Source organism: Pseudomonas sp. GW704-F2 (assembly GCF_059423025.1).
Genome location: NZ_JBWKXO010000002.1, coordinates 111,594 through 168,818, shown reverse-complemented (window position 1 = coordinate 168,818; position 57,225 = coordinate 111,594). Strand labels below are relative to the sequence as shown.

Genomic DNA, 57,225 nt, shown 5'->3' with positions numbered 1-57,225 from the left:
CCCATGCCGGCAAAAGCGGCATGAGGTCAAGCCATGAGCGCAGCCTCGTCAGGCTAACTTGCTGATTTTTCAGCCCCTGTTTCGAGTGCGGTTGCAGGGGAGTGGACGTCTCTACCTTTTAAAAGGTTCCATACTTGGCAGTATTTAGCCACCCCCAACCGGGTGAACGGTGGTCCGGCACCCTGGGTTTGCGCTATACTCGCCGCCCTTTTTTGACTCACCTGCCAGGCGATTTCCCATGACCCACCAGGCCGCCGAAGTCGCGAAACGCCGCACTTTCGCCATTATTTCCCACCCCGATGCCGGTAAAACCACCATCACCGAGAAGCTCTTGCTGATGGGCAAGGCGATCGCAGTGGCCGGCACGGTGAAATCCCGCAAATCCGACCGCCATGCCACCTCCGACTGGATGGAAATGGAAAAGCAACGGGGTATTTCCATTACCACGTCGGTCATGCAGTTCCCGTATCGCGATCACATGATCAACCTGCTCGACACCCCGGGCCACGAAGACTTCTCCGAAGACACCTACCGCACCCTGACCGCGGTGGACTCGGCCTTGATGGTCCTCGACGGCGGTAAGGGCGTCGAGCCACGCACCATCGCGTTGATGGACGTCTGCCGCCTGCGCGACACGCCGATCGTCAGCTTTATCAACAAACTCGACCGCGACATCCGCGATCCGATCGAGCTGCTCGACGAAATCGAAGCGGTGCTGAAGATCAAGGCGGCGCCGATTACCTGGCCGATCGGTTGCTACCGCGACTTCAAGGGCGTGTACCACCTGGCCGACGACTACATCATTGTCTACACCGCCGGCCACGGTCACGAACGCACCGATGTGAAAATCATCGAGAAGCTCGACTCCGACGAAGCCCGCGCCCACTTGGGCGATGAGTACGACCGCTTCGTCGACCAGCTGGAACTGGTGCAGGGCGCCTGCCACGAGTTCAACCAGCAGGAATTCCTCGACGGCCAACTGACCCCGGTGTTCTTCGGTACCGCATTGGGCAACTTCGGTGTCGACCACGTGCTCGACGCCGTGGTGGACTGGGCCCCGCGCCCGCTGGCCCGGGTCGCCAACGAGCGCACCGTGGAGCCGGTGGAGGAGAAATTCTCGGGCTTCGTGTTCAAGATCCAGGCGAACATGGACCCCAAACACCGCGACCGTATCGCCTTTATGCGAATCTGCTCCGGCAGATACGAAAAAGGCATGAAGATGCGCCACGTTCGCACCGGCAAGGACGTGCGAATCGGCGATGCCCTGACGTTCTTCTCCTCCGAGCGTGAACAGCTCGAAGAAGCCTACGCCGGCGACATCATCGGCCTGCACAACCACGGCACCATCCAGATCGGCGACACCTTCACCGAAGGCGAAACGCTGGGCTTCACCGGCATCCCGCACTTCGCCCCGGAACTGTTCCGCCGCGTGCGTCTGCGCGACCCGCTGAAATCCAAGCAACTGCGCCAAGGCTTGCAGCAACTGGCGGAAGAGGGCGCGACCCAGGTGTTCTTCCCCGAGCGCAGCAACGACATCATCCTCGGCGCCGTCGGTGTGCTGCAGTTCGATGTGGTCGCCAGTCGCCTGAAAGAGGAATACAAGGTCGAATGCTCCTACGAGCCGATCACTGTGTACTCCGCGCGCTGGATCGAGTGCAGCGATAAGAAGAAGTTGGAAGAGTTCTCCAACAAAGCCGTGGAAAACCTCGCGGTCGACGGCGGCGGTCACCTGACCTACCTGGCGCCGACCCGGGTCAACCTGGCGCTGATGGAAGAGCGTTGGCCGGATGTGAAATTCCGTGCGACCCGCGAGCACCATTAAGCTCTGAGCGGTGGACAAGAGGGCGAAGCTGTCATGGCTTTGCCCTTTTTTATGTCTGCCGAAAATCCAAAATGTGGGAGCAGGCTTGCCTGCGATGCAGGCACCTCAGTCCATCAGGCACACCCAGTGGATGCCATCGCAGGCAAGCCAGCTCCCACAGTCAGGTTTTCATTAGTCAGGGGAATTGGCGCTAACCCCGCTTCCGGTCTAGCGTTTCGACTACGACACCCACTCACCGACGGAAATAGGAGACAAGGGTGCGTATAACTAAACGTGCCATTCCCCTGGTGCTACTGGTGTCCTTGGGGATCTCAAGCGCCGGGGCACATGGGCTGCAACTGGCCGACGCCGGAACGCCCCAGTGGAAAGACACTGGCCCCGTCACCAAGAAAAAACAGAAGGAGGTCAACTCCGGCGGCTGGCAGCCGCAGTCCCAACCCGCGCCCAAGGAGGATGCGGAAAACTCTTATAATGAAGGCGAAGACAGTGAAACCTACGACGATGGCGACAGCTAGTCGTAAATTCCGGGCAATAGAAAACCTCTTCTTCCTCGGCTGATGCGCAACAAGGGAGAAGGTTTTTTCAACGGATCAAAATCACGCTGTAGGATTTTTCTGTACGATCTTTCCCTGTCATTTGTGGTTCTACTCTTCTTTTGCGTGACCTCGCGTTTTGCTCTCGACGCTGAAGTCACTATCGATTAGTTTCTAATCCATTGGCAAATCTGAAAAAGCAAAGAGCCGCGGGCTAGAGTGTTCCGCGTTACTATCATCGAGTCTGGCTTCATTAATCGATGGGCTTGCGCGAGATGTCAATCAAGCGTCGATAAGTGCAATCATAAATCAGTACTGTGAATTCAGAATTTAAATGTGTAATAACGTTTCTTGATGACGTGGATCGGTGCGTGATATTCAAGTCGGCGTTGAAACGATATGCGCAATGGATAGCTCATTTTCTTCAAGGTCTCGCATGCGATGGATTGTATTAGTGTAAAAAATTTGTCCAAAACCTACCTGATTAAAGAGCGCTCGGAAGGGCCGCTCGGTTGGCTGACAAGTCTGGTATCTCCCAAGAGTTCAGAGAAGACGGCTGTTGACGATATTTCATTTACTGTCAAGCAGGGTGAGGTCGTAGGCTTTCTCGGACCGAATGGCGCAGGTAAAACCACTACATTGAAAATTCTGTCGGGGCTGCTCTATCCGACGGCAGGACAAATATCGGTTCTCGGTTATCAACCACAATTGCGGAGCAAGGAATTTCTCAAGTCCATCTCGCTGATCATGGGGCAACGTCAACAGTTGATCTGGGACTTGCCGGCCATGGAAACTTTCCGGCTGAATCAGAAGATATTCGAAATCTCCGATGAACAGTTCAAGCAGACCTATGGCTATCTGGATGAATTGCTTAAGGTATCGAAGTTGGCCAAGGCGCCGGTGCGAACCCTGTCGCTTGGCGAGAAAATGAAGTGTGAGCTGGTCGCATCGTTACTTCATGACCCCAAGGTTCTTTTTCTCGACGAGCCGACTATCGGGCTCGATGTCGGGGTGCAAAAGATAGTTCGTTCATTTATTCGGGACTATGGCCGCGAGCGCAATGTGAGCGTTCTGCTGACGTCGCATTACATGCAGGATATTGAAGCCCTGTGTGAGCGAGTCGTTGTCGTTTCCGATGGCAAGATCTCCTTCGATGACACCCTGGAGTCGCTGCGTAAACGCATGTCGGATCACCGCATCATTACGGTGGAATTGTCTGAAAGCGTTATGGCTTCGGCACTTGGCCGGTACGGTCTGGTGCGCTCCGCAGACGGCTTTGTGCATGAGTTGCTGGTGCCGGCTGCCGAGGTGGTGGGTGTCTGTTCGCAGGTTCTGGCCGAGCAGCCGGTCATCGACATTTCCATCGGTGATCCACCGATCGAAGAGGCTCTGCTGAAGCTGTTCATGGCCTCTCAGGCCGACGCCGGGCAAAAGGTCAAGGGTGCGCCCGGGGAGTGTGTCGCGTGAGCCGGTTTGCCATGAAAGTCGCAGGCGTTGCGCGCACAGCCATTCGTCGCAAGGTTGCGCATCGCGCAGAGTTGTTTGTATTGGTACTCGCCTCTTTGGTGCCGTTATTCATGATGGTCATCTGGATGGGCATTGCAAAGGATGCCGCACTGGAAGGTTTTACCCCGGCCAGGTTTGCCGCTTACTTTGCGCTGGTATTTCTGGTTGGCGAAATCGTCTCCAGTACAGCTGCTGAAGAAGTAGAGAGCGACATTCATTCGGGGGATATTGGCAGTTTCCTGTTGAAGCCGTTCAATATTGCCTTCTATTACTTTCTGGGTGAAATGGCTTCGGCGATGGTCAGAGTCATACCGATATTTTTCCTGATGGCTGGCGTATTCCTATTTTCCGAAGCGGGTAAGTATTTGCACCTGAGCTATCTGATGCCTGCACTGCTCGGAGTCATACTGGGTTTTGCCATCAACTATTTACTTTATTTCATCGGCGGGCTTGCGGCGTTCTGGTCCGATCAGGCAAGTGCCTTTGATCTGGTGTTGACTTACATGCTCACGCTGTTTGGTGGGGTCCTTGCTCCGTTGACGCTTTATCCGGGCTGGATGCAGTCGGTACTTGAGTGGTCACCGTTCCCTTACATTATTAGCTTTCCAATCAGAATCATCATGGGCGAGTTGACAAACGAACAGTTGGTTAATGGATTGCTATTTCAGGTTGTGCTGGTTGCTGCACTTTCGTTGTTGGCTAATTTTATCTGGGCCAAAGGTGTAAAACGTTATTCGGTGTTCGGATAATGAAGACGTTGAGCGCAGTCAAGGCGCTTCTGACAGCAAGGTTGCAGGCCAATATGAAAGACCGCGTGCCGGTCTTTGTCAGCCTGTTGAATACAGCCCTACTGGGATTGTCCGTTTATGTCGTGATTGAGATTTTCTTTGGGAATGTCGAGACAATTGGTGGCTGGAATAAACAGCAGTCGATTGTGTTGTATGGTGCCTTTATCCTTATTCGCTCCTTTGTACAAATGGTGGTATTGCCCAACTGCGAGGCCGCCTCGAAGTTGATCATCAGCAAGTCCATTGATACTTATTTGTCCAAACCGGTTGATGTGCAAACCATTCTGGCCTTTGGGCAGTTGCGCCTCTGGCATATTTTCGGGGTCCTGCTGGGGCTGGGTCTGATGCTGGGTGGCAGTCATGCGCAAGGGCAACTGACATTGCAGACGCTCGGCGCTTTCTTGGTCTTCATGGTCCTCGCGTGTGCGCTGGTTTATTCGGTCTGGTTCAGCATTGCCAGTCTGGCGTTCTGGACCAAGAAAACCGGCAACATTTCCCACCTGTTGTTTATGTTTCTGACCACCGGACGGTTCCCGTCCGGCGCGTATCCGGAGTGGATCCAGGTCGTGATCATGACCGTAGTCCCTGTCTTTTTCATCATGGAAGTGCCCGCGCAATCAGCGATGGGGATGACGACGGGGCGGTCTTTGGCGGGCGCTGTACTGGCGACTCTGGCCTTCTTGCTGTTGTCTCGATTGCTTTGGCATTGGGGGGTCAAGAAATACCTTCGAGAGGGCGCCTGACACTCGCAACACCGAAAAAAGCCCCTCCCGCCAGGCTGATGCGCAACCTGACGGGAAGGGCCGTAGAACGCTGTGTCACCGCGCCCCCCACAGGGCAGCGCGACGCTCGTTTCAGGCGACGAACTGCTCCGCATAGTGGCAAGCCACCTGGCGGTTATCCAACGCCCGCAACTGCGGCTCCTCGCTGCTGCACCGCGCGGTCGCATACGGGCAGCGCTTGTGGAAAGCGCAGCCGGACGGCGGGTTCAGCGGGTTGGGCAGTTCGCCGACGATCTTGATCTTCGGCTTGTTCGGGTCCGGGTGGATGGTCGGTGTGGCCGACAGCAGCGCCTGGGTGTACGGGTGCAGGGGGCGCGCGTAGATGTCGCCCTTGGGGCCGACTTCCACCGGGCGCCCGAGGTACATCACCATCACGTCGTCGGCGACGTGTTGCACCACCGCAAGGTTGTGGGAAATGAACACGTAGGCGGTGTTGAATTCCTGCTGCAGGTCCATGAACAGGTTGAGCACCTGGGCCTGGATCGACACGTCCAGTGCCGAGGTCGGCTCATCCGCCACCAGCACTTTGGGTTGCAGCATCATCGCCCGGGCCAGGGCGATCCGTTGGCGCTGGCCGCCGGAGAACATGTGCGGGTAGCGCTGATAGTGCTCAGGGCGCAGGCCCACCTGCTTCATCATCGCCTGGACCTTTTCGCGGCGTTCGGCGGCGGACAGGTGGGTGTTGATCAGCAGCGGTTCAGCCAGTTGATCGCCGACTTTCTGCCGCGGGTTCAACGAGGCATACGGGCTCTGGAACACCATCTGCACGTCTTTGCGCAATTGCTTGCGCTGCGCCTTGTCGGCGCCGGCGACTTCCTGGCCGGCGATTTTCAACGAGCCCGAGGATGGCTCTTCAATCAGCGTCAGCGCACGGGCCAGGGTGGATTTGCCGCAGCCCGACTCGCCCACCACGGCGAGGGTCTTGCCGGCTTCCAGTTCGAAGGACACCCCATTGAGGGCGCGCACGGTGGCGTGGCCCTTGAACAGGCCTCGGGACACTTCGTAGTGACGGGTCAGGTCGCGGGCGGTAAGAACGACGGCCATTACGCCACCTCCTGGTTCAAGGGGTAGAAGCAGCGCGCGAGGCTGTTCGATTTAGGGTCCAGGCCCGGGCGGGTCTGGCGGCAGCTGTCTTGCACGTAGGGGCAACGCGGCGACAGCAGGCAGCCTTGCGGGCGGTCATAACGGCCGGGCACGATGCCGGGCAGCGTGGCCAGGCGCGCGGCACCGAGGCTGTGTTCCGGAATCGCCTTGAGCAGCGCTTCGCTGTAGGGATGCGCCGGAATGTCGAACAGTTGCGGCACCTGGCCGACTTCCACGGCTTGGCCGGCATACATCACACACACGCGCTGGGCGGTTTCCGCAACGACCGCGAGGTCGTGGGTGATCAGCACCAGGCCCATGTTCTGCTCTTTCTGCAGGGCCAGCAGCAGGTCCATGATCTGGGCCTGGATGGTCACGTCCAAGGCGGTGGTCGGTTCGTCGGCGATCAGCAACTTCGGCTCGCCGGCAATCGCCATGGCGATGGCCACGCGTTGGCTCATACCGCCGGACAGTTGGTGCGGGTAGGCATCCATCCGGCTGGCGGCGCCGGGGATCTCGACTTTTTCCAGCAGTTCGATGGCACGCTTGCGTGCTTGCTTGCTGGACATCTTCAGGTGCAGGCGCAGCACTTCTTCGATCTGGAAACCCACGGTGTAACTGGGGTTCAGCGCGGTCATCGGGTCCTGGAACACCATCGCCAGGTCTTTGCCGACGATCTGCCGACGCTGGCGGTTGCTCAGCTTGAGCATGTCCTTGCCGTCGAAGTTCAGGGCGTCGGCGGTGACGATGCCGGGGTGTTCGATCAGGCCCATCAGCGCCATCATGGTCACGGATTTACCCGAGCCCGACTCTCCCACGATCGCCAGGACTTCGCCTTTGTCGACGCTGATGTCGAGGCCATCGACCACCGGCACGGCGGTCTTGTCGCCGAAGCGCACGTTGAGATTCTTGATTTCTAACAGTGACATGGGAATCTCCTCAGGCGGCGTTCTTGAGTTTCGGGTCCAGCGCGTCGCGCAGGCCGTCGCCCATCAGGTTGATTGCCAGCACGCTGAGCAAAATGGTCAGACCCGGCAGGCTCACGACCCACCAGGCGCGTTCGATGTAGTCACGGGCCGAAGCCAGCATGGTGCCCCACTCCGGCGTTGGCGGTTGCACGCCCAGGCCGAGGAAGCCCAGCGCGGCGGCATCGAGGATCGCCGAAGAGAAACTCAAGGTCGCCTGCACGATCAGCGGCGCCATGCAGTTGGGCAGCACGGTGATGAACATCAGGCGCGGCAGGCCGGCACCGGCGAGGCGGGCGGCGGTCACGTAGTCGCGGTTGAGTTCGCCCATCACCGCAGCGCGGGTCAGACGCACGTAGGACGGCAGCGAGACGATGGCGATGGCGATCACGGTGTTGATCAGGCCAGGGCCGAGGATCGCGACAATGGCGACGGCCAGCAGCAGTGATGGCAGGGCCAGCATGATGTCCATCAGGCGCATGATGGTTGGGCCGAGCAGGCGCGGGAAGAACCCGGCGAACAGCCCGAGCAGGATGCCCGGAATCAGCGACATCACCACCGACGACAAGCCGATCAGCAGCGACAGGCGCGAGCCCTGGATCAAGCGCGAGAGCAAGTCACGGCCGAGTTCGTCGGTGCCGAGCAGGAACTGGATCTGCCCGCCTTCCAGCCACGACGGCGGGGTCAGCAGGAAGTCGCGGTATTGCTCGCTGGGGTTATGCGGCGCCACCCACGGGGCGAACAGCGCGCAGAACACGATCAGCAACATGAACAGCAGGCCGGCAACCGCGCCTTTGTTCTTGGAGAAGGCTTGCCAGAATTCTTTGTACGGCGACGGGTACAGCAGGCTCTGATCGACTGCTGACACTGGAGTAGGTGTGGTCATGGTCATGATCTCAGCGCTGGTGACGGATGCGTGGGTTGGCGAAGCCGTAGAGGACATCCACCACGAAGTTCACCAGGATCACCAGGCAGGCGATCAGCAGGATGCCGTTTTGCACCACCGGGTAGTCCCGTGCGCCAATGGCTTCGATCAGCCATTTGCCGATGCCGGGCCAGGAGAAGATGGTTTCGGTCAATACCGCACCAGCCAGCAGGGTGCCGACTTGCAGGCCGACCACGGTGAGCACCGGGATCAGCGCATTCCGCAGGCCATGGATGAACACCACGCGCGCCGGCGACAGGCCTTTGGCCTTGGCGGTGCGGATGTAGTCTTCGCGCAACACTTCGAGCATCGACGAACGGGTCATCCGCGCAATCACCGCCAGCGGGATGGTGCCGAGCACGATGGCCGGCAGGATCAGGTGGTGCAGGGCGTCCCAGAACGCATCAGGCTCGTTGGCCAGCAGGGTGTCGATCAGCATGAAGCCGGTGCGTGGCTCGATGTCGTAGAGCAGGTCGATACGCCCGGAAACCGGGGTCCAGCCCAGGCTCACCGAGAAGAACATGATCAGGATCAGGCCCCACCAGAAGATCGGCATCGAATAGCCCGCGAGGGAGATGCCCATCACCCCGTGGTCGAACAGCGATCCTCGCTTCAAGGCCGCGATCACCCCCGCCAACAGGCCCAGGATACCGGCGAACAACAGGGCGGCCATGGACAGCTCCAGGGTCGCCGGGAAGAGTGCGGTGAACTCGGTCCACACGCTGGTGCGCGTGCGCAGGGATTCGCCAAGGTCGCCTTGGGCCAGCTTGCCGATGTAGTCCAGGTACTGCGCATACAACGGCTTGTTAAGGCCAAGGCGTTCCATTGCCTGTGCGTGCATCTCGGGGTCGACCCGGCGTTCGCCCATCATGACTTCTACGGGGTCGCCTGGAATCATGCGGATCAACGCAAACGTCAGCAACGTGATGCCGAAGAAGGTGGGGATCAATAACCCCAATCGGCGGGCAATAAAACTAAACATCTTGTGGTGTACCTCAATCAGCCGGTTAGGCAGGTCCGGCACCGTCAACGTCGACGGTGCCGAGCGTTTTTTCTTATTTACTTCACCTGGGTGGTGGCGAAGTTATTGGTCGTCAGTGGGCTTTGGGTATAACCCTCGACGTTTTTGCGCATGGCGGTGAACATTTTCGGATAAGCCATGGGGATCCACGGTTGATCCTTGTCAAAGACGTCCAGTGCTTGTTCATAGAGTGCAGCGCGCTGGGTGGGTTCAGCGATGGCACGCGCCTTGTCGATCAGGTCCTGAAATTCTTTATTACACCAACGGGCGTAGTTTTCGCCGTTCTTGGCCGCATCGCAACTCAGGTTCGGGGTGAGGAAGTTGTCCGGGTCGCCGTTATCGCCGGCCCAACCTGCAGAGACCATGTCGTGCTCGCCCGCTTTGGCGCGTTTGAGCATCTCGCCCCACTCCATCACCTTGATGTTGACCTTCAGGCCGATCTGGGCCAGGTCCGCTTGCATGCGCTGGGCGCCGAGCATCGGGTTGGGGTTGGTCGGGCCGCCGCCGTTACGGGTGAACAGGGTGAACTCGGTGCCTTCCGGCACGCCGGCTTCCTTGAGCAGGGCGCGGGCCTTGTCGAGGTCGCGTGGCGGGTTTTTCAACGTGTTGTTGAAACCCAGCAACGTCGGCGGATACGGACCGGTGCCGACAACTGCGTTGCCTTTGCCGTACAGGGCCTCAGTGTAGCCGGCCTTGTCGAACGCGATGTTGATCGCGTGACGCACCCGCGCGTCGCTCATGTATTTGTGGGTGGTGTTCAAGGCAGTGTAGCTGGTGGTCATGGCCGCCAGTTCATCGACTTTCAGGTTCGGGTCTTTCTTGATGCTCGGGATGTCGTCGGGCTTCGGATACAGCGCGATCTGGCATTCGTTGGCCTTGAGCTTCTGCAGGCGCACGTTGTTGTCGGTGGTGATCGCCAGGATCAGCGGGTCGGCCGGCGGCTTGCCGCGGAAGTAGTCCGGGTTGGCCTTGAAACGCACCTGGGCGTCCTTGGCGTAGCGGGTGAAGATGAACGGGCCGGTGCCGACCGGCTTGGCGTTGAGGTCATCGGTCTTGCCGGACTTGAGCAACTGGTCGGCGTATTCGGCCGAGTGGATCGACGAAAACGCCATGGCCAGGTCGGCCAGGAACGGTGCTTCCGGACGGGTCAGGGTGAAGACCACGGTGTGATCGTCGGTCTTCTCGACGCTCTTGAGCAGTTCCTTGAAGCCCATGCTTTCGAAGTACGGGTAGCCCACGTTGGACTTGGTGTGCCACGGGTGTTTCGGGTCCAGCTGGCGCTGGAAGCTCCAAAGCACGTCGTCGGCGTTCAGGTTGCGCGTGGGTTTGAAATAGTCGGTGGTGTGGAACTTGATGTCGTCACGCAGGTGGAAGGTGTAGGTCAGGCCATCGGCGCTGATTTCCGGCAGGGCCTTGGCCAGCGCCGGGATCACTTCGGTGGTGCCGGGCTTGAAGTCCACCAGACGGTTGAACAGGGTTTCGGCGGCGGCGTCGGCGGTGACGGCCGTGGTGTACAGGACCGGATCGAAACCTTCCGGGCTGGCTTCGGTGCAGACCACCAGCGGTTTGGCCGAAATGCCGACCGCCACGCTCAACAGCGCAGCGGCAATGGCAGCTTGTAACGGGAGCATGTTCATTCGGAGCCCTCTGCAATCGATGGAACCAGACGAGCATAGAGGGCGGGCTCGTCCTGAGCCCGCCGTCTACCTGGCGCTGATTAAAGGATGTTGAACGGGATGGTGGTGACCAAACGGAACTCTTTGATGCTGCCGTCGGACTGGAACTCACTGCCACGGTGCTCAACGTAGGTCGCACGAATGCCCGTGGCTTTGAGTGGGCCGCTCTGGATTGCGTAAGAGGCGCCTACACCGTATTCCTGGTGTTTTTCGCCGTCTTGGCTCTGGATGCCGTCATAGGCGAACTTGGCCCGACCACCGTTGCCGGTGTAGTGGGTGCCGTCGATGCCCCAGCCGCGCGCTGAGTAAGCGTTGAACTTCAGGCCTGGCACGCCGTATTCGGCCATGTTGATGGCGTAGGCGATCTGGAAGGACTTCTCGTTCGGGCCGTTGAAGTCCGAGGTCAGGGAGTTGGCCAGGTAGATGCCGTTGGTTTCGTGCAGGTAGTCGAAGTACTCGTTACCGTTCACTGCCTGGTACGCGAAGGTCAGGCTGTGCGCCTGGTGGGTCAGACCGAGCGACAGCGAGTAGGTGTCGTTGTCGATTTCGCCCATCAACTTTTTGCCTTCGTCGACGGTCTTGTAGTAGTTCAGGCCGGTGGTCAGGCCCAATACCGAGCTGTCGCCCAGTTCATGGGTCGCGCCGAAGTAGTACTGGTTCCAGAAGTCTTTGACGTTGGCGGCGAAGATGCTGGTTTTCAGGCTTTTCAGCGGCTGGTAGTTCAGGCCCAGGGTCGACACCTTGTCGGTTTCAGCGCCGTTGCCGTATTCACTGCGGAATTTCGACAGGCTCTGTTCGGTACGTGGCGAAACGCGGTCGAACACGCCGCCCTGGAACGACAGGTTGCTGAACTCTTCGCTGTTGAAACTCACCCCTTCGAAGCTCGAAGGCAGCGCACGGTTGCCGATGGTATCGACGATGCCGCTGCTGAAGTTCTGGCGACCGGCGGTCAGGGTGGTGTTGGAGACGCGGAACTGCACGTTGGCCAGGCCCAGTTTGCTCCACTGGTCGACTGCATCGCCGTTGGAGTCGGCCAGGGTACGGTTGGAGCCGCCCTTGATGTCACGCTTGCTGCGGTCCAGGACCAGTGCGTTGTAGACCGCCAATTCGGTCTTGACGCCCACGGTACCCTGGGTGAAACCCGAGCTGGCGTTGAGGATGGTGCCCTGTACCCAGTTGGTACGATTGCGGTCGGTGCGGGTTTCGCCGTGCTTCTTGTACTCGAAGGTGCCCCCACGGTACTTGCTTTCATGGGAGTACCAGTTACGCGTGGTGCCGCCCAGGCTGAAGTCCTCGATAAAACCCTTGGCTTCGCTTTGAGCGCTGGTGCCGGCCAGTGTGGTGGGAACGAAGTCCTGGCTCTGGGTTTCCGCGTAAGCGGTCGCCGTGATGCTGCTGATGGCCAGGGCCAGAAGCGCTTTGCTGCTCAGTTTCATGGGTGAAGCTCCTTTGGTTCTCTTTTTTTATGCCGGTCTTTTAGGCGAACCGGCTATTGGTGTGTAACTCGTTCAAGCATTTGCAAACGTTTGCTGTAGGAAATTTCCCAACAGAAGGCTGCAAGTTTGCCGGAGAGTGTTATCCACTCCCCGCAATCCGGTTATTTTCTTATGGGGTGATACTGACGCCCGAGAACACGTTGCGGCCGAAGGGGCTCACTTGGAAACCTTCGACTTTGGCGCTTAACGGCTGGTTGACCGTCGAGTGGGCGACTGGTGTGATCGGCACCTGCGCTTTGAGCAGTTGCTGTGCCTGTTTGTACAGAACAGTCCGTTGTTCGCGGTCGGTGACGACCTTGGCTTGCTTGATCAGCTTGTCGTATGCCGGGTCGCACCACATGGAGTAGTTGTTCCCGCCGATGGCGTCGCAGCTGTAGAGGGTGCCCAACCAGTTGTCCGGGTCGCCGTTGTCGCCGGTCCAGCCGATCAGGCTGATATCGTGCTCACCGTTCTTGGTGCGCTTGATGTACTCGCCCCACTCGTAGCTGACGATCTTGACCTTGAGGCCGATCTTGGCCCAGTCGTTCTGCAGCATCTCGGCCATCAGCTTGGCGTTGGGGTTGTACGGCCGTTGTACCGGCATCGCCCACAGGGTGATCTCGGTGCCTTCCTTCACGCCGGCGGCCTTGAGCAGTTCCTTGGCTTTTTCCGGGTTGTAGGCGGCGTCTTTGATGCTGTCGTCGTAAGACCACTGCGTCGGTGGCATGGCGTTGACCGCCAGTTGCCCCGCGCCCTGGTACACGGCGTTGAGGATGCTCTGCTTGTTCACCGCCATGTCCAGCGCCTGGCGCACTTCGAGCTGGTCGAACGGTTTGTGGCGCACGTTGTAGGCGATGTAGCCGAGGTTGAAACCTGGCTTGGTCAGCAGTTGCAGCTTGGGGTCGGCCTTGAGAGCGTCGACATCCGCCGGACGCGGATGCAGGGTGATCTGGCATTCGCCGGCCTTGAGCTTTTGCACCCGCACCGACGCGTCGGTGTTGATGGCGAAGATCAACTGGTCGAGCTTGACCCGGCTCGGGTCCCAGTACTGTTTGTTGCCGGCGTAACGGATCTGCGAGTCTTTCTGGTAGCGCTGGAAGACGAACGGGCCAGTGCCGATCGGCTTCTGGTTGATGTCGCTGGGCTTGCCCTGCTTGAGCAACTGCTCGGCGTATTCGGCCGACAGAATGGAGGCAAAGCTCATGGCGATATTTTGCACGAACGCCGCGTCGACCGTGTTCAGTGTCATCACCACGGTGTGCGGGTCGGTTTTCTCGACCTTGGCGATGTTCTTGTTCAGGCTCATCCCGTTGAAGTATGGAAACTCGGTGGGGTAGGCCTTGCGAAACGGATGGTCGGGGTCAAGCATGCGGTTGAAAGTGAACAACACGTCGTCGGCGTTGAAGTCCCGCGTGGGCTTGAACTCTTTATTGCTGTGGAATTTCACCCCTTCGCGCAGGTGGAAGGTGTAGGTCAGGCCATCTGGCGAAATATTCCACTTGGTTGCCAGCCCCGGTACGACGCTGGTCGCGCCCTTTTCAAACTCAACCAGGCGGTTGTACAGCGGCTCGGCCGCATCGTTGTCGGTGGCGGTGGTGTACTGCGCGGTGTCAAAGCCCGCCGGGCTGCCTTCAGAGCAAAACACCAGGCTCTTTTTTTCGGCGGCGTGGCCCATCGTGGCCACAGCCAGCAGGCTGGTACCAAAAATTGCGGATAGAACGGTGGTATGGCGCATGACGATCCCGATCCTTGTTTGTAGTTGTCATCAGCGAGCAATCCCCCCGGCATACGGCCAGGGGGACATCACTGATTCCACGCACAGCAAGTGCCCATCAGATTGGAGCCTCTGCTGTCCTACGACGTTAGGGGTCGAGGACTTCGCAGTAAATGCGCAAAATCTGACTGACCTTGTAGGCAACGGAGCCGCGAATCGAAGTTCATTGCCGTAGGACGGCAGCGAGCGCGAATGTGGTCTGTTTCCTACTGGCCTGGCGGATGCAATAACGGCGACGTTATGAAACGTCGCCGCGATTGGTCCTTACTTGCCGCTGACGCTCACGCCGTAGAAGGAGTTCAGGCCAAACGGGCTGATCTTGAAGTCCTGTACGGTGTTGCGCATGGGTTGATACACCGTCGAGTGCGCGATAGGTGTCATCGGGACTGCATCTTTGAGGATATGTTGCGCCTGCTTATACAGCTCGGTGCGTTTGGCCACATCCGAGGTGGCCTTGGCTTCTTTCACGATGCCGTCGAATTTCTTGTCGCACCATTTGGAGAAGTTGTTACCGGCCAGCGAATCGCAGCCGAACAGTACGTTCAGCCAGTTGTCCGGGTCCCCATTGTCGCCGCTCCAGCCAATGATCATGGCCTGGTTCTCACCGCCTTTGGAACGCTTGATGTACTCGCCCCATTCGTAGCTGACGATGTTGACCTTCAGGCCGATCTGTTTCCAGTCGTTCTGCAGCATCTCGGCCATCAGCTTGGCGTTCGGGTTGTACGGACGCTGGACCGGCATGGCCCACAGGGTGATCTCGGTGCCGTCCTTGATCCCGGCTTCCTTGAGCAGTTCCTTGGCTTTGGCCACGTCGTGCGGGGCATCTTTGATGGTGGTGTCGTAGGACCACTGGGTCGGCGGCATGGCGTTGACCGCCAATTGGCCCGCGCCCTGGTACACGGAGTCGATGATCTGCTGCTTGTTCACCGCCATGTCCAGCGCCTGGCGCACGCGCAGGTCGGACAGCGGGTTAGGCGCGGTCTGGCCCTTGAGCACCGGCATGACGTTGTAGGCGATGTAGCCCAGGTTGAAACCGGCCTGGTGCGGCAGTTTCAAGTCCTTGTCGTCGCCCAGTGCCTTGAGGTCGGCCGGACGGGGGAACAGGGTGATCTGGCATTCGTTTTTCTTGAGCTTCTGGATACGCACCGACGGGTCGGTGGTGATGGCGAAGATCAGGTTGTCGATCTTCACGTCTTCAGGTTTCCAGTAGTCCTTGTTGCCGGTGTAACGAATGTTCGAGTCTTTCTGGTAGCTCTTGAACACGAACGGGCCGGTGCCGACAGGTTTCTGGTTGATGTCCTGCGGCGTGCCGTTTTTCAGCAGTTGCGCGGCGTACTCGGCCGACTGGATCGACGCGAAGCTCATCGCCAGGTTCTGGATGAAGGCGGCGTCTACGGTGCCAAGAGTGAACTTGACGGTGTGGGCATCGACTTTCTCGATGTTCTTGATGTTGGTGTCCATCCCCATGTCCGTGAAGTACGGGAACTCGGTGGGGTAGGCCTTACGGAACGGATCGTCTTTGTTGATCATCCGGTTGAAGGTGAACAGTACGTCGTCGGCCGAGAACTCGCGAGTGGGCTTGAAGTACGGGGTGGTGTGGAACTTGACGCCTTCGCGCAGGTGGAAGGTGTACGTCAGGCCATCCGGGGACACGTCCCAGCTGGTGGCCAGGCCAGGAACGACGGCGGTGCCGCCACGTTCGAACTGGCTCAGACGGTTGAACATGGTTTCGGCCGAAGCATCGAAGTCTGTTCCGGTGGTGTACTGGCCTGGATCAAAACCGGCCGGGCTCCCTTCGGAGCAGAACACCAGGTTAGTCGCCGCTTGGGCGAAAGGCGCTGCGGCCATAAGGCCAGCGCTAACAAGTAACGGAATGACTGCGTGTTTAAGCATGTTGGCCTCATGATTTGTTGTCATTTTTGGTAGTGAGGGCGACCTCGTGAGTCGGCCTGCGGATACTTATGCAGGGGCCATACCCATTGCAAGATGCTGAACGGTTGCAAGGATGAAAGAGTGGTACGAACGTACAGGAATGTCGCAAATATGAAAGTTTCGACATAAATGCGTACATTTGGAGGGCTTTTTCGGTGCCGCACGAGCACCAAAAAGGCCCAACCGAGGCGTGTTATGCACTCGATTGGGGCGTTGCTGTTACTTATCGAGACTCACGCCGTAGAACGGCGTCAGGCCAAAGGGGCTGATTTTGAAGTCCCGCACTTCCTTGCGAAGTGGCTGGAAAACCGTCGAGTTCGCAATAGGCGTTATAGGTACTTGTTCTTTAAGGATTTTTTGTGCCTGCTGATACCACTTGATGCGCTGTTCGCGGTCGCTGCTGACCTTGGCCTGTTGCACCAGCTTGTCGTAGGCCGGGTTACACCATTTGGCGTAGTTGCTGCCCTTCACCGCGGCACAGCTGTAGAGCACGCCGAGCCAGTTATCCGGGTCGCCGTTGTCGCCGGTCCAGCCGTAAATCATCGCATCGTGCTCGCCATTCTTGGCGCGCTTGATGTATTCGCCCCACTCATAGCTGACGATGTTGGCCTTGATGCCGATGTTGGCCCAATCCTGTTGGATCATTTGTGCCGACATTCGCGCATTCGGATTGGACGCGCGTTGTACGGTCATCGCCCACAAGTTGATGGTCGTACCGGGTGCAACCCCTGCTTCTTTTAGTAGCGCCCGCGCTTTGGTCGGGTCGAACGGGGCATCTTTGATCGTCGGGTCATAAGACCACTGCGCCGGAGGCAAGGCGTTCTGCGCCAGTTGCCCGGCGCTCTGGTACACGGCCTTGATGATCGCCGGTTTATCGATGGCCATGTCCAGGGCCTGGCGCACCTTGAGTTGATCCAGCGGCGGATGCGTCACGTTGTAGGCCAGAAAACCCAGGTTGAACCCTGCTTGCTGCAGCACGCGCAGGTTGGGGTCTTGTTTCATCACCTCGATGTCGGCAGGGCGCGGGTAACCGCTGACCTGGCATTCGCCGGCCTTGAGTTTCTGCAGGCGCGACGCGGCGTCCGGGGTGATCGCGAACACCAGGTTGTCGAGCTTCACATCCTCGGGTTTCCAATACTGTTTATTGGCGATGTAGCGAATCTGCGAGTCCTTTTGGTAACGCTTGAACACAAAAGGCCCGGTGCCCACCGGTTTTTGGTTGATGTCTGCGGCGTTGCCGGTCTTCAGCAGTTGCGCGGCGTACTCGGCCGATTGCACCGAGGCGAAACTCATCGCCAGGTTCTGTACGAACGAGGCATCGACGTTGTTCAGGCTGAAGCGCACGGTGTGCTCGTCCAGTTTGTCGACGCTTTTGATCGTGGTGTTCAAACCCATGTCGGTGAAATACGGCGACTCGGACGGGTAGGCCTTGCGAAACGGGCTGTCGGCATCCAGCAGGCGGTTGAAGGTGAACAACACGTCATCGGCGTTGAAGTCGCGGGTGGGCGTGAAGAAATCGGTGGTGTGGAACTTGACGCCGTCACGCAGATGGAAGGTGTACGTCAGGCCGTCGTTGGAGACCTCCCAACGGGTCGCCAGGCCGGGTTCGACCTCGGTGCCGCCGCGCTTGAACTGGGTCAGGCGGTTGAACACGGTTTCGGCGGAGGCATCGAAATCGGTGCCGCTGGTGTACTGGCTGGGGTCGAAGCCGGCGGGGCTGGCTTCGGAGCAGTAGACCAGGGTGCTGGCCGCCTGGGCCATGGGCATAAAGGCCAGCAGGCCGGCAGCGAGGAGCAGCGGTTTGAAGATGGTTCTTTCCATGGAGACCCCTGAAGTGGCAGGCATATAAAGCTGCGCGCACGAAAAAACGGCGGTCACCGAGGTTACCGCCGTTACGTGTTATCAGAAAGTCGCCGGTGTTATTTCACCTCGACGATACTCGAGGCGGTCAGGGTGAAGGGGGCCTTTTTATTGATGGCGTAAGGATTTGCGTCTGGGTCCAGTTCGTTGGATTCAGCAATCTCGAAGGTGCGTTGTGCGCTGACCTCCATATTGGGAATTTCAGCCGCATCTTTATCCAGATCGAGTAATGTCATTTTCGCGTCAAATTGAACCTTGGCCGTATTTGTTTCTGGATCGTAGGTGATGATGTAATGGGTGTCCTTGCCTTTGAAGCCGACATGCTCTTGTAGTTGGTTCATTTTTAACTCGACCGATGTGGGAGCGACACTGCCCTGATGAGCCACTTCAGATATGCGCGAGCGTAAGAGCGGGTCGGGGATGGCCTCTTCGAACTGCTTGAGTCGCTGGCGCAGCGTTTCACCATCCGCGCTGCCTGAGGCATCCAGCTCCACGGTCGTATAACCGTCTGGTTGTTTTATCCTTACGCTGTAATGGTCGCGGTTCAAGTCCTTCAGGAAGTTTGGCGAGTAGGGCGTTGTACTGTACTCATTAGGCTGCGACTTTTCGCTGGAATAAACTTCGAAGTTGTCTTCGTCGACGGTCCAGGAAATATTGAGTTTACGTTTAAGTACGTCCCCTTCTTTATAATTGCTGACGGATTGTTGGTAGGTGGTGTCGTTGTTGTAGTTAAAGACTTCGTCAAACTTATCGGCACCACTTGTCTTGGGATCGCCCAACGCTTCGAATCCATCCGAAAGTTTTGGCGGTATCTTGGCAGCCTCTGTGGGAGGGGACGAAGGGGCGCGATTCCAAGGCCAGCCACCTTGGCCTCTGGCGGTGGACCACTGTCCGTCACCGTTGGCATATACGGTCAATACAGGCTTCCTGGTATTGGGGTCAATGATCTGGACATAGTTATCACTGAGTTTGAAATCACTTCTGATCTCATACACTTTTTGCAAACCCGTATCGTCGGCATAGCGGATGAACCAGCGTTTTTCGTCGGTGGCCTGATAAATGCCTTTGGTGTTGGGCACTGCGTTCTCAATGAGTTTCTCGCCATTGGGCAGCGCATATTTGCTGATGTCCCCCGACTGGCTGGGGCGCAACCGGTTGATTGGCGGAATTCCATTCTGAGCGTCGTCGCTCGGCGGTAACTGTGGGTGACCCGCATCGCCTTTGTTTTTCCAGACGCCCGCCTCATCAGGCTTGGCAATAATGCCGCTATTGGCCAGCTTGGACGGATCTTCTGGGTGCTGAACACGCAGTATGTAATGCGCCCCATCCCCGGCGTCCGGCGTATTGCTGGCGAAGTATTTTCTCCCGTTAAACTCCACCTCTTGCATACCCGGAAAGGAGGCTGACGGAGGCGGCGCTGGATTTACGTTTACTTCAGGCGCGCCTCCCATTGAAACGGGAGCTTGATTTGCGGTAGATGGAAGTTCGGGGGCCCGCACCAACTCAAAATCGCTTGTCGCTGCGTTGTATCGCCAGTTGTAATTCAGGCCGATAGCCGCGGTGCCGGTATTTTCGCCCAGCCCGGCTTCTATCCCGATCGGTGTAAGTTCATGTGCAAGTTGCAGGCTGGATATAACCGCCGCGGCATTGCCGCCAACGCGATCCTGCGCCGTCATGCCATAGATACCGTCATGTATGCCGAAGGCAATAATACCTACGTTGCCCAGGACGGGAACGTAGCCGAAGGTATTGCCCCAAAAATCTTTCGCACCCTTCCAACCTTGTTGTGAGGAGCCAAATACTTGGGTTTGGTCACTCCATACCGCATTCTTGGCATTTAAGTCTTGGTAGCAGGTAGCAATGCTGTCATTGAGGTTGCCATATTTCAAATGATAGTCGCTACCTCGTGATCGCGTGTAATTAAATACCTCGCGAACTGGTATGGCTTGATCCTTGACGAGGTTTTGATAACCTGGGTAGTTGGCGTGATTACCCTCAATCAAGTTATCGAGTACTTCCCCCGCCTTGGGCCAATGTGCATCTATGCCGCCTTGTCTGTCGCGGGCATTGAAACTTTTTTGCAAGTTGTCACGATTGCTTTTGGCCCAGTTGGCGAAATCATCATCGCCTTTTATTTCGTGGGCGGCACCGTTCTTCAAGTCGACCATCACACCCTTGTTGGGTCTGTGCTCATAATTACCGTCGTAGGGCGTGTAAGGAATAAATGCATACCCCGCCATTGGGTAGCCGTAAATGTTGGGGACGATGACTTGTCCATTTTGCTCAAGCGTGCGTTTGATGGCGGTTTGAGCTTCGGGGCTTAACAGTTTAAAACTTTCACTGTCGTTGGACAGGCTCTGCAAGGTTCCCTTCAATACATAGGCGTCCGCTTTTCCGGAGCGTTTTGCCAGGATGCCGGAAGCGTCCCGCATCGAGCTGGCTATTTCATTTTCCCAATGATCTTGGAGTGTCTGGCCGACGGATTCCAGATTATTGATTTTACCCCGGTCGCTTGACGCGATTTCCATTTCTTGGAAGTTGATCGGGCCGCCACGTTGGACTTTATCGTGCGCAAGAGAGCCCGCAGCAATTTCCCACGCAAAGTAAGTGCGCTTTTGAGTGTTGGTCAATGTCTCGGGTTTCCCCTTGCCTGTATAAGAGCTGAACGTCACCGTGAACTTTTCGTGCGGGTCGTAGCCGGCGGATAATAAACCACCACTAAAGTATCCTGCGGGTTCCATAAACTGGCGCGCGCGCTGGAATTTGATATTTCTTTCACCTTCGCTACCGTTTTCTATTTGGCCAATCTGCGTATTTACGCGATTGGCATAGCCGTCGATACGCTGTTCTCGTTGCGTAAGTGTGTAGTTCGCGTTGGGGGCGGAAACGGTGGTTGACCCATAAATGGTGGTCGTGCGGGCCTCAAGTTCCGGATCAGGGGAAGAGGTTGCAATCGGTTTTTGTTCAACCCCTGTCTTTTTTGACTCTGGCTCACTCTCCTCTCCCGACCATTTTTTTTGTGGAGCGGATGAGTCATTAATCGACCTGGCGTGACGACTTTGTACGGAGAGTGGGGGGATTAACGAGGGTGGCTGGAGGAACGGATTGATATTCATGATCGGCTCGATGTAGGCGTGAAGTTCATAAACACTGTTCGTTTTTCGAAACGCATATGCCCGAATTAAGCCCGGATTAATCGGCGGGCGGGAAATTAAGTCAGACGTGAAATTGACCTCTGTTATGGGCTGTTGCGTAACTTCTTAATCTAGGTTGGGAGAATGATGAAAATAGGTGGTTATATAAGACTGAACAGTTCCACGTCATTGCATGGGGCTCGTGCTAGACGTCTGTATTAAAGAAAGGCTTGCAGTATTCTGAAAAAATCCTACGTTAAAGTGATTCGAACCATCATCACGTCCCTTGCTTTGAGCGGGTTGGCTGCGGTTGTGTCTGCTTCAGGTCACGCCTGCCTCGGCTCCATTCCCATGGCTGATCGACCGTCCAAAAAAAACGGCGCAAGCCCTTCGGGGCCGCGCCGTTTTCGTGTGCTTCAAAAGGCTTATTGCAGGACTTCGATCACCCCATCGGCACTCATGCTTACCTGACTGGTACCGGCTTCCACTTCCGGCGTCGGCGCCGAATCCATCATGGCGGCTTTCATCATCATCCCGCCGCGTGCGTAAGGTTGTGGATAACCATTGGTGTTGAAGTTCAGGTTGACGATCTTATAACCCTTGCCGCCCAACGCATCGGTGGCCAGTTGGGCGCGAGCCTTGAATGCGCTGACCGCGTCCTTGAGCAGGGCGTCTTCGCTGGACCTGCGCGTGGTGTCAGCGATGGCGAATTCCATGTTTTGCATTTTCAGGGTGTTGAGCAACTCGCCGGTGAGCTTGGACAGCGCCGGGAAGTCTGCGCTCTCCAGGCGCAGTTCGGCGCGTTCACGCCAACCGGTGATCTTCTGATTCTTATTGTCGTAGATCGGGTAGCTGTTGCGGCTGCCCTGACGCAGGGTCACGGCCTTGACTTCGCGGGCCTGGCCCAGGGCCTGGTTCATGGTGGTGGTGATGTCGGCGGCGAGCTTGGCGGGGTCGGCGTTCTGGGATTCGGTATAGAGCGTCACGATCATCTTGTCGCGGGCCACTTCCTGGCTGACTTCGGCGCGCAGGGCGATCTGGTTGTAATGCAACTCATCGGCGGCGACGGCCGGGAGGCTGGCCAGGGTGCTGGCGCTGAGGGTGAGAGCGGCTGCGTTGCGAATGAAACGGGACATGGAAGCTCCTTGGATTGTTCGTATCGGTATGACTGTAGACGGTGGTGCCGGGTTCTTCGGGTTTACACATTCACTACAAGTTGTCGCAGTGCCGACGAACGGTCATTCAGCGCGCCTGCGTCAAAGAGCCACACGCGCCGTGTCTGCCGGTCGGCTTCGTTTATACTCCTGCCGATCCGCCTGCAGCGCTCACCGGGAGAGCTCATGCTCGCCGCCGTAAAACTGACTTCCGCCACCCGCCAGAACCTCTGGCGCCTGACGTTCATTCGCACCTTGGTATTGGCCGCGCAGGCCGGTTCCGTCGGGCTTGCCTATTGGTTCGACCTGCTGCCGCTGCCGTGGCTGCAACTGAGCGTGACCCTGGGTTTTTCCACCGTGTTGTGTGCGTTTACCGCCATCCGGTTGCGTACCACCTGGCCGGTGACCGAGCTGGAATACGCCCTGCAGTTGGCCTGCGACCTGTTTATCCACAGTGTGTTGCTGTATTTCTCCGGTGGTTCCACCAATCCGTTCGTTTCGTATTACCTGGTGCCCTTGACCATCGCGGCCGTGACCTTGCCGTGGCGCTACTCGGTGATACTCTCCGGCATTGCCCTGACCCTGTACACCTTGCTGCTGGCGCAGTTCTACCCGTTGCAGACGTTCCCCATCGCCCGGGAAAACCTGCAGATCTACGGGATGTGGCTGAGCTTCGCGCTGTCCGCGGCAGTCATCACCTTTTTTGCCGCGCGCATGGCCGAAGAACTGCGCCGCCAGGAAGAATTGCGCGCCATCCGCCGCGAAGAAGGCCTGCGCGACCAGCAACTGCTGGCCGTCGCGACCCAGGCCGCCGGTGCGGCCCATGAGTTGGGCACGCCCCTGGCGACCATGAGCGTGCTGCTCAACGAAATGACCCAGGACCATCACGATCCGGCGCTGCAAGAAGACCTCGGCGTGCTGCGCGAACAGGTCAAGCAGTGCAAGCAAACCTTGCAGCAACTGGTGCGCGCCGCCGAAGCCAACCGCCGCCTGGCGGTGGAGATGCAGGACGTGACCCAGTGGCTCGACGAAGCCTTGAACCGCTGGCACCTGATGCGTCCCGAAGCCAGTTACCGTTTCCACCTGCTGGGGCAGGGCAGCGTGCCGCGCATGGCGCCGCCGCCGGACCTGACCCAAGCCCTGCTCAACCTGTTGAACAATGCCGCCGATGCCTGCCCCGAAGGCCTGGAAGTGCAGCTGGACTGGGACACGGAAAACCTCACCATCAGCATTCGTGACCACGGCGCAGGCGTGCCGCTGGCTATTGCCGAGCAGATCGGTAAACCTTTCTTTACCACCAAGGGCAAAGGCTTCGGCCTCGGCCTGTTTTTGAGCAAGGCCAGCGTGACCCGCGCGGGCGGCTCAGTGAAGCTCTATAGTCATGAGGAAGGCGGCACGCTCACCGAGCTGCGCCTGCCCCGTGTCGCACGAGGAGATATCGATGAGTGATGAGATCCAAGTCGAAGGCGAAGAACTGCCGCACCTGTTGCTGGTAGATGATGACGCTACCTTTACCCGCGTCATGGCGCGTGCCATGAGCCGTCGCGGTTTCCGCGTCAGCACCGCGGGCTCCGCGGAAGAGGGCCTGAGCATCGCCCAGGCCGACCTGCCGGACTACGCCGCGCTCGACCTGAAAATGGACGGCGACTCCGGCCTGGTGCTGCTGCCCAAGCTGCTCGAACTCGATCCGGAAATGCGTGTGGTGATCCTCACCGGTTATTCCAGCATTGCCACCGCTGTCGAAGCCATCAAGCGTGGCGCCTGCAACTACCTGTGCAAACCGGCGGACGCCGACGATGTGCTGGCCGCCTTGCTCTCCGAGCATGCCGACCTCGACACCCTGGTGCCGGAAAACCCGATGTCGGTGGACCGCCTGCAGTGGGAACACATCCAGCGCGTGCTGACCGAGCATGAAGGCAATATCTCGGCCACCGCCCGCGCGCTGGGCATGCACCGGCGTACCCTGCAACGCAAGCTGCAGAAGCGCCCGGTACGGCGCTGAACCCTAGGAACAGAACGCGGGATATCGTGCTGTGCTTGAGCCTCGAACACTTGAGTTTTCAGCATTTTATCCTGTGTTGCGGGTAGGTATGGAAGGCTGAGTATTTTTGGCCTGGCGACCTTCAATACATATCGCACACGTTTTCCATGTTCACTCGGTTGAGAAAGAGTGCTCATGGCTGTTTGGGCGGGAAATACACGGGTTTATATTCAACTGTAGAATCTTCATATTTTGGGGGCTCTCCCGGCGGAGCGCTATTGATGGTGGTCGGTTGGCCGTCGTTTTTATTTATTTTTGTAACGCTATAGTCATTATGGTCGGCTTGTAGTTTCGCTTCAGCTATGCGCTCAGCCTCTTGACGCGTAATTTTTGGATTTGACGCCATGATTTGAGTGACGTACTTGTCTCGATAGTTTTTCAGTGTGGTTGAGCCAAAATTTGTGAACACCCCTCCCTCAAAAGCCTTGACGGGCTTATTGATCTCTTTTTGAAATTTTGCAGCGAACGAGCTTCCACGCCCTTCGCCTGAATGACAAACTATAAGCCGTACAGAGTCATATTTTTCTGGATCTATACCTTTGCTTTTCAATAAGGCTATTAGTTTTTTTGGTGAGTAACCTTTTCCGTCGATCACAACTTTTGAGTCTTCGCCAAAGAACGTACCGGGCCGATATGGTTTAGAACCATGTGCAACAATGTTGAGTCGTCTTCCGGCTTTGTAAGTGTCCTCGAAGGTATGGACTTCATTGCCAACAATTTTCAGATTCTTCATCGGGCCGCCCATTTTGACTTCGACAGTCGGAGCGTCCCCTTCCGCTTCGATTTCAGCAGGCGGCTCATGTTCAGGGTTCAGTTCGTTCGGTTTGGGTTCCTCGCCAGGTTTGATTTCGCTAGCGGCGGCTTCCTCCCCCGATTTGCCAGTCTTCGCGATATGTGGGAGCACGGCGATCGCGGCGTTGAAAAAACCGAATATGATGCGTTGGTTGCCAGTCGGTTTGCCATGTACTTTGTCGTCAATGCCAATCCCTGCCTCGGTTATCCCGCTGGCCAGATAGAATGCATCCAATGTCAGTGCCACTTCAGGCATTACAAAAGCCAGCGGAGTCAGGAATAGTGCTGCTTTTGCAGCCTTTTCCAAGCCGGAAATAATATTATTCTTGATGACGTCCCTGTCACTGGTGATATCCACCGCGGCATCCGAATAAGAGCGATCTTTCTGACGTGTCGTGATTTCATCGAAAGGCGAGTGACTGGGTTCTGCCTTAATGAAGTCTTGTGGGTCCCAGAAGCCGCTGAAAGCCCGATGATCATAGGAAAGTAATCCCCCCGGAGTTTCGCGTTTTTCAGGCCAGGTACCGAGTCCGGCCAGCGTCTCGTCTATGCCTGCTTGTGCATAGCCGTTAGGTTTGTCTTTGAGCGGGAAGTGCCCGGCCATCGCTTCGCGTTTGACGGGGTCCGCCATTTGCTCGGCGAACCATGCTTTCATTTCGGTCTGGCCGTTGAAGGTGTGAATGGGGGAAGAGTTTCCCGGTATGTGCAACAGCGTGAGCGGTGGGAGTTTTTTACCGTTGGCATCAAACCTGACCTTTTTGTCCGTGATGTACATAAGGTCGGTAGACTGAAAGTTCCCGACTTTCAGCATCCCAACTTCAATGTCGGGATCCTTTGGTGGATTCTTTTGTAAGTCTTCAAGCTTGATGTCCGGCCACGACGCCTGGTTGCCTGCTAACCCGGAAGCTCGCATGACCAGATCACGGCCTTCCTTACTGAGGCTTTGTTCTTGATGCTGGCTCATGGCGGCTTTGACAAGCGACGATTTGGCCAGCAATGGATACTTCTTCTCGTGGTTGCTCCAGAACTCATTCAGGAATTGATCGTAGGGCTTTTGATAGTCCGCCTTCCAGATCAGTTTTTTGAACTCATCGGGCGTGATTGCGCTCTGGTTTCCTCCGTTGTAAACCGGAGCAGGTTCTTCCGAGGACTCTATGTAAATACCTTGGTAGGTATGGGTGATGTCCGCCTTTTCAGTGTAAGGGTTGAAGCGACTGCCGAAGTTGAAGACGCCAGGGGTATGTGTCTCCAATTCGGGTTTAACGATGACCTCAGGGCCTCCGGCGTAGAAAGGTACTTGGTAACCTGCACCCGTTGGCGTGTCCTGTGCATTGGTAATGAGCGCCTCGGTCAATGAGATTCGCTTGATGATTTTCGCGGGGTAAGGTTTTTCCCCGGTGGTGTTGTAGTCATACGTAATCAGGTAGGTGTTGTCGGGATCTATATTCCATTTTTCTTTTTCGGCTGGGGTCGCTGCCTGTGCCGCCATCTCGGCAAATTTTTTTTTCAGAAAAATAGAGGCTTCTTCTTTAACTGTTTTGAAGGCGCCGGAAATCTCCTGTGTAACCGGGTCGACGTTGATGTTGGAATCAGAGTTGACGGGCTCAGGGGCTTTCTCACCCACCCCGATGCCTTTGTTTGGATCAGGATTTACATTGACTTCGACGTATCCGCCCTTTGAAGAATTGGTGTTTGGTACGACTTCCTGCACCACTTCTTGATTGTTAGGTGGGGAGGAATCTATTGAGCGTCTATGGCGCGGATGTGCGCTTGCTTCTTGATGACCGTTGCGGTCGGAAGGTAATGCAGGCTCAGTTGGCAGGTGGAGGAGATTAATGGGAGGGAGAGCAATCTGCATAAGAGCGTCCAGTAATTCAATGTGGTATCAATAGTCACCTATGTGGTTTTGTGTCGCGGGAAGGTTCCTGTTTTGGGTGGGTGTTTTTACTCTATGAGGTAGGCCCTGACTCTTTCGATTGACTCTTCAAGCTGCAAAGCGTCCGGTATGGCGCTGAACGAAGTCTGAACAATCTGCTTCAAGCTGGACGGAACCCTGAACCGATCGTCTATGATCGGTTCAAACGCCTGTTACATTTTCTTACAGAGCCTGAACGATGAATCAGAACGCTGAGTATTCCGCGGTCAACGACGCGGTGCGTGGGCACTTTTTTCGCCGAACCTGGGCGATGATCACGCCCTATTGGCGCAGTGAAGAAAAGGGCACGGCGTGGTTGCTGTTGTTGGCGGTGATTGGTTTGTCGCTGTTCAGCGTCGCGATCTCCGTGTGGATCAACCACTGGTACAAGGATTTCTACAACGCCCTGGAACATAAGGACACGGCGGCCTTCTGGCAACTGATCGGCTATTTCGGCGGCATCGCTGCGGTGGCCATCCTCGGTGCGGTTTATCGCTTGTACCTGACCCAGATGCTGACCATCCGCTGGCGGGCCTGGTTGACCGAAAAACACTTCGCACGCTGGCTCAGCGACAAAAACTACTACCAGCTGGAGCAGGGCGGTTATACCGATAACCCGGACCAGCGGATCTCCGAAGACCTCAATAACTTCACCTCCAGCAGCTTGAGCCTCGGCCTGGGCCTGCTGCGCAATGTGGTCAGCCTGGTGTCGTTTTCGATCATCCTGTGGGGTGTGTCGGGCAGCATCGAAGTGTTCGGTATCACCATTCCCGGCTACATGTTCTGGTGTGCATTGCTCTATGCCGCCGTGGGCAGTTGGCTGACGCACCTGATCGGGCGTCGCTTGATCGGGCTGAACAATCAACAACAACGCTTCGAGGCGGATTTGCGCTTCTCGATGGTCCGGGTGCGCGAGAATGCCGAGAGCATTGCCTTGTACAACGGCGAGCCCAACGAAAATCGCCGTTTGAGCCAACGCTTCGGCCGGGTCTGGCATAACTTCTGGGACATCATGAAAGTGTCCAAGCGCCTGACTTTCTTCACTGCCGGCTACAGCCAGATCGCAATCATCTTCCCGTTCATCGTCGCCGCGCCGCGCTACTTCACCGGCAAGATCGAGCTGGGCGAGCTGATGCAAATCAACTCGGCGTTCGGCAACGTCCAGGAGAACTTCAGCTGGTTTATCGGCGCGTACACGGAGCTGGCCAGTTGGCGCGCCACCAGTGATCGTCTGCTGAGTTTCCAGCAGGCCATGAGCGATAACGAGCAGCGCCCCGCGGCCATCGACGTGCGCCCGGAAGGCGAGCGCCTGGTGGTAGAGAAGCTCGGCATGGATCTGGCCGATGGCCGCCACTTGCTCGCCGGCGCCGACATGGTCGTCGAGCCGGGCCAGCGCCTGATGCTCAGCGGGCGTTCCGGCAGCGGTAAAAGTACGTTGCTGCGTGCCATGGGCCAGCTGTGGCCGGCGGGCCATGGCAGCATCCGCCTGCCGGAGGCGCGTTACCTGTTCCTGCCGCAGAAGCCGTATCTGCCGATTGGCACGTTGAAGGCCGCGTTGAGTTATCCACAGGACGACGGCGTGTACATGGACGAACGTTATGCACAGGTCCTGGAAACCTGCCGCTTGCCGCATCTGGTCGCGCGGCTGGACGAAGCCAACCACTGGCAGCGCATGCTCTCGCCCGGCGAGCAGCAGCGCCTGGCCTTTGCCCGTGCGTTGTTGTTCGCACCGCAGTGGCTGTACATGGACGAAGCGACATCGGCCATGGATGAAGAGGATGAGGCGACGTTGTACCAGGCGTTGATCGATGAGCTGCCGGGGCTGAGCATCGTCAGCGTCGGCCATCGCAGCAGCCTCAAGCGCTTCCATGGGCGGCATGTGCGGATCGAAAGCGGCCACCTGCAAGAACAACCCGTGTCCTGAGGGCCGGACTCGGTCAGTGTGGGAGGGCGCTTGCTCCCGATAGCAGTGTGTCAGTCAGCCCATATATCAACTGATCCGCCGCTATCGGGAGCAAGCTCCCTCCCACAATGGCATCCCCGCTGGTCTGGAGATTGAGGCCCAACAAAAAGCCCGGCTGATCATCGATCAGCCGGGCTTTTTTACAGCGCCTGAAAAGACTTACTTCTTCAGGCCGTAATGCTCATCCAGCATGCCAGGGGCGTTCGGCGTTTTTGGCGCGTAGTCCCGTGGCGGCTCCTGGTTTTCCCGTGGCGGGGTCAGGCGTTCCCGTGGGGTTTGCGGTGCATCGGAATGCAGCGCGGCCAGCAGGCGCTGACGGGTGATGTCGTCGAGCGCCAGGCGGTTGGCGCCGTCGGCGAGGTGATCCTGTACTTCCTGGTAGCTCTGGGTGAGCTTCTTGACCAGGGTCGCGGTGCTGTTGAAGTGGGTAACAACCTCGTTCTGATAACTGTCAAAACGTTCCTGAATGTCATCCAACTGACGCTGCGTGCGGTTAGGCGCGGCATTCGGCAGCAAGCGAGCAACCAGGAATCCAATGGCGACACCGGCAACCAGGGCAAGAGTCGGCAACAACCAAACTAAGAGCGAGTGTTCCACGAGTCCTTCCTCTATAAACGGCTTTGCTTTACGTTAACGGCTCGGACCTGCGCTGTATACCGCGATTAAGCTCGCAATGATGCCATGCACAGACTTTTAGCTAGACGAGTCGACCCTTTGAGAGGTCACGGAGTTCATTCCTTGCTCATGCGTGAAACCCCTGTTTTGATCGATGGCCCGGTAGGCCAATTGGAAGCCCTGTACCTGGATCAGCCCGCGCCACGTGGCCTGGCGCTGATCTGCCACCCTAACCCGGTGCAGGGTGGGACCATGCTCAATAAAGTTGTTTCGACCCTGCAACGCACCGCCCGCGATGCCGGTTTGATCACCTTGCGATTCAATTACCGTGGCGTCGGTGCCAGCGCCGGCACCCATGACATGGCCAGCGGCGAAGTGGACGATGCCGAAGCGGCCGCCACCTGGTTGCGCAAGAAACACCCCGACCTGCCGATCACCTTGCTCGGTTTTTCGTTTGGTGGCTATGTCGCCGCCAGCCTCGGCGGTCGTCTGGAAGCCAAGGGCGAAAAGCTCGCGCACCTGTTCATGGTCGCCGCCGCGGTGATGCGCCTGGGCGATGCCGACCTGCTGCCGCAGAACTGCCCGCTGACCCTGATCCAGCCGGAAACCGACGAAGTGGTCGACCCGCAATGCGTCTACGACTGGTCCGCCGCCCTGAAACGCCCCCATGAGCTGCTGAAAGTGGCAGAATGCGGACACTTTTTTCATGGCAAGCTCACCGATCTCAAGGATCTGGTGCTGCCGCGCCTCTCGAATTGATAGCAGTCTGATAAGCGATTACCCATGACGACTCGTACCCGTATCCTCACCGGCATCACCACCACCGGCACGCCGCACCTGGGCAACTACGCCGGTGCGATCCGCCCGGCGATCCTTGCCAGTCAGGACGCCAATGCCGACTCCTTCTACTTCCTGGCCGACTACCACGCCCTGATCAAATGCGATGACCCGCAGCGCATCCAGCGCTCGCGTATGGAAATCGCCGCGACCTGGCTGGCCGGTGGCCTGGATGTGAACCGAGTGACGTTCTATCGCCAGTCCGACATTCCCGAGATCCCCGAGCTGACCTGGCTGCTGACCTGCGTCGCCGCCAAGGGCCTGCTCAACCGCGCCCACGCCTACAAGGCGTCGGTGGACAAGAACGTGGAAAACGGCGAAGACCCGGATGCGGGCATCACCATGGGCCTGTACAGCTACCCGGTGCTGATGGCGGCGGACATTTTGATGTTCAACGCGCACAAGGTGCCGGTGGGTCGCGACCAGATCCAGCACGTGGAAATGGCCCGCGACATCGGCCAGCGCTTCAACCACCTGTTCGGCAACGGTAAAGAGTTCTTCACCCTGCCCGAGGCGGTGATCGAAGAAAGCGTCGCCACCTTGCCGGGCCTGGACGGTCGCAAGATGTCGAAGAGCTACGACAACACCATCCCGTTGTTCACCAGCGCCAAGGACATGAAAGACGCGATCTCGCGGATCGTCACCGACTCCCGCGCGCCCGGCGAAGCCAAGGACCCGGACAATTCGCACCTGTTCACCCTGTACCAGGCGTTTGCCAGCAAGGCCCAGGAACAGGAATTCCGCGCCGAGTTGCTGCAAGGCCTGGGCTGGGGCGAGGCGAAGAACCGTCTGTTCCAACTGCTGGACGGGCAACTGGGTGAAGCCCGTGAGCGTTACCACCAATTGATGTCGCGCCCGGCGGACATGGAAGACCTGCTGCTGATCGGCGCCAAAAAAGCCCGCGCCGTGGCCGCGCCGTTCCTCGCCGAGCTGCGTGAGGCCGTTGGCCTGCGTTCGTTCGTCAACCAGGCCGCGGCGCCGGTCAGCACCAAGAAAAAGGCCGCGAAAGCCGCGCGCTTCGTGAGTTTCCGCGAAGACGACGGCAGCTTCCGCTTCCGCCTGCTGGCGGCCGATGGCGAGCAACTGCTGCTGTCGCGCAATTTTGCCGATGGCAAGGCGGCGGGCGCCGTGACCAAGCAATTGCAAAGCGGCGCCGCGCTGGACGTGCGCCCTGAAGCCCTGAGCTTCAGCGTATGGCTGGACGACGCTGCGGTTGCCGACAGCGCGCCATTCGCCGACACCGCGTCGCGCGATGCCGCCATCGAAGCCCTGCGCGTTGCGCTGACCCCCCTCGAGGATTAACCCGACCAAGGGTTGATTGCCATTATCCGGGGCCGTCGTTACAGTGACGGCCCGTTTTTGTTGCCTTGCTAACGAAATTATGACGCCCCTAGAACGATATCAAGCTGATCTGAAACGCCCTGAATTCTTCCATGACGCGGCCCAGGAAACGGCGGTGCGTCATTTGCAGCGTCTGTACGAAGACCTGGTCGCGGCCTCGCAGAGTAAGCCAGGGATGCTCGGCAAGCTGTTTGGCAAGAAAGACCGCACGCCGGTCAAGGGCCTGTACTTCTGGGGCGGCGTGGGTCGCGGCAAGACCTACCTGGTGGACACCTTCTTCGAAGCGCTGCCGTTCAAGGAAAAGGTCCGCACGCACTTCCACCGCTTCATGAAGCGCGTCCATGAAGAGATGAAAACCCTGCCGGGCGAGAAAAACCCGTTGACCATCATCGCCAAGCGGTTCTCCGCAGAGGCGCGGGTGATCTGCTTCGATGAGTTCTTCGTCTCCGACATCACCGACGCCATGATCCTTGGCACCCTGATGGAAGAGCTGTTCAAGAACGGCGTGACCCTGGTCGCCACCTCGAACATCGTGCCCGATGGCCTGTACAAGGACGGCCTGCAACGCGCGCGCTTCCTGCCGGCCATTGCGCTGATCAAGCAGAACACCGAGATCGTCAACGTCGACAGCGGTGTCGATTACCGCCTGCGGCACCTGGAGCAAGCGGAGTTGTTCCACTTTCCGCTCAACGACGCGGCGCAAGATAGCCTGCGCAAAAGCTTCCGCGCCCTCACGCCGGAATGCACCCATGCGGTGGAAAACGACAAGTTGATCATCGAAAACCGCCAAATCATCGCGCTGCGTACCTGCGATGACGTGGCCTGGTTCGACTTCCGCGAACTGTGCGACGGCCCGCGCAGCCAGAACGACTACATCGAACTGGGCAAGATCTTCCACGCCGTGATCCTCAGTGGCGTGGAGCAGATGAGCGTCAGCACCGACGACATCGCGCGCCGCTTTATCAACATGGTCGACGAGTTCTACGACCGCAACGTCAAGTTGATCATCTCGGCGGAAGTCGAGCTCAAGGACCTCTACACCGGCGGTCGCTTGAACTTCGAATTCCAGCGCACCCTGAGCCGCCTGCTGGAGATGCAATCCCACGAGTTCCTGTCGCGGGCGCACAAACCCTAAGCACGACACAGTAAAAAGTGTGGGAGGGGGCTTGCCCCGATAGCGGTGTATCAGTGCCAGATGTACTGACTGATACACCGCTATCGGGAGCAAGCCCCCTCCCACATTTTGTCTCTGTACAGCCCTGATTACGCGGCTTGCTGGAACTGCTGGCGGTACTGGTTCGGTGACAGCTCGGTGTGCTGCCTGAACAGCCGCGCAAAGAAGCTCGCATCGTCGTAGCCCACCTCATAACTGATGGTCTTGATGCTCTTGCGGCTGCCCGAGAGCAGCCCTTTCGCCGTCTCGATGCGCAAGCGTTGCAGGTAATGCAGCGGCTTGTCGCCGGTGGCGGTCTGGAAGCGGCGCATGAAGTTGCGGATGCTCATGCCGTGCTCCCGGGCCACGTCCTCGAAGCGGAACTTGTCGGCGAAATGCTCTTCGAGCCAGTGCTGGATCTGCAGGATGATCACATCCTGGTGCAGCTTCTGCCCGCCGAAACCGATCCGTCCCGGCGAATAGTTGCGCTGCACTTCGTAAAGAATATCGCGGGCCACGGCCTGGGCGATGTTGGCGCCGCAGAAGCGTTCGATCAGATAGATATAGAGGTCGCAGGCCGAGGTGGTGCCGCCGGCGCAGTACAGGTTGTCGGCGTCGGTCAGGTGCTTGTCCTGGTTGAGCTGGACCTTGGGGAAGCGCTCGCTGAAGGCAGTGAAGAAACGCCAGTAGGTGGTCGCCTCCTTGCCATCGAGCAGCCCGGCTTCGGCCAGCCAGAACACCCCGGTCGCTTCGCCGCAGAGCACTGCGCCGCGGGCGTGCTGTTCGCGCAGCCACGGCAGCACTTGCGGGTAGCGTGTACTCAGGGTATCGAAGTCATCCCAGAAGGCCGGCAACACGATGATGTCGGCGTCTTCCAGGCCGCCGTCCACCGGCATGATTACATCACTGAAGCTGCGCACCGATTGCCCGTCGGGGCTGACCAGGCGCGTTTCGAACGCGGGAGTCAGGCCCAGGCCTTGTTGTTTGCCGTAACGCAGGCTGGCGAGGTGGAAGAAATCCTTGGCTTGCATGAGGGTGGAAGCGAACACCCGATCAATGGCCAAAATGCTGACGCGCCGCAAGGGCGTGGAGATTTGGTTAGACATAATTTCATTTATTCTTATAGGGGAAAGTGGTCACCAGACGGCTGGATCGTCTTATTTTTTGTCGCATGTGTCCAGTGTCCTGTGACGCCTTCGCGGCATAGGCTCTGTGGTTCGTCTTTGTCCGACAATCCACGCAGGTGACCTCATGATCCCCAGAACGTTGTTCAGCCCGGAACACGAACTCTTCCGCCAGAGCGTGCGTACCTTCCTTGAAAAAGACGCTGCGCCGTTCCATGCGCAATGGGAGAAGCAGGGCTATATCGACCGTGCGCTGTGGAACAAGGCCGGCGAGGCGGGGATGTTGTGTTCCCATCTGCCGGAGGAGTACGGCGGCCTGGGCGCGGACTTTCTCTACAGCGCGGTGGTGATCGAAGAGATCAGCCGCCTGGGCCTGACCGGCATCGGCTTCTCCCTGCATTCGGACATTGTCGCGCCGTATATCCTGCATTACGGCAGTGAAGCGCTGAAGCACCAATACCTGCCCCAATTGATCTCCGGCGAGAAGGTCACGGCCATCGCCATGACCGAGCCGGGCGCCGGGTCCGACCTGCAAGGGGTCAAGACCACGGCGGTGCTGGACGGCGATGAGTATGTGATCAACGGCTCCAAGACCTTCATCACCAACGGCTTTCTCGCCGATCTGGTGATCGTGGTCGCCAAGACCGACCCCAAGGCCGGCGCCAAGGGCACCAGCCTGTTCCTGGTGGAGGCCGCTACGCCGGGCTTCGACAAGGGCAAGCGCCTGGAGAAGGTCGGCATGAAGGCCCAGGACACCTCGGAGCTGTTCTTCCAGGATGTCCGTGTGCCCAAGGAAAACCTGCTGGGCCAGGCAGGCATGGGCTTCGCCTACTTGATGCAGGAGCTGCCCCAGGAGCGCTTGACCGTGGCGATTGGCGCGCTGGCGTCAGCCGAAGCGGCGCTGCAATGGACCCTCGACTACACCCGTGAGCGCAAGGCCTTCGGCAAGGCGATTGCCGACTTCCAGAACACCCGCTTCAAACTGGCGGAGATGGCCACCGAGATCCAGATCGGCCGCGTGTTCGTCGATAAGTGCCTGGCGTTGCACCTGGAGGGCAAGCTCGACGTGCCCACCGCCGCGATGGCCAAGTACTGGGCCACGGACCTGCAATGCAAGGTGCTCGACGAGTGTGTGCAATTGCACGGCGGCTACGGCTTCATGTGGGAATACCCGATCGCCCGCGCCTGGGCGGATGCGCGGGTGCAGCGGATTTATGCGGGGACCAATGAGATCATGAAGGAGATTATTGCGCGGGCGCTTTGATTTCGATGGTGTGGCTGAGGGCCTCATCGGGGGCAAGCCCCCTCCCACGTTTTACTGGGTTCACACGGCTAAGTGTGGGAGGGAGCTTGCCCCCGATAGCGGTCTAGAGATCAATCAAGGTGCTGGATTAGGATGATCCTTCTGAATCGCCTCAATCCCCTCCAGCACCTCTTTCGACAGTTTCAGGTCAGCGCTGGCAAGGTTGCTGTCCAGTTGCTCCAGGCTCGTCGCACCAATGATGTTGCTGGTCACGAACGGCTGCTGCGTGACGAACGCCAACGCCATCTGCGCCGGGTCCAGGCCGTGTTCGCGGGCCAGGGCCACATAACGGCTGCACGCTGCTTCCGACTGCGGGTTGAAATAGCGGCTGAAGCGGCTGTATTCGGTCAGGCGGGCTTTTGCCGGGCGCGCACCGCCTTCGTATTTGCCGCTGAGCATGCCGAATGCCAGGGGCGAATAAGCCAGCAGACCGCACTGTTCGCGAATGGCGATTTCCGCCAGGCCCACTTCAAAGCTGCGGTTGAGCAGGTTGTAGGGGTTCTGGATCGACACCGCGCGGGTCCAGCCGCGGGCTTCGGCCAGGGCGAGGAACTTCATGGTGCCCCACGGCGTTTCGTTGGACAGACCGATGTGGCGGATCTTGCCGGCCTTCACCTGCGCGTCCAGCGCTTCGAGGGTTTCCTCCAGCGGCGTCAGGTCGTCTTCGTCCTTGTGCTTGTAGCCCAGCTGGCCGAAGAAGTTGGTGCTGCGCTCCGGCCAGTGCAACTGGTAGAGGTCGATCCAGTCGGTCTGCAGGCGCTTGAGGCTCGCATCCAGGGCTTCGACGATGTGCTGGCGGTTGTGGCGCAGGTGGCCGCCGCGGATATAGTCGATGGTGTTGCCGGGGCCGGCGATCTTGCTGGCGAGAATCCAGTCGGCGCGGTCGCCGCGGCTTTTGAAGTAATTCCCGATGTAGCGCTCGGTGGTGGCATAGGTGTCGGCCTTGGGCGGCACCGGGTACATTTCCGCCGTGTCGAGGAAGTTGATCCCCGCGGCCTTGGCCCGTTCGATCTGCGCGAAGGCCTCTGCCTCGCTGTTCTGCTCGCCCCAGGTCATGGTGCCCAAGGCTATCGCGCTTACGTGCAGATCGGTACGGCCCAGCTGTCGATAATCCATCGGGTGCTCCTTCGGGGAAAACAATCATAAAAGCAGGTTGAATTTTTTTTCGCAATCTGCATAATTGCCCACCTCTTTCTGCAGTGGAAGTGATGCGCCGCCTGCCGAAGAATCTTGCCGTTGAACGGACGCGCCGACCCGAGCCCCCGATAGCGTCTGTATCCGGCTGCCTTTGACTTGTCAAAGTACGCACTATTCAGTAAGATCCGCCGTCTAATTTACAGGGCGGCCCCTGAGGCTATTAAAGAATGACAACTTTTACTGCAAAACCGGAAACAGTTCAGCGCGACTGGTTTGTCGTCGACGCCGCTGGTCAGACTCTGGGTCGTCTGGCCACTGAAGTCGCCAGCCGTCTGCGTGGCAAGCACAAGCCTGAATACACCCCTCACGTTGACACCGGTGACTACATCGTGATCATCAACGCTGAGCAGGTACGTGTTACCGGCAACAAAGCGCAAGACAAAATGTACTACCGTCACTCCGGTTTCCCAGGCGGCATCAAGTCTTCCAATTTCGAAGGTCTGATCGCCAAGAAGCCTGAGGCCCCGATTGAAATCGCGGTTAAAGGCATGCTGCCGAAGGGCCCACTGGGTCGCGATATGTTTCGCAAGCTGAAAGTCTATGCGGGCGCTGCTCACCCTCATGCTGCTCAGCAGCCCCAAGAACTGAAGTTTTAACGGAATAGTTCATTATGTCGGCGACTCAAAATTACGGCACTGGCCGTCGCAAAACCGCAACCGCACGCGTTTTCCTGCGTCCGGGCACTGGTAACATCTCGATCAACAACCGCACTCTGGACAACTTCTTCGGCCGCGAAACTGCCCGCATGGTAGTTCGTCAGCCGCTGGAATTGACCGAGACTGTTGAAAAGTTCGACATCTACGTCACCGTTATCGGTGGCGGTGTAAGTGGTCAAGCTGGCGCAATCCGCCACGGTATCACTCGCGCTCTGATGCAGTACGACGAAACCCTGCGTGGCGCTCTGCGCAAAGCTGGCTTCGTGACTCGTGATGCTCGTGAAGTTGAACGTAAGAAAGTCGGTCTGCGTAAAGCGCGTAAGCGTCCGCAGTACTCGAAGCGTTAATTCGCTTTACGTTGCACAAAAACGCCCAGCCTCCTTACGGAGCTGGGCGTTTTTTATTGCCTGCTATTTATGCATAAATTTCGGCGTGACAACTTGCCACAGCCGTAGACCCCCTATACTACAAGGCTTGGAGCTGGAGCTCCGGGTAATTCCCTTGTCAGGGGTGGGGCTTTTCATTACCATTCGGCAAAATTTTTATAAGTTCAGATTTAATACTTAGTAGACGCCTGATTTAACAGGCCAAAAAGCTGATGGGAGAGGACTGAATGAGCAATGACGGCGTGAATGCAGGCCGGCGTCGCTTCTTGGTAGCAGCCACATCCGTGGTGGGTGCTGCAGGAGCGGTGGGGGCTGCGGTCCCGTTCGTGGGGTCATGGTTTCCCAGTGCCAAGGCGAAAGCCGCAGGTGCACCGGTGAAGGTGAATATCAGCAAGATCGAGCCAGGCCAGCAGATGATTGCTGAGTGGCGCGGTCAGCCGGTCTTCATTGTTCGTCGAACGGAGGAAATCCTGGGAAATCTGAAAAAGATCGAAGGCCAGTTGTCTGACCCCAAATCTGAGTTTTCCGACCAACCCGCCTACGCCAAAAACGAAGCACGTTCGATCAAGCCAGAGATTCTGCTGCTGGTCGGGCTGTGTACCCACCTGGGATGCTCACCTACTTTCCGCCCTGAAGTGGCGCCGGTCGACCTGGGCAAAGATTGGGTCGGCGGCTATTTCTGCCCCTGCCACGGTTCGCACTACGACCTGGCCGGACGCGTCTACAAGTCGCAACCTGCTCCACTGAACCTACCCGTGCCTCCGCATAACTACGAATCTAACGACATCATTGTCATTGGCCTCGACAAGGAGAACGCGTGATGAGTAAGTTCATGGATTGGGTGGATGCGCGCTTCCCCGCCACCAAAATGTGGGAAGACCATCTCAGCAAGTATTACGCGCCAAAAAACTTCAACTTCTTCTACTTCTTCGGCTCCCTGGCACTGCTGGTGCTGGTCAACCAGATCGTCACCGGCGTCTGGCTGACCATGAGCTACACCCCTTCGGCGGAGGAGGCATTCGCTTCCGTCGAATACATCATGCGTGACGTCGAGTACGGCTCGATCCTGCGCCTGTTGCACTCCACCGGCGCCTCGGCGTTCTTCATCGTGGTCTACCTGCATATGTTCCGTGGTTTGCTCTACGGTTCGTACCAGAAGCCTCGTGAGCTGGTGTGGGTGTTCGGCATGCTGATCTACCTGGCGCTGATGGCTGAAGCCTTCATGGGCTACCTGCTGCCGTGGGGCCAGATGTCGTACTGGGGCGCCCAGGTGATCATCTCGCTGTTCGGTGCGATCCCGGTGATCGGCAACGACCTGACGCAGTGGATCCGTGGTGACTACCTGATCTCGGGCATCACCCTGAACCGCTTCTTCGCCTTGCACGTAGTGGCCTTGCCGATCGTGATTCTCGGCCTGGTGGTGCTGCACATCCTGGCGCTGCACGAAGTGGGTTCCAACAACCCCGACGGTGTGGACATCAAGAAGCACAAGGACGAGAACGGCATCCCGCTGGATGGCATCCCGTTCCACCCGTACTACACCGTGAAAGACATTGTCGGTGTCGTCGTGTTCCTGTTCGTGTTCTGCTCGATCGTGTTCTTTTTCCCGGAGATGGGGGGTTATTTCCTGGAAAAACCTAACTTCGAACAGGCCAACGCTTTCAAGACACCTGTGCATATTGCCCCGGTCTGGTACTTCACGCCGTTCTACGCGATCTTGCGGGCGATCCCCGACAAGCTCATGGGCGTAATCGCCATGGGTGCGGCCATCGCGGTGCTGTTCGTGCTGCCTTGGCTCGACCGAAGCCCGGTCAAGTCCATGCGCTACAAGGGCTGGCTGAGCAAGATCTGGCTGTGGGTGTTCTGCATTGCGTTCGTGATCCTGGGTGTGCTGGGCGTCCTGGCGCCAACCCCTGAGCGCACGTTGCTGTCGCAGGTTTGCACCTTCCTGTACTTCGCCTACTTCATTCTGATGCCGTTCTATACCCGGCTAGAGAAGACCAAACCGGTTCCGGAAAGGGTGACTGGCTGATGAAAAAATTATTCGTTGCATTGATGCTTGCGGCGCTGCCGCTACTGTCCTTCGCTGCCGAGCAAGGTCCTGAGTTGGAAAAAGTCGCTATCGACGTGTCTGATAAAGCGGCCATGCAGGACGGCGCACGCACGTTCGCCAACTATTGCATGGGTTGCCACAGCGCCAAGTTCCAGCGTTACGAGCGTGTTGCCGATGACCTGGGCATCCCGCACGAGGTGATGCTCGACAAGCTGGTGTTCACCGGCGCCAAGATTGGCGACCACATGAATATCGGCATGCAGCCAGCGGACGCCAAGAACTGGTTCGGCGCTGCGCCGCCCGACCTGACTTTGGTGGCGCGGGTTCGCGGTACCGATTGGCTCTACGGCTACCTGAAATCCTTCTACGAAGACCCTGCGCGTCCATGGGGCGTGAACAACGTGGTGTTCCCGAACGTCGGTATGCCTAACGTTCTGGTCGGCCTGCAGGGTCGCCAAGTGATAGGATGCAAGCAGGTTCAGGTAGTCGAGGGCGGCAAGAAGCAATTTGACCCGTTGACCGGCACGCCGCTGACACATGAAGCGTGCGATCAACTGACCATCGTGCCCAAGTCCGGCGCGCTGAACGAAGAGCAGTTCGACGAGAAGGTCAAGAATCTCGTGACCTTCCTGGCCTACTCGGCCAACCCGGTCAAACTGCAGCACCAGCGCATTGGTACGTATGTCTTGCTGTACCTGGCTTTCTTCTTCGTATTCGCTTATCTGCTCAAGCGCGAATACTGGAAGGATGTGCATTGATCCAACCGTAAGCAATTGCTGTTAATCTTGCGCGCCCAGCGGCATCTCTAACCCGTAGCGACCTGGTCATCAGGTACTACTGAGATGCTCTCTGGGCGCGCTCGTTTTTGAGCTTTCGATAATTTCAACAAGCGAGGAGGACCGCCATGGGCGTGACCAATCGGTTGGCCTGTTACTCCGACCCCGCCGACCACTATTCCCACCGAGTACGCATCGTGCTCGCAGAGAAGGGTGTCAGCGCCGAGATCATCAGTGTGGAGGTGGGTCGTCACCCGCCGAAGCTGATCGAAGTGAACCCTTACGGCAGCTTGCCCACCCTGGTCGATCGTGACCTGGCGTTGTGGGAGTCAACCGTGGTGATGGAATATCTGGATGAGCGTTACCCGCATCCGCCTTTGCTGCCGGTGTACCCGGTGGCGCGTGCCAACAGCCGCCTGCTGATCCATCGGATTCAGCGCGACTGGTGCGGGCTGGTGGATTTGATTCTGGATTCGCGCAGCAAAGAGGCGGCCCGTGTCGTGGCGCGCAAGGAATTGCGCGAGAGCCTGACGGGCGTTTCGCCATTGTTCGCCGACAAGCCTTTTTTCCTCAGTGAGGAACAAAGCCTGGTGGATTGCTGCCTATTACCCATACTCTGGCGCTTGCCGATTATGGGCATTGAACTGCCGCGGCCGGCCAAGCCGCTGCTTGATTACATGGAGCGCCAGTTTGCGCGTGAGGCTTTCCAGGCGAGTCTGTCTGGTGTCGAACGCGATATGCGCTAAGGCTTAAGGAGCCGTTGATGAACTCCAGTCGACCCTACCTGGTTCGCGCGCTCTATGAGTGGATTGTGGACAACGATTGCACCCCGCACATGCTGGTCAATTCTGAGTTTCCTGCGGTTCAGGTTCCGCAGGGTTTTGCCAGCGACGGGCAGATTGTGCTGAACGTATCGCCCAGCGCAGTGCGCCACCTGCACATGGACAACGAGGCAGTCAGCTTCGAAGGGCGTTTCGGCGGTGTGCCGCATACGCTGTACGTGCCGATTGGCGCCATCCTCGGGATCTACGCCCGGGAAAATGGCCAAGGCATGGTGTTCGATCTGGAGTCGCCTTTCGAGGATGACGAAGCGATCGACGGGGAAGATGGCGATGATGTGCCGCCACCGGATACCGAGCCACCGCGTCCAAGCGGCCGGCCGAGTCTGAAAGTGGTGAAGTAAGCGGCTTTTGCCTTCGGGCGCGGCTGAAAAATGCCTCGGCGGTTGCCGGGGCATTTTTTTGCCTGGCCGTTGTAGATGAAAGTCATGCCTGGAACGGTGATCGTACAACCGCCATGGGCTATGATGCCTGTTCAGTTCACCAAGAAAGATGACCCAACATGGAAAACACCAACACCGCCCCTCGTCTTCCCCGCAAGCGCCGCAGCCTTGCCCAGGAATTGGTCACGGTGTTGTCCGAGCAGATCCGCGACGGCCAACTCAAGCGTGGCGACAAACTCCCTACCGAATCGGCGATCATGGACGCCCATGGCGTCAGCCGCACGGTGGTGCGTGAAGCCATCTCACGCTTGCAGGCGGCGGGGCAAGTGGAAACCCGTCACGGTATCGGCACCTTTGTCTTGGATACGCCAAGCCCCAGCGGCTTCCGCATTGACCCGGCCACCATCGTGACCCTGCGCGATGTGCTGGCGATCCTGGAGCTGCGTATCAGCCTGGAAGTGGAATCCGCGGGCCTGGCCGCGCTGCGCCGCAGCGACGAACAACTGGCCGGCATGCGTGCCGCCCTCGACGCCTTGAATGAAAGCGCCGCCCATGCTGGCGATGCGGTGGCGTCGGACTTCCAGTTCCACCTGCAGATTGCCCTGTCCACCGGCAACCGTTACTTCACCGACATCATGACGCACCTGGGCACCAGCATCATTCCGCGTACCCGCCTGAACTCGGCACGCCTGGCCCAGGATGACCAGCAGCACTACATGAAGCGCTTGAGCCGCGAGCACGAAGAAATCTACGAAGCGATCGCGCGCCAGGATTCGGACGCGGCGCGGGCGGCGATGCGCTTGCATTTGACCAACAGTCGCGAGCGGCTGCGCCATGCTCACGAAGAAGCAGAGGCGCAGCGGGGTTAAGGGTAGGTCACGACCTCAAGTGCCACATCAGTGATGGGCTCGTTAAGATCGAACGGGACGGTGAGGAATCGTTTAACTACCTCGTATTGGGTAGCGGCACCTTCAAATTCGAGAATATCTCCTTTGTAAATCACGCCATCAAAGGTGATCTGCTTTTTTTTGCCGTCCGGCATATTGAGCTCGTATTTCATGGTCTTCACACGCCAGTGTTGGAGGGTGGAGTGTTGCTTTATCTGCATGCGCAAACGGCCGTGAATATCGGTCCAGATACGTCCCCAGGGCAGGTCTGGTGCCTGCGACGAGAGCGATGGAGTGCGGATAAGCGCTGTGTCACTGCGAGACCGTTATCATCAACGGCTCAGAATAGAACCTTCCCGATTCGCTGTTTATCGCGTATCGCACCTGCACCGTTTGGTTGACGAATGTCTTCAAGTCATCGGCAGCGATATCGAGCTTGAGATTCGACTCCTTCACGTAATCTTCCTTGTTGGGGTCGTACTGTCCGGCGTTCTTTTCCTGCCCTTCGGCTTCCGGGGACTCGGGGTCCGGTCCTACGATGATAGATACCTGGGCGCTTGCGGAAACCTCATTGGGCTCGGGGATGGAAAACTCTATGCGTGCGCCGCTTGCCAGGCTCACTTGAGCCGGGCAAGAAGCGTCGCCGCCGACAAGGCTCGGGGCTTTAATGGCCATGATTGAGTGCTCCTTTGCACAGAAGCCAGAGAGCCTGGCTCCTATGCGGGGTTATCGCCCTCGTTGAAAATCGGCGTAACTGTTAGAAATCACAGTCACGACAAACGGTACGGCTCAAGCCGGCGTATTGGGTGTGTAGTCCTTCAGCAGCAAGTACGTACTCCACCCCCACCAATCAGCAGTCCAGTGTTTGTCGTTCAGGTCATTCACGTCCTTGCGTCGCAGCACCTTGTCGCCTTCCATCTTGAACAGCGGCGAAAAGTTATTCGCCGGGTTCTGTGCTGCATTCAGGTCCGGCACATACAGCGGCGCCTTGAAGGTGGCCGGGGAGGGCGCAACACCGCTGATAAACGCGTCGAAGACCTCATCGGCCGACGACTGCACGGCGCGTTTGACCTGCGCCCGGTTGGCCGCGTCGCCGGCGTCGAAATAGCGTTTATCGCCGTAGGCATGCCATTCGTCACCGACTGCATTGCGCACCTTGAGCCCGAACTTGCTGTCTTCATCGTGCATGAAGCGGCTGATCAGCGAGCCCAGCTCCCCAGGCGTCACCACGGCGGCCAGCTGTTTGCGCGGCACGCGCAGGTGGCCGGCGGAAAACAGATCGGTCAAGAAGTGATCGGCAAAACTGTTCATCGCGTAGGCCAGCTCCAGCGCCTGGTCGGTGCCGCTTTGATGGGCGATGACGGCTTGTTGCAGCGCCGCCGTATGCCCGGCCAGGTAAGCCGACAACGCCCATTCGCCAAAGTGGTCGGCGTTGTCCGCCGCCAGCTTCAAGTAACGGCCCAGGGGGAACAGTGCCGAGACCGCGCTGCCGCCGCCGGTGATGCGGTTCCACTCTTCAGACAACGTATCTCCGAGCACGGCGTAGGCGTCGTGGGCGGATTTGCCGTCCTTGATCGCCTGGTTGACCGCGTTGATCTCCTTTTGCATCACCGCCAGGATCTTGTGTGCTTCCTCCCGTGACGCCGGCAGTCCTGCCAGTGAGTTGAATGCGGCGTTAAAGCGTTGCACGCGTTCGGCAGGCGAGGCGCCATCGCTGATGGGTTGGCCGGGGATGCCATAAAAGTCACCGCCCAGGGCAATCACTTGCCCGTAAGTCAGCGCCAGGCCGTTGGGCAGGTGCAGCTCGACGAGTCGGGCGGCAATCGCCGGGGCGTCTTTGGCGAAGCGCAACAGTGTGTCGTCGCCGATGGCAGTGTGTTCACCGCCTTCGAAACGCAGGGAGGGTAGGTTTTTTGCGGGTGCTGCGGGTGCTGCGGGTGCTGCGGGTGCTGCGAGTTCAAGACCGGACATGTTAGCTCCTTGCTATGTCGTAGGAATCTTCCTTTATTACTGTATGTATATACAGTTATTCGAGCATAGAGGAAAAAACTCCTACGTCAATGCGCTCTCTCTCAACGGGCGGTTCGATGAATTGCAGTTGACGAAATATTTTATAGTTGTACGATGACGTATGACATAAGCAAAACCAACAACAACCTTTCGCCAGAAAGTCTTTGCCCAGGGTGTTCGAATAATGAATCCACAAGAACTGAAGTCCATCCTCTCTCACGGTCTGCTGTCTTTTCCCGTGACCGATTTCAACGCCCAGGGTGATTTTCACCAGGCCGGCTATATCAAACGTCTGGAATGGCTGGCTCCCTACGGCGCCACTGCGCTGTTCGCCGCCGGCGGCACCGGTGAGTTTTTCTCCCTCGCGGCCAGCGAATATTCTCAGGTTGTGAAGACCGCGGTGGATACCTGCGCCACCAGCGTGCCGATCCTCGCCGGTGTCGGCGGTTCGACCCGCCAGGCCATCGAATACGCTCAGGAAGCCGAGCGCCTCGGTGCCAAAGGCTTGCTGCTGCTCCCACACTATTTGACCGAAGCCAGCCAGGAGGGGGTTGCCGCCCACGTGGAAGCGGTGTGCAAGTCGGTCAAGATCGGCGTGGTGGTATACAACCGCAACGTCTGCCGCCTGACTGCGCCTTTGCTGGAGCGCCTGGCCGAACGTTGCCCGAACCTGATCGGCTACAAGGACGGCCTGGGTGACATTGAATTGATGGTGTCGATCCGCCGTCGTCTGGGCGACCGTTTCAGCTACCTGGGCGGCCTGCCGACTGCAGAGGTTTACGCCGCTGCCTACAAGGCCCTGGGCGTGCCGGTGTATTCCTCGGCGGTGTTCAACTTCATCCCGAAAACCGCGATGGATTTCTATCACGCCATCGCCCGCGACGATCACGCCACCGTCGGCAAGATCATTGATGACTTCTTCCTGCCGTACCTGGACATCCGTAACCGCAAGGCCGGCTACGCGGTGAGCATCGTCAAGGCGGGCGCCAAAATCGTCGGCTATGACGCCGGCCCGGTTCGCACGCCACTGACCGATCTGCTGCCGGAAGAATACGAAGCCCTGGCCGCGCTGATCGACCAGCAAGGCCCGCAATAACTTATCTATAAGGCCGCTGAGCAATCAGCGGCCTTTTGCGTCAGGAGAAGATTCGTGTCCCAAGCCAAACGTTTTGAAAACTACATCAACGGCCAATGGGTGGCTGGCGCTGATTATTGCGTCAACCTCAACCCGTCGGAGTTGTCCGATGTCATTGGCGAATATGCCAAGGCGGATGTCGTCCAGGTCAACGCTGCCATCGATGCCGCCCGCGCTGCGTTCCCGGCCTGGTCGACGTCCGGTATCCAGGCTCGCCACGACGCACTCGATAAAGTCGGCAGCGAAATCCTCGCCCGACGCGAAGAGCTCGGCACGCTGCTGGCTCGGGAAGAGGGCAAGACCCTGCCTGAAGCCATTGGCGAAGTGACCCGCGCCGGTAATATCTTCAAGTTCTTCGCCGGCGAGTGCCTGCGCCTGTCCGGCGACTACGTGCCGTCGGTGCGACCGGGCGTCAATGTCGAAGTCACCCGCGAAGCCCTCGGCGTGGTCGGCCTGATCACCCCGTGGAACTTCCCGATTGCCATCCCCGCGTGGAAAATCGCTCCGGCCCTGGCCTACGGCAACTGCGTGGTGATCAAGCCGGCGGAGCTGGTGCCGGGCTGTGCCTGGGCCCTGGCAGAAATCATCTCCCGCGCCGGTTTCCCCGCCGGTGTGTTCAACCTGGTGATGGGCAGCGGGCGGGTAGTGGGCGATGTGTTGGTCAACAGCCCGAAAGTCGACGGCATCAGCTTCACCGGTTCGGTCGGCGTCGGACGTCAGATCGCGGTCAGCTGTGTCTCGCGCCAGGCCAAGGTGCAGTTGGAAATGGGCGGCAAGAACCCGCAGATCATTCTCGATGACGCCGACCTCAAGCAAGCCGTCGAGCTGTCGGTACAGAGCGCGTTCTATTCCACCGGCCAGCGTTGCACCGCCTCCAGCCGCTTGATCGTCACCGCCGGTATTCACGATCAGTTCGTCGCGGCCATGGCCGAGCGCATGAAGTCGATCAAGGTCGGCCACGCGTTGAAAAGCGGCACCGACATCGGCCCGGTCGTCTCCCAGGCCCAGTTGGACCAGGACTTGAAATACATCGACATTGGCCAGAGCGAAGGTGCGCGGCTGGTGAGCGGTGGCGGCCTGGTGACCTGCGACACCGAAGGCTACTACCTGGCGCCGACGCTGTTCGCCGACAGCGAGGCGGCCATGCGGATCAGCCGCGAAGAGATCTTCGGCCCGGTGGCCAACGTGGTGCGCGTGGCGAACTACGAGGCGGCGCTGGCCATGGCCAACGACACCGAGTTCGGTTTGTCGGCGGGCATCGCCACCACCTCGCTGAAATACGCCAACCACTTCAAGCGCCACTCCCAGGCCGGGATGGTGATGGTCAACCTGCCGACTGCCGGCGTGGATTATCACGTTCCGTTCGGTGGCCGTAAAGGTTCATCCTATGGTTCGCGTGAGCAAGGTCGCTATGCGCAAGAGTTCTACACCGTGGTGAAAACCAGCTACATCGGTTCGTAACACTGTAGGAGCGAGCTTGCTCGCGAAAAATTTCAACGAATACGCAGGCATTCAGGGGGCACGCGGTGCCTTTGAGTTTTTCGCGAGCAAGCTCGCTCCTACAGGGGCGGCGTCCAGCAACACATAAATATCACCCGCAAAAAAAATAATTAGTGGGAGTACTTCTACATGCAAGCGACCAAGCCGACCCATGTCCGCTATTTGATCCTGCTCATGCTGTTCCTGGTGACCACGATCAACTATGCCGACCGGGCCACCATCGCAATTGCGGGTTCCAGCCTGCAAAAAGACCTCGGCATCGACGCGGTCACCCTCGGTTACATCTTCTCTGCATTCGGTTGGGCCTACGTGGCCGGGCAAATCCCCGGCGGCTGGCTGCTCGATCGGTTCGGCTCGAAAAAAGTCTATGCCCTGAGCATCTTCACCTGGTCACTGTTCACCATATTGCAAGGTTATGTCGGTGAGTTCGGTGTCTCCACGGCGGTCGTGGCGCTGTTCATGCTGCGCTTTATGGTGGGCCTGGCCGAAGCGCCATCCTTCCCGGGTAACGCGCGCATCGTGGCCGCCTGGTTCCCCACTGCCGAACGCGGCACGGCCTCGGCGATCTTCAACTCGGCGCAGTACTTCGCCACGGTGCTGTTCGCGCCGCTGATGGGCTGGATCGTCTACAGCTTCGGCTGGCAGCACGTGTTTATCGTGATGGGCGTGATCGGCGTCCTGTTCTCGCTGGTCTGGCTGAAAGTTATCCACAGCCCGCGCCAGCATCCGCTGATCAACGAAGCCGAGTTCAATCACATCGCGGCTAACGGTGCGATGGTCGATATGGACCAGGACAAGGGCAAGGGTAAGAAAACCGACGGTCCAAAGTGGGATTACATCCGCCAGTTGCTGACCAACCGCATGATGCTCGGCGTGTACCTGGGCCAGTACTGCATCAACGGCATCACCTACTTCTTCCTGACCTGGTTCCCGGTGTACCTGGTGCAGGACCGCGGCATGACCATTCTCAAGGCCGGGTTCATTGCCTCGTTGCCGGCGATCTGCGGGTTTATCGGCGGTGTGTTGGGCGGGGTGATCTCCGACTACCTGCTGCGCAAAGGCCATTCCCTGACCTTCGCCCGCAAGGCGCCGATCATTGGCGGCCTGCTGATCTCCAGCAGCATCGTGGCCTGCAACTACGTGGATATCGAGTGGATGGTGGTGGGTTTCATGGCTTTGGCCTTCTTCGGCAAAGGCGTTGGCGCACTGGGTTGGGCGGTGGTGTCCGACACCTCGCCGAAACAGATCGCCGGGCTCAGTGGCGGCCTGTTCAACACCTTCGGTAACCTGGCGTCGATCACCACGCCGATTGTCATCGGTTACATCATCAGCACCACCGGTTCGTTCAAATGGGCCCTGGTGTTTGTCGGCGCGAACGCGCTGGTGGCCGTGTTCAGTTACCTGGTGATTGTCGGCCCGATCAAACGCGTGGTGCTCAAAGAGCCGCCAAGCCAAGGGCCTGAGTTGACCAACCTTACCCAAGCGCATTCCTGAAGGGGCCGTGTGATGCAGTTGATTGAACATGCCGACTCGCCGCGCTCGATTCGTTTGCACGAGCGCGACAACGTGGTGATCGTGGTCAATGACCAGGGTGTACCGGCCGGGACCGAGTTCCCGGACGGCCTGGTGACCGTGGATTTCATTCCGCAAAGCCACAAAGTGACCCTCGAAGATATCCCCGAAGGCGGTCGGATCATTCGCTACGGCCAAACCATCGGTTACGCCCTGGCGCCGATTCCACGCGGCAGTTGGGTGCAGGAAGATCAACTGCGCATGCCCACCGCGCCGCCGCTGGACAGCTTGCCGCTGTCCACCGAGGTGCCAGAGGCCCAGGCGCCGCTGGAAGGCTTTACCTTCGAGGGCTATCGCAATGCGGACGGCACCGTGGGCACGCGCAATATCCTCGGCATCACCACCACCGTGCAGTGCGTCACCGGTGTGCTGGACCATGCGGTCAAGCGCATCAAGGACGAGTTGCTGCCCAAGTACCCGCATGTCGATGACGTGGTGGCGCTGACCCACAGCTACGGCTGCGGGGTGGCGATCACCGCGACGGATGCGTATATCCCGATCCGCACCGTGCGCAACCTGGCGCGCAACCCGAACCTGGGGGGCGAAGCCCTGGTGATCAGCCTGGGCTGCGAGAAATTGCAGGCCGGGCAGGTGATGCATGACAACGACAGTTCCGTCGACTTGAGCGAGCCGTGGCTGTATCGCCTGCAGGATTCCAGCCACGGGTTTAGCGAGATGATCGAGCAGATCATGGCCCTGGCCGAGGTGCACCTGAAGAAGCTCGACCAGCGCCGCCGGGAAACCGTGCCGGCGTCCGAGCTGATCCTGGGCATGCAGTGCGGCGGCAGTGATGCGTTTTCCGGCATCACCGCCAACCCGGCGCTGGGGTTCGCTTCGGACTTGTTGCTACGAGCGGGGGCGACGGTGATGTTTTCCGAAGTCACTGAGGTGCGTGATGCCATCTACCTGCTGACTTCTCGTGCGCAAACCAAGGAAATCGCCGAGGAACTGGTACGGGAAATGGACTGGTACGACCGTTATCTGGCCAAGGGCGAGGCGGATCGCAGCGCCAATACCACGCCGGGGAACAAGAAGGGCGGGTTGTCGAACATTGTCGAGAAGTCCCTGGGCTCCATCGTCAAGTCCGGCAGCAGCGCGATCAACGGCGTGCTCGGCCCGGGTGAACGCTTCAAGGGCAAAGGCCTGATCTTTTGCGCCACGCCGGCCAGCGACTTCGTGTGCGGCACCTTGCAACTGGCGGCGGGGATGAACCTGCATGTGTTCACCACCGGGCGCGGCACGCCTTACGGGCTGGCGATGGCGCCGGTGGTGAAGGTCTCGACCCGCACGGAGCTGGCGCAGCGCTGGCCGGACCTGATCGATATCGACGCCGGGCGCATCGCCACCGGGCGTGCGAGCATTGAGGAGTTGGGGTGGGAGTTGTTCCACTTCTACCTGGATGTAGCCAGCGGCAGGAAGCAGACATGGGCGGAGCAGCACAAGCTGCATAACGACATTACGTTGTTCAACCCGGCGCCGATTACTTGAGACCGAGTCGCCGTTATCGGGGGCAAGCCCCCTCCCACATAGGGTCTGCGGTGTTCATCCGTTGTGTGTCTGACGCAGATTCAGTGTGGGAGGGGCGGTGCGACGACTCGACTTGCCCCCGATAGCGGTGACCCTATGTGGGAGGGGGCTTGCCCCCGATAGCGGTCTATCAGGCGCCATTGGGCCGTATGGCTTATCATTAGCCCCCTAACGACGCCCACCAAGGTTCTCCCCGGCATGCTGGCTATCTTCCTCACCACCCTCACCATCACCGCGCCGGTGTTTGCCATGTTGTTCCTCGGTGTGCTGCTCAAGCGCATCAACTGGATCAACGACAGCTTTATCCACACGGCATCGTCCCTGGTGTTCAACGTCACCATGCCGGCGCTGCTGTTTCTCGGCATCCTGCATGCCGACCTGCATTCGGCGCTCAAGCCGGGTTTGCTGATCTACTTCGCCGTCGCCACGCTGTTGAGCTTTGCCCTGGCCTGGGGCTGGGCGATTTTGCGCTGCAAGCGTGAAGACCGGGGCATCTACACCCAGGGCGCGTTTCGCGGCAACAACGGGGTGATCGGCCTGGCGCTGGCGGCCAGTATGTACGGTGATTACGGCATCTCCCTCGGCGCGATTCTCGCGGCGCTGGTGATCCTGTTCTACAACACGCTGTCGACCATTGTGCTGGCGGTGTACAGCCCGGTGATCAAGTCCGACCCGTGGAGCATCTGCAAAAGTGTGCTGGCCAACCCGCTGATCATCAGCGTGATCGTGGCCGCGCCGTTCGCCTATTTCCAGATCGGCTTGCCGGGCTGGCTGGAAAAATCCGCGCAGTACCTGGCCGACATGACGTTGCCGTTGGCGCTGATCTGCATCGGCGGCACCTTGTCGCTGGCGGCGTTGCGCAAGAGCGGCAACATGGCGCTGAGCGCGAGCTTGATGAAGATGGTCTGGCTGCCGGTGGTCGCCACCCTGGGGGCGTGGTTGCTCGGGTTTCGCGGGCCGGAACTGGGGATTCTGTTCCTGTACTTCGGCGCACCGACGGCGGCCGCGAGCTTTGTGATGGCCAGGGCGGCGCAGGGGAATCATGAGCTGGCGGCGGCGATTATCGTGATCACCACCTTGATGGCGGCGGTGACCACGAATATCGGGATTTTTGTGTTGCAGGCGGGCGGGTGGATCTGAGCTGTGCCGGCGATAGCTACCTGACCATCACTGCTTGTCCGCCTGATACGCCTCAATCACTTCCTGCGCCGCGCGAAACGCCTCGATCGCCGCCGGCACACCGGCATACACCGCGCAATGCAGCAGCGCTTCGCGGATTTCTTCGACGGTGCAGCCATTGTTCAGCGCGCCGCGCACATGGCCTTTGAGTTCCTGCGGGCACTTGAGCGCGGTGAGGGCGGCGAGGGTGATCAAGCTGCGCGTCTTCAGCGGCAAGCCTTCGCGGTTCCACACGCTGCCCCAGGCATGTTCGTTGACGAAGTCCTGCAGCGGCTGGGTGAATTCGGTGGCGTTGCCCAGGGCGCGGTCGACGAACGCATCGCCCATCACCTGACGACGCATTTCAACTCCGGGCTTTTTCTGATCGGTCATTGCGATTCCCTCTTGTGTTGGCGGCGCCAGGCTCGCAGCGTGCTGAACAACAGGAAAGCCACCAGCACTGGCAGGACGTAATACAGCATCAGTTGTTCAAGTTTGTTGGCCAGGCGCATGCCGGTGGTGAATGCCATCACATGCAGCCCATACGCCAGGTACAAACCCAGCAGCACCAGGCCTTCGGCACGGGTCACGCGGTAGCCGGTATAAAACACTGGCAGGCACAACACCACCACGCCGAGCATCACCGGCAGGTCGAAATCCAGGGCATTGGGCGACACCGACAGCGGCGAGGGCGCGAGCAGCGCGGTCAGCCCCAGTACGCCCAGCAGGTTGAACAGGTTGCTGCCGATCACGTTACCCACGGCGATATCCCGCTGACCGCGCAGGGCCGCGATCAGCGAGGTGGCCAGGCACGGCAGTGAAGTGCCGACGCCGATCAGCGTCAAGCCGATGATGCGTTCCGACAGGCCCAGGTCGCTCGCCACATCCACCGCCGCACCCAGCAACAAATGCCCGGCCAGCACCAGCACCAGCAAGCCGCCGAACATCAGCAATACGCTGCTCAACCAGGGCGCCTTGGCCACCGTGTCCAGCGTGCGCGGGCGCCGTGAATGGCGGGTCTGGTAGTGCAGCACGCCGAGGTAGGCCAGCAGGGCCGCGAGCAGCAGCGAACCGTCGAGTGGCGTCAGTTCTTCATTGGCCGCCAGGGTAAACACCAGCAGGCCGGCGAGGATCATCACCGGGATATCCAGGCGCACCAGTTGCCGCGAGACCCGCAGCGGAATGATCAGCGCCGACAGGCCCAGGGTGACGAGGATGTTGAAAATGCTGCTGCCGATCACGCTGCCCACGGCAATGTCGGTATTGCCGGCGAGGGTGGCTTGCAGGCTGACGGTCATCTGCGGCGCACTGCTGCCGAAGGCGACGATCGTCAGGCCGATGATCAGCGGGCGGACCTTGAGGCTGGCAGCCAGGCGCACCGCGGCGCGCACCAGGATTTCGGCGCCGACGATCAGCAGCACCAGGCCGCTGATCAATTCGATCAGGCTCCAGGGCGAGAGGGCGGTTAATCCGAAAATGGCCAGGGCTCCGTCGTCAATTGCTCAGGGCTTGCACACGAACCCGTGCGGTGCCGCTGCTCAGCATGCCCAGTTGCGCGGCGGCCTGGCGCGACAGATCGATCAGCCGCCCACGGGTGTGCGGGCCGCGATCGTTGATGCGTACCACCACGGATTTGTCGGTATTGAGATTGGTCACCTTGACCTGCGTGCCGAAAGGCAGGCGCCGATGGGCGGCGGTCAGGGCGTTCTGGTTGAAAGGTTCACCGCTGGCGGTTTTTTTGCCATGGTGCTTGGCGCCGTAGTAAGACGCGGTGCCGGTTTCGTCGTAGCCGTTGGGGTCGATGAGGCTGCTGGCGCAACCGGCCAGCAAAGAGAACACGGCTAAAAGGCCAAGTAAGCGCTTCATTCAAGGTATCCCCTTATCAAATGTGGGAGGGGGCTTGCTCCCGATAGTGGAGTGTCAGTCATTGATATTTTGACTGAATCACCGCTATCGGGAGCAAGCCCCCTCCCACAGGAGGTCCGAGTCGAGCATGAAATCTCACTCGGCCCTTTCATCGCGATCAGCCTTCGAGCTTGCTTTTCAGCAGTTCGTTCACCTGTTGCGGGTTGGCCTTGCCCTTGGAGGCTTTCATGGCCTGGCCGACAAAGAAGCCGAACATCTTGCCGCGCTTGGCTTCGTCTGCCGCGCGGTACTGTTCGACCTGCTCCGCGTTGGCCGCGAGCATTTCATCGAGCACCGCCGAGATGGCGCCGCTGTCGGTGACTTGCTTGAGGCCGCGCTTCTCGATGATCTCGTCGCTGCTGCCCTCACCGCTGGCCATGGCTTCGAACACGGTCTTGGCGATTTTGCCGGAGATGGTGTTGTCTTTGATGCGCAGCAGCATGCCGCCCAACTGCTCGGCCGAGACCGGTGCTTCGTCGATTTCCAGGCCCTGTTTGTTCAGCAGGCTGCCCAATTCCACCATCACCCAGTTGGCCGCCAGCTTGGCGTCCCCGGCGATGCTCACGACTTTTTCGAAGTAGTCGGCTTGCTCACGGCTCGACGCCAGGACGCTGGCGTCGTAGACCGACAGGCCGAACTGCGCCTGGAAGCGCTCGCGTTTCTGCGGCGGCAATTCCGGCAGGGTGGCGCGCACGTCATTGAGGAACGAGTCCTCGATGACCACCGGCAACAGGTCCGGATCGGGGAAGTAACGGTAGTCGTTGGCTTCCTCTTTGCTGCGCATGGCGCGGGTTTCGTCTTTGTTCGGGTCGTACAGGCGGGTTTGCTGGATCACCTTGCCGCCGTCTTCGATCAGTTCGATCTGGCGACGCACCTCGGTGTTGATCGCCTTCTCGATGAAACGGAACGAGTTGACGTTCTTGATCTCGCAGCGAGTGCCGTACTCGACCTGGCCCTTTGGCCGGACCGACACGTTGCAGTCGCAGCGCAGCGAGCCTTCGGCCATGTTGCCGTCGCAGATGCCCAGGTAGCGCACCAGCGCGTGGATCGTCTTGACGTAGGCCACGGCTTCCTTGGCGCTGCGCATGTCTGGCTCGGACACGATCTCCAGCAACGGCGTGCCGGCGCGGTTCAGGTCGATGCCGGTGGCACCGTTGAACTCTTCATGCAGGCTCTTGCCGGCGTCTTCTTCCAGGTGCGCGCGGGTTACGCCGACACGCTTGATGGTGCCGTCTTCCAGCGGGATATCCAGGTAGCCTTTGCCGACAATCGGCAGCTCCATCTGGCTGATCTGATAGCCCTTGGGCAGGTCCGGGTAGAAGTAGTTCTTGCGCGCGAACACGCTGTGCTGGCCGATCTCGGCGTCAATCGCCAGGCCGAACATCACCGCCATGCGTACTGCTTCCTGGTTCAGCACCGGCAACACACCGGGCATGCCCAGGTCTACCAGGCTCGCCTGGGTGTTGGGTTCTGCGCCGAACGTGGTGGCGCTACCGGAGAAAATCTTCGATTGGGTGGCGAGCTGGGTATGAATCTCCAGCCCGATCACGACTTCCCATTGCATAGTGTTCTCCTCAGAAGCCGGTAGGGGTGCGAGTGTGCCAGTCGGTGTTCAACTGGTACTGGTGCGCCACGTTGAGCAGGCGGCCTTCCTGGAAGTACGGGGCAAGCAATTGCACGCCGACCGGCAGGCCATCGACGAAACCGGCGGGCATGGACAAGCCCGGCAAGCCCGCGAGGTTGGCGGTGATGGTGTACAGGTCTTCCAGGTACTCGGCGATCGGGTCGCCGGTCTTGGCGCCGATCTTCCAGGCCGGGTTCGGCGTGGTTGGGCCGAGGATCACGTCGACTTCTTCGAACGCCGCCATGAAGTCGTTCTTGATCAGGCGACGGATTTTTTGCGCCTTGAGGTAGTACGCGTCGTAGTAACCGGCCGACAGGGCGTAGGCACCAACCATGATCCGGCGCTGCACTTCGGCACCGAAGCCTTCGCCACGGGAACGTTTGTACAGGTCGTTGAGGTCTTTCGGGTTTTCGCAGCGGTAACCGAAACGCACGCCGTCGAACCGCGACAGGTTGGAAGACGCTTCGGCCGGCGCGATCACGTAGTACGCCGGAATCGCGTGCTGGTTGTTCGGCAGGCTGATTGGCTTGATCACGGCGCCGAGCTTTTCCAGCTCCTTGACGCAGTTGTGGACCAGTTCGGCGATACGCGGGTCGAGGCCGGCGCTGAAATATTCGTTCGGTACGCCGATGCGCAGGCCTTTGAGCGAGGTATTGAGGCTGGCGCTGTAGTCTGGCACCGGCTCGTCGACGCTGGTGGAGTCCTGTGCGTCGAAGCCCGCCATACCTTGTAACAATATTGCGCAGTCTTCGGCGGTGCGTGCCAGGGTACCGCCCTGATCAAGGCTGGAGGCGTAGGCAATCATGCCCCAGCGGGACACGCGACCGTAGGTCGGCTTCAGCCCGGTGAGGTTGGTGAACGCGGCGGGCTGGCGGATCGAGCCGCCGGTGTCGGTGGCCGTGGCCGCCGGCAGGAAGCGCGCGGCAACCGCCGCCGCCGAACCACCGGACGAGCCGCCTGGCACGCAGTCCAGGTTCCACGGGTTTTTCACCGCGCCGTAGTAGCTCGACTCGTTGGCCGAGCCCATGGCGAATTCGTCCATGTTGGTCTTGCCCAGGGTCACGGCCCCGGCGGCGGCCAGCTTGGACACCACGGTGGCGTCGTAGGGCGCCTTGAAGTTGTCGAGCATCTTCGAGCCGCAGCTGGTGCGAATGCCCTGGGTGCAGAACAAGTCCTTGTGGGCGATCGGTGCGCCCAGCAGCGCGCCGTTCTCACCGTTGGCGCGACGTGCGTCGGCGGCCTTGGCCTGGCTCAAGGCCAGCTCCTCGGTGATGCTGATGAAGCTGTTGACCTTGGGGTCGAGCTCGGCGATACGCGCCAGCAAGGTCTTGGTCAGCTCTTCGGAAGAAAACTTTTTGTCGGCGAGACCGCGGGCGATCTCGGACAGAGTCATGTGATGCATGAAAGGCTCTTTCCCTTTAGTCGATGACTTTCGGAACCAGATACAGGCCGTTTTCGACCGCTGGCGCGATGGACTGGTAGGCCTCGCGATGATTGACTTCGGTCACGACGTCTGCACGCAGGCGCTGGGTGGCTTCCAGCGGGTGAGCCAGGGGCTCGATGCCGTCGGTATTCACGGCCTGCATTTGGTCAACCAGCCCGAGAATGCTGTTCAGGGCTGCGGTGGTCTGTGGAAGATCGGCATCATTCAGGCCAAGCGAGGCCAGATGTGCGATTTTTTCCACGTCGGAGCGTTCAAGCGCCATGGGATTCTCCAGTGGAAAACAGAACGGAGGGCGTCCGTGTGTTAGATTGTCGGAACACTACCGCATTTCTACGGTCATATGGCCGCGATTGTGGGGGTTGGTGCGTAGAAAGTCGGCCAATTTAGCACATTGGCGCCTTGCCCAAAATCCCTGTCGTTGTTAGAGTTTGCCGCACTTTTTTACCCACGCGTTGCCTAGGGTCCTTTCCCCATGTTCAAGAAACTGCGTGGCATGTTTTCCAGCGATCTTTCCATTGACCTGGGCACTGCCAACACCCTTATTTACGTGCGCGAGCGCGGTATCGTCCTGAATGAGCCATCGGTTGTGGCTATTCGGACCCATGGTAATCAGAAAAGTGTCGTTGCCGTCGGCACCGAGGCCAAGCGCATGCTCGGCC

Annotated in this window: 50 protein-coding genes (1 of these 50 cut by a window edge); 26 read left to right on the top strand and 24 right to left on the bottom strand. The window is 58.9% G+C overall.

Translation table 11 applies throughout. From position 1 onward, the window contains the following. Positions 1-238 precede the first annotated feature (238 nt). The 5 genes from AC07W0_RS02560 (at position 239) to AC07W0_RS02540 (ending at position 5,392) form a co-directional block, all read left to right on the top strand. Positions 239-1,822, top strand: a complete 1,584-nt coding sequence (locus AC07W0_RS02560; protein ID WP_017845444.1) for a peptide chain release factor 3 — start codon at positions 239-241, stop codon at positions 1,820-1,822. Positions 1,823-2,079: 257 nt separating this feature from the next. Then, the gene (locus AC07W0_RS02555; RefSeq protein ID WP_102617147.1) at positions 2,080-2,337 is read left to right on the top strand and encodes a hypothetical protein; all 258 of its coding nucleotides are present in this window, start codon (positions 2,080-2,082) and stop codon (positions 2,335-2,337) included. 483 nt (positions 2,338-2,820) lie between these two features. Next, positions 2,821-3,822, top strand: coding sequence for an ABC transporter ATP-binding protein (locus tag AC07W0_RS02550; RefSeq protein WP_227778782.1), 1,002 nt, complete (start codon positions 2,821-2,823; stop codon positions 3,820-3,822). Then, complete coding sequence (locus AC07W0_RS02545; RefSeq protein WP_102617146.1) at positions 3,819-4,610, top strand: ABC transporter permease; 792 nt, start codon at positions 3,819-3,821, stop codon at positions 4,608-4,610. The genes AC07W0_RS02550 and AC07W0_RS02545 overlap by 4 nt, the downstream gene beginning before the upstream one ends. After that, positions 4,610-5,392: an ABC transporter permease gene (locus tag AC07W0_RS02540; RefSeq protein ID WP_057004228.1), complete on the top strand. Its 783-nt coding sequence runs from the start codon at positions 4,610-4,612 to the stop codon at positions 5,390-5,392. Before AC07W0_RS02545 ends, AC07W0_RS02540 begins: the two co-directional genes overlap by 1 nt. A gap of 111 nt (positions 5,393-5,503) precedes the next feature. On the opposite strand, the gene AC07W0_RS02535 is transcribed toward AC07W0_RS02540, so the two are convergent. The 11 genes from AC07W0_RS02535 to AC07W0_RS02485 form a co-directional block, all read right to left on the bottom strand. Further along, positions 5,504-6,475: a peptide ABC transporter ATP-binding protein gene (locus AC07W0_RS02535; RefSeq protein ID WP_017845442.1), complete on the bottom strand. Its 972-nt coding sequence runs from the start codon at positions 6,473-6,475 to the stop codon at positions 5,504-5,506. Then, positions 6,475-7,443, bottom strand: a complete 969-nt coding sequence (locus AC07W0_RS02530) for an ABC transporter ATP-binding protein (RefSeq protein ID WP_102617145.1) — start codon at positions 7,441-7,443, stop codon at positions 6,475-6,477. The genes AC07W0_RS02535 and AC07W0_RS02530 overlap by 1 nt, the downstream gene beginning before the upstream one ends. 10 nt (positions 7,444-7,453) lie before the next feature. Then, positions 7,454-8,365 carry an ABC transporter permease subunit gene (locus AC07W0_RS02525; protein ID WP_026139829.1) on the bottom strand — a complete coding sequence of 304 codons (912 nt, stop codon included), beginning with the start codon at positions 8,363-8,365 and terminating at the stop codon, positions 7,454-7,456. Positions 8,366-8,375: 10 nt separating this feature from the next. Further along, positions 8,376-9,386 (bottom strand): ABC transporter permease subunit, encoded by a 1,011-nt coding sequence (locus tag AC07W0_RS02520; RefSeq protein ID WP_017845439.1) that lies wholly within the window; start codon positions 9,384-9,386, stop codon positions 8,376-8,378. Between the two features lie 77 nt (positions 9,387-9,463). Beyond that, positions 9,464-11,062, bottom strand: a complete 1,599-nt coding sequence (locus AC07W0_RS02515) for an ABC transporter substrate-binding protein (RefSeq protein WP_017845438.1) — start codon at positions 11,060-11,062, stop codon at positions 9,464-9,466. 80 nt (positions 11,063-11,142) lie between these two features. Beyond that, the gene (locus tag AC07W0_RS02510) at positions 11,143-12,537 is read right to left on the bottom strand and encodes an OprD family outer membrane porin (protein WP_017845437.1); all 1,395 of its coding nucleotides are present in this window, start codon (positions 12,535-12,537) and stop codon (positions 11,143-11,145) included. 169 nt (positions 12,538-12,706) lie between these two features. Continuing rightward, positions 12,707-14,251 (bottom strand): ABC transporter substrate-binding protein, encoded by a 1,545-nt coding sequence (locus AC07W0_RS02505; protein ID WP_371918420.1) that lies wholly within the window; start codon positions 14,249-14,251, stop codon positions 12,707-12,709. A gap of 363 nt (positions 14,252-14,614) precedes the next feature. Further along, complete coding sequence (locus tag AC07W0_RS02500; RefSeq protein WP_026139828.1) at positions 14,615-16,243, bottom strand: ABC transporter substrate-binding protein; 1,629 nt, start codon at positions 16,241-16,243, stop codon at positions 14,615-14,617. A 258-nt stretch (positions 16,244-16,501) separates the two neighbouring features. Continuing rightward, on the bottom strand, positions 16,502-18,103 hold the full coding sequence (locus tag AC07W0_RS02495) for an ABC transporter substrate-binding protein (protein ID WP_102617143.1): 1,602 nt from the start codon (positions 18,101-18,103) through the stop codon (positions 16,502-16,504). A 98-nt stretch (positions 18,104-18,201) separates the two neighbouring features. Next, a complete protein-coding gene (locus AC07W0_RS02490; protein WP_102617142.1) occupies positions 18,202-20,883 on the bottom strand; it encodes a hypothetical protein in 2,682 nt (893 codons plus the stop codon). Positions 20,884-21,701: 818 nt separating this feature from the next. Next, complete coding sequence (locus AC07W0_RS02485; protein WP_017845432.1) at positions 21,702-22,412, bottom strand: SIMPL domain-containing protein; 711 nt, start codon at positions 22,410-22,412, stop codon at positions 21,702-21,704. Positions 22,413-22,616: 204 nt separating this feature from the next. Between AC07W0_RS02485 and AC07W0_RS02480 the strand changes: the two genes are divergently transcribed. Both AC07W0_RS02480 and AC07W0_RS02475 read left to right on the top strand, forming a co-directional pair. Next, positions 22,617-23,879: an ATP-binding protein gene (locus AC07W0_RS02480; RefSeq protein ID WP_017845431.1), complete on the top strand. Its 1,263-nt coding sequence runs from the start codon at positions 22,617-22,619 to the stop codon at positions 23,877-23,879. Beyond that, complete coding sequence (locus AC07W0_RS02475) at positions 23,872-24,432, top strand: response regulator transcription factor (RefSeq protein WP_004372278.1); 561 nt, start codon at positions 23,872-23,874, stop codon at positions 24,430-24,432. The genes AC07W0_RS02480 and AC07W0_RS02475 overlap by 8 nt, the downstream gene beginning before the upstream one ends. A gap of 172 nt (positions 24,433-24,604) precedes the next feature. Here the strand turns inward: AC07W0_RS02475 and AC07W0_RS02470 are convergent, their stop codons facing one another. Beyond that, positions 24,605-27,121, bottom strand: coding sequence for a dermonecrotic toxin domain-containing protein (locus AC07W0_RS02470; protein ID WP_256580721.1), 2,517 nt, complete (start codon positions 27,119-27,121; stop codon positions 24,605-24,607). A 256-nt stretch (positions 27,122-27,377) separates the two neighbouring features. Here AC07W0_RS02470 and AC07W0_RS02465 point away from each other — a divergent pair, with 256 nt between their 5' ends. Further along, entirely contained in the window at positions 27,378-29,102 is a 1,725-nt protein-coding gene (locus tag AC07W0_RS02465) for an ABC transporter ATP-binding protein/permease (protein WP_102617141.1), read from the top strand. Positions 29,103-29,300: 198 nt separating this feature from the next. Here AC07W0_RS02465 and AC07W0_RS02460 read toward each other — a convergent pair whose 3' ends face one another. Continuing rightward, complete coding sequence (locus AC07W0_RS02460; RefSeq protein WP_003171734.1) at positions 29,301-29,738, bottom strand: Z-ring associated ZapG family protein; 438 nt, start codon at positions 29,736-29,738, stop codon at positions 29,301-29,303. 147 nt (positions 29,739-29,885) lie between these two features. Here AC07W0_RS02460 and AC07W0_RS02455 point away from each other — a divergent pair, with 147 nt between their 5' ends. The 3 genes from AC07W0_RS02455 to zapE all read left to right on the top strand — a co-directional run bounded on the left by AC07W0_RS02455 (position 29,886) and on the right by zapE (position 33,069). Next, positions 29,886-30,515: an alpha/beta hydrolase gene (locus AC07W0_RS02455; RefSeq protein ID WP_026139827.1), complete on the top strand. Its 630-nt coding sequence runs from the start codon at positions 29,886-29,888 to the stop codon at positions 30,513-30,515. A gap of 24 nt (positions 30,516-30,539) precedes the next feature. Further along, on the top strand, positions 30,540-31,895 hold the full coding sequence (locus AC07W0_RS02450; protein WP_017845427.1) for a tryptophan--tRNA ligase: 1,356 nt from the start codon (positions 30,540-30,542) through the stop codon (positions 31,893-31,895). A 79-nt stretch (positions 31,896-31,974) separates the two neighbouring features. Then, positions 31,975-33,069, top strand: a complete 1,095-nt coding sequence (zapE, locus tag AC07W0_RS02445) for a cell division protein ZapE (RefSeq protein ID WP_026139826.1) — start codon at positions 31,975-31,977, stop codon at positions 33,067-33,069. Positions 33,070-33,197: 128 nt separating this feature from the next. Here zapE and AC07W0_RS02440 read toward each other — a convergent pair whose 3' ends face one another. Further along, on the bottom strand, positions 33,198-34,118 hold the full coding sequence (locus tag AC07W0_RS02440; RefSeq protein WP_173677803.1) for a GlxA family transcriptional regulator: 921 nt from the start codon (positions 34,116-34,118) through the stop codon (positions 33,198-33,200). Positions 34,119-34,338: 220 nt separating this feature from the next. On the opposite strand from AC07W0_RS02440, the gene AC07W0_RS02435 reads away from it, so the two are divergent. Beyond that, a complete protein-coding gene (locus AC07W0_RS02435) occupies positions 34,339-35,475 on the top strand; it encodes an acyl-CoA dehydrogenase family protein (protein ID WP_017845424.1) in 1,137 nt (378 codons plus the stop codon). A gap of 114 nt (positions 35,476-35,589) precedes the next feature. Here the strand turns inward: AC07W0_RS02435 and AC07W0_RS02430 are convergent, their stop codons facing one another. Beyond that, positions 35,590-36,630, bottom strand: a complete 1,041-nt coding sequence (locus tag AC07W0_RS02430) for an NADP(H)-dependent aldo-keto reductase (RefSeq protein ID WP_102617140.1) — start codon at positions 36,628-36,630, stop codon at positions 35,590-35,592. Positions 36,631-36,878: 248 nt separating this feature from the next. On the opposite strand from AC07W0_RS02430, the gene rplM reads away from it, so the two are divergent. The 8 genes from rplM (at position 36,879) to AC07W0_RS02390 (ending at position 42,673) form a co-directional block, all read left to right on the top strand. Next, positions 36,879-37,307, top strand: coding sequence for a 50S ribosomal protein L13 (gene rplM / locus AC07W0_RS02425; RefSeq protein WP_010568039.1), 429 nt, complete (start codon positions 36,879-36,881; stop codon positions 37,305-37,307). A gap of 14 nt (positions 37,308-37,321) precedes the next feature. Beyond that, a complete protein-coding gene (rpsI, locus tag AC07W0_RS02420) occupies positions 37,322-37,714 on the top strand; it encodes a 30S ribosomal protein S9 (protein ID WP_003171743.1) in 393 nt (130 codons plus the stop codon). 266 nt (positions 37,715-37,980) lie between these two features. Next, positions 37,981-38,574, top strand: a complete 594-nt coding sequence (gene petA / locus AC07W0_RS02415) for a ubiquinol-cytochrome c reductase iron-sulfur subunit (RefSeq protein WP_026139825.1) — start codon at positions 37,981-37,983, stop codon at positions 38,572-38,574. Continuing rightward, positions 38,574-39,785 carry a cytochrome b gene (locus tag AC07W0_RS02410; protein WP_017845421.1) on the top strand — a complete coding sequence of 404 codons (1,212 nt, stop codon included), beginning with the start codon at positions 38,574-38,576 and terminating at the stop codon, positions 39,783-39,785. Before petA ends, AC07W0_RS02410 begins: the two co-directional genes overlap by 1 nt. After that, on the top strand, positions 39,785-40,564 hold the full coding sequence (locus AC07W0_RS02405) for a cytochrome c1 (RefSeq protein WP_017845420.1): 780 nt from the start codon (positions 39,785-39,787) through the stop codon (positions 40,562-40,564). The genes AC07W0_RS02410 and AC07W0_RS02405 overlap by 1 nt, the downstream gene beginning before the upstream one ends. A 146-nt stretch (positions 40,565-40,710) precedes the next feature. Beyond that, on the top strand, positions 40,711-41,328 hold the full coding sequence (locus AC07W0_RS02400; RefSeq protein ID WP_010568030.1) for a glutathione S-transferase N-terminal domain-containing protein: 618 nt from the start codon (positions 40,711-40,713) through the stop codon (positions 41,326-41,328). A gap of 17 nt (positions 41,329-41,345) precedes the next feature. Next, on the top strand, positions 41,346-41,765 hold the full coding sequence (locus AC07W0_RS02395; protein WP_017845419.1) for a ClpXP protease specificity-enhancing factor: 420 nt from the start codon (positions 41,346-41,348) through the stop codon (positions 41,763-41,765). A 158-nt stretch (positions 41,766-41,923) separates the two neighbouring features. Next, entirely contained in the window at positions 41,924-42,673 is a 750-nt protein-coding gene (locus tag AC07W0_RS02390) for a FadR/GntR family transcriptional regulator (RefSeq protein ID WP_017845418.1), read from the top strand. On the opposite strand, the gene AC07W0_RS02385 is transcribed toward AC07W0_RS02390, so the two are convergent. From AC07W0_RS02385 to AC07W0_RS02375, 3 genes are all read right to left on the bottom strand, one after another. Next, positions 42,670-42,864 (bottom strand): hypothetical protein, encoded by a 195-nt coding sequence (locus tag AC07W0_RS02385; protein WP_032804233.1) that lies wholly within the window; start codon positions 42,862-42,864, stop codon positions 42,670-42,672. The genes AC07W0_RS02390 and AC07W0_RS02385 overlap by 4 nt on opposite strands. 139 nt (positions 42,865-43,003) lie before the next feature. Then, a complete protein-coding gene (locus AC07W0_RS02380) occupies positions 43,004-43,366 on the bottom strand; it encodes a hypothetical protein (protein ID WP_102617139.1) in 363 nt (120 codons plus the stop codon). Positions 43,367-43,480: 114 nt separating this feature from the next. Further along, the gene (locus AC07W0_RS02375; RefSeq protein WP_102617138.1) at positions 43,481-44,662 is read right to left on the bottom strand and encodes a phospholipase; all 1,182 of its coding nucleotides are present in this window, start codon (positions 44,660-44,662) and stop codon (positions 43,481-43,483) included. Positions 44,663-44,885: 223 nt separating this feature from the next. Between AC07W0_RS02375 and kdgD the strand changes: the two genes are divergently transcribed. From kdgD to AC07W0_RS02350, 5 genes are all read left to right on the top strand, one after another. Beyond that, positions 44,886-45,797 (top strand): 5-dehydro-4-deoxyglucarate dehydratase, encoded by a 912-nt coding sequence (gene kdgD / locus AC07W0_RS02370; RefSeq protein ID WP_102617137.1) that lies wholly within the window; start codon positions 44,886-44,888, stop codon positions 45,795-45,797. Positions 45,798-45,851: 54 nt separating this feature from the next. Further along, the gene (locus AC07W0_RS02365; protein ID WP_046484708.1) at positions 45,852-47,297 is read left to right on the top strand and encodes an aldehyde dehydrogenase family protein; all 1,446 of its coding nucleotides are present in this window, start codon (positions 45,852-45,854) and stop codon (positions 47,295-47,297) included. Positions 47,298-47,465: 168 nt separating this feature from the next. Then, positions 47,466-48,830, top strand: a complete 1,365-nt coding sequence (locus AC07W0_RS02360) for an MFS transporter (RefSeq protein ID WP_046384693.1) — start codon at positions 47,466-47,468, stop codon at positions 48,828-48,830. A gap of 12 nt (positions 48,831-48,842) precedes the next feature. Continuing rightward, entirely contained in the window at positions 48,843-50,396 is a 1,554-nt protein-coding gene (gene garD, locus AC07W0_RS02355) for a galactarate dehydratase (RefSeq protein WP_102617136.1), read from the top strand. A gap of 237 nt (positions 50,397-50,633) precedes the next feature. Beyond that, on the top strand, positions 50,634-51,575 hold the full coding sequence (locus tag AC07W0_RS02350; RefSeq protein ID WP_079442863.1) for an AEC family transporter: 942 nt from the start codon (positions 50,634-50,636) through the stop codon (positions 51,573-51,575). A 27-nt stretch (positions 51,576-51,602) separates the two neighbouring features. On the opposite strand, the gene AC07W0_RS02345 is transcribed toward AC07W0_RS02350, so the two are convergent. From AC07W0_RS02345 to gatC, 6 genes are all read right to left on the bottom strand, one after another. After that, a complete protein-coding gene (locus AC07W0_RS02345) occupies positions 51,603-51,986 on the bottom strand; it encodes a carboxymuconolactone decarboxylase family protein (protein ID WP_017845409.1) in 384 nt (127 codons plus the stop codon). Continuing rightward, a complete protein-coding gene (locus AC07W0_RS02340) occupies positions 51,983-53,029 on the bottom strand; it encodes a calcium/sodium antiporter (protein WP_017845408.1) in 1,047 nt (348 codons plus the stop codon). Before AC07W0_RS02340 ends, AC07W0_RS02345 begins: the two co-directional genes overlap by 4 nt. 58 nt (positions 53,030-53,087) lie before the next feature. Beyond that, complete coding sequence (locus AC07W0_RS02335; protein WP_026139824.1) at positions 53,088-53,459, bottom strand: septal ring lytic transglycosylase RlpA family protein; 372 nt, start codon at positions 53,457-53,459, stop codon at positions 53,088-53,090. Between the two features lie 157 nt (positions 53,460-53,616). Continuing rightward, entirely contained in the window at positions 53,617-55,062 is a 1,446-nt protein-coding gene (gene gatB, locus AC07W0_RS02330; protein ID WP_017845406.1) for an Asp-tRNA(Asn)/Glu-tRNA(Gln) amidotransferase subunit GatB, read from the bottom strand. Positions 55,063-55,072: 10 nt separating this feature from the next. Further along, on the bottom strand, positions 55,073-56,524 hold the full coding sequence (gene gatA, locus AC07W0_RS02325) for an Asp-tRNA(Asn)/Glu-tRNA(Gln) amidotransferase subunit GatA (RefSeq protein WP_102617135.1): 1,452 nt from the start codon (positions 56,522-56,524) through the stop codon (positions 55,073-55,075). 16 nt (positions 56,525-56,540) lie between these two features. Beyond that, a complete protein-coding gene (gatC, locus tag AC07W0_RS02320; RefSeq protein WP_017845404.1) occupies positions 56,541-56,828 on the bottom strand; it encodes an Asp-tRNA(Asn)/Glu-tRNA(Gln) amidotransferase subunit GatC in 288 nt (95 codons plus the stop codon). A gap of 210 nt (positions 56,829-57,038) precedes the next feature. Between gatC and mreB the strand changes: the two genes are divergently transcribed. After that, positions 57,039-57,225 carry the 5' portion of a rod shape-determining protein MreB gene (gene mreB, locus AC07W0_RS02315; RefSeq protein WP_002555108.1) on the top strand. It continues 851 nt past the right edge of the window, so the window shows 187 of its 1,038 coding nt (coding positions 1-187); the start codon lies at positions 57,039-57,041; its stop codon lies off the right edge, out of view.

Excerpts from the sequence above, each read along its gene's own strand:
- AC07W0_RS02505 (WP_371918420.1), bottom strand. The coding sequence starts at position 14,251 with ATGGGCCACGCCGCCGAAAAAAAGAGCCTGGTGTTTTGCTCTGAAGGC.
- gatB (WP_017845406.1), bottom strand. The coding sequence starts at position 55,062 with ATGCAATGGGAAGTCGTGATCGGGCTGGAGATTCATACCCAGCTCGCC.
- zapE (WP_026139826.1), top strand. The coding sequence starts at position 31,975 with ATGACGCCCCTAGAACGATATCAAGCTGATCTGAAACGCCCTGAATTC.
- AC07W0_RS02455 (WP_026139827.1), top strand. The coding sequence starts at position 29,886 with ATGCGTGAAACCCCTGTTTTGATCGATGGCCCGGTAGGCCAATTGGAA.
- AC07W0_RS02435 (WP_017845424.1), top strand. The coding sequence starts at position 34,339 with ATGATCCCCAGAACGTTGTTCAGCCCGGAACACGAACTCTTCCGCCAG.
- AC07W0_RS02450 (WP_017845427.1), top strand. The coding sequence starts at position 30,540 with ATGACGACTCGTACCCGTATCCTCACCGGCATCACCACCACCGGCACG.
- gatA (WP_102617135.1), bottom strand. The coding sequence starts at position 56,524 with ATGCATCACATGACTCTGTCCGAGATCGCCCGCGGTCTCGCCGACAAA.
- AC07W0_RS02510 (WP_017845437.1), bottom strand. The coding sequence starts at position 12,537 with ATGAAACTGAGCAGCAAAGCGCTTCTGGCCCTGGCCATCAGCAGCATC.
- AC07W0_RS02375 (WP_102617138.1), bottom strand. The coding sequence starts at position 44,662 with ATGTCCGGTCTTGAACTCGCAGCACCCGCAGCACCCGCAGCACCCGCA.
- AC07W0_RS02410 (WP_017845421.1), top strand. The coding sequence starts at position 38,574 with ATGAGTAAGTTCATGGATTGGGTGGATGCGCGCTTCCCCGCCACCAAA.
- AC07W0_RS02535 (WP_017845442.1), bottom strand. The coding sequence starts at position 6,475 with ATGGCCGTCGTTCTTACCGCCCGCGACCTGACCCGTCACTACGAAGTG.
- AC07W0_RS02560 (WP_017845444.1), top strand. The coding sequence starts at position 239 with ATGACCCACCAGGCCGCCGAAGTCGCGAAACGCCGCACTTTCGCCATT.
- AC07W0_RS02465 (WP_102617141.1), top strand. The coding sequence starts at position 27,378 with ATGAATCAGAACGCTGAGTATTCCGCGGTCAACGACGCGGTGCGTGGG.
- gatC (WP_017845404.1), bottom strand. The coding sequence starts at position 56,828 with ATGGCGCTTGAACGCTCCGACGTGGAAAAAATCGCACATCTGGCCTCG.
- AC07W0_RS02500 (WP_026139828.1), bottom strand. The coding sequence starts at position 16,243 with ATGCTTAAACACGCAGTCATTCCGTTACTTGTTAGCGCTGGCCTTATG.
- AC07W0_RS02405 (WP_017845420.1), top strand. The coding sequence starts at position 39,785 with ATGAAAAAATTATTCGTTGCATTGATGCTTGCGGCGCTGCCGCTACTG.
- kdgD (WP_102617137.1), top strand. The coding sequence starts at position 44,886 with ATGAATCCACAAGAACTGAAGTCCATCCTCTCTCACGGTCTGCTGTCT.
- AC07W0_RS02485 (WP_017845432.1), bottom strand. The coding sequence starts at position 22,412 with ATGTCCCGTTTCATTCGCAACGCAGCCGCTCTCACCCTCAGCGCCAGC.
- AC07W0_RS02385 (WP_032804233.1), bottom strand. The coding sequence starts at position 42,864 with ATGAAATACGAGCTCAATATGCCGGACGGCAAAAAAAAGCAGATCACC.
- AC07W0_RS02360 (WP_046384693.1), top strand. The coding sequence starts at position 47,466 with ATGCAAGCGACCAAGCCGACCCATGTCCGCTATTTGATCCTGCTCATG.
- AC07W0_RS02495 (WP_102617143.1), bottom strand. The coding sequence starts at position 18,103 with ATGGAAAGAACCATCTTCAAACCGCTGCTCCTCGCTGCCGGCCTGCTG.
- rplM (WP_010568039.1), top strand. The coding sequence starts at position 36,879 with ATGACAACTTTTACTGCAAAACCGGAAACAGTTCAGCGCGACTGGTTT.
- AC07W0_RS02525 (WP_026139829.1), bottom strand. The coding sequence starts at position 8,365 with ATGACCACACCTACTCCAGTGTCAGCAGTCGATCAGAGCCTGCTGTAC.
- AC07W0_RS02390 (WP_017845418.1), top strand. The coding sequence starts at position 41,924 with ATGGAAAACACCAACACCGCCCCTCGTCTTCCCCGCAAGCGCCGCAGC.
- AC07W0_RS02480 (WP_017845431.1), top strand. The coding sequence starts at position 22,617 with ATGCTCGCCGCCGTAAAACTGACTTCCGCCACCCGCCAGAACCTCTGG.
- AC07W0_RS02335 (WP_026139824.1), bottom strand. The coding sequence starts at position 53,459 with ATGAAGCGCTTACTTGGCCTTTTAGCCGTGTTCTCTTTGCTGGCCGGT.
- AC07W0_RS02380 (WP_102617139.1), bottom strand. The coding sequence starts at position 43,366 with ATGGCCATTAAAGCCCCGAGCCTTGTCGGCGGCGACGCTTCTTGCCCG.
- AC07W0_RS02515 (WP_017845438.1), bottom strand. The coding sequence starts at position 11,062 with ATGAACATGCTCCCGTTACAAGCTGCCATTGCCGCTGCGCTGTTGAGC.
- AC07W0_RS02475 (WP_004372278.1), top strand. The coding sequence starts at position 23,872 with ATGAGTGATGAGATCCAAGTCGAAGGCGAAGAACTGCCGCACCTGTTG.
- AC07W0_RS02345 (WP_017845409.1), bottom strand. The coding sequence starts at position 51,986 with ATGACCGATCAGAAAAAGCCCGGAGTTGAAATGCGTCGTCAGGTGATG.
- garD (WP_102617136.1), top strand. The coding sequence starts at position 48,843 with ATGCAGTTGATTGAACATGCCGACTCGCCGCGCTCGATTCGTTTGCAC.
- AC07W0_RS02350 (WP_079442863.1), top strand. The coding sequence starts at position 50,634 with ATGCTGGCTATCTTCCTCACCACCCTCACCATCACCGCGCCGGTGTTT.
- AC07W0_RS02530 (WP_102617145.1), bottom strand. The coding sequence starts at position 7,443 with ATGTCACTGTTAGAAATCAAGAATCTCAACGTGCGCTTCGGCGACAAG.
- AC07W0_RS02400 (WP_010568030.1), top strand. The coding sequence starts at position 40,711 with ATGGGCGTGACCAATCGGTTGGCCTGTTACTCCGACCCCGCCGACCAC.
- AC07W0_RS02540 (WP_057004228.1), top strand. The coding sequence starts at position 4,610 with ATGAAGACGTTGAGCGCAGTCAAGGCGCTTCTGACAGCAAGGTTGCAG.
- AC07W0_RS02395 (WP_017845419.1), top strand. The coding sequence starts at position 41,346 with ATGAACTCCAGTCGACCCTACCTGGTTCGCGCGCTCTATGAGTGGATT.
- AC07W0_RS02470 (WP_256580721.1), bottom strand. The coding sequence starts at position 27,121 with ATGCAGATTGCTCTCCCTCCCATTAATCTCCTCCACCTGCCAACTGAG.
- AC07W0_RS02520 (WP_017845439.1), bottom strand. The coding sequence starts at position 9,386 with ATGTTTAGTTTTATTGCCCGCCGATTGGGGTTATTGATCCCCACCTTC.
- rpsI (WP_003171743.1), top strand. The coding sequence starts at position 37,322 with ATGTCGGCGACTCAAAATTACGGCACTGGCCGTCGCAAAACCGCAACC.
- AC07W0_RS02490 (WP_102617142.1), bottom strand. The coding sequence starts at position 20,883 with ATGGAACCCGCAGGATACTTTAGTGGTGGTTTATTATCCGCCGGCTAC.
- AC07W0_RS02430 (WP_102617140.1), bottom strand. The coding sequence starts at position 36,630 with ATGGATTATCGACAGCTGGGCCGTACCGATCTGCACGTAAGCGCGATA.
- petA (WP_026139825.1), top strand. The coding sequence starts at position 37,981 with ATGAGCAATGACGGCGTGAATGCAGGCCGGCGTCGCTTCTTGGTAGCA.
- AC07W0_RS02440 (WP_173677803.1), bottom strand. The coding sequence starts at position 34,118 with ATGCAAGCCAAGGATTTCTTCCACCTCGCCAGCCTGCGTTACGGCAAA.